55 protein-coding genes and 2 pseudogenes are annotated in these 49078 nt (G+C 68.4%); 24 read left to right on the top strand and 33 right to left on the bottom strand.

Annotated elements, in window-relative coordinates; genetic code table 11:
• Positions 1-267: 267 nt before the first annotated feature.
• Complete coding sequence (gene metK, locus RMP06_RS00950) at positions 268-1452, bottom strand: methionine adenosyltransferase (RefSeq protein ID WP_310459904.1); 1185 nt, start codon at positions 1450-1452, stop codon at positions 268-270.
• 189 nt (positions 1453-1641) lie between these two features.
• Between metK and RMP06_RS00945 the strand changes: the two genes are divergently transcribed.
• The 9 genes from RMP06_RS00945 to RMP06_RS00905 all read left to right on the top strand — a co-directional run bounded on the left by RMP06_RS00945 (position 1642) and on the right by RMP06_RS00905 (position 7525).
• Positions 1642-2541 (top strand): lysophospholipid acyltransferase family protein, encoded by a 900-nt coding sequence (locus RMP06_RS00945; protein WP_310459907.1) that lies wholly within the window; start codon positions 1642-1644, stop codon positions 2539-2541.
• On the top strand, positions 2538-3434 hold the full coding sequence (locus RMP06_RS00940; RefSeq protein WP_310459903.1) for an LpxL/LpxP family acyltransferase: 897 nt from the start codon (positions 2538-2540) through the stop codon (positions 3432-3434). The genes RMP06_RS00945 and RMP06_RS00940 overlap by 4 nt, the downstream gene beginning before the upstream one ends.
• Before the next feature lie 31 nt (positions 3435-3465).
• Entirely contained in the window at positions 3466-3879 is a 414-nt protein-coding gene (mntA, locus tag RMP06_RS00935; RefSeq protein ID WP_310459902.1) for a type VII toxin-antitoxin system MntA family adenylyltransferase antitoxin, read from the top strand.
• Positions 3869-4291 (top strand): type VII toxin-antitoxin system HepT family RNase toxin, encoded by a 423-nt coding sequence (gene hepT / locus RMP06_RS00930; protein ID WP_310459901.1) that lies wholly within the window; start codon positions 3869-3871, stop codon positions 4289-4291. Before mntA ends, hepT begins: the two co-directional genes overlap by 11 nt.
• A gap of 73 nt (positions 4292-4364) precedes the next feature.
• Complete coding sequence (locus RMP06_RS00925) at positions 4365-4748, top strand: hypothetical protein (protein WP_310459900.1); 384 nt, start codon at positions 4365-4367, stop codon at positions 4746-4748.
• A gap of 26 nt (positions 4749-4774) precedes the next feature.
• Positions 4775-5245, top strand: a complete 471-nt coding sequence (locus tag RMP06_RS00920) for a helix-turn-helix domain-containing protein (RefSeq protein ID WP_310459899.1) — start codon at positions 4775-4777, stop codon at positions 5243-5245.
• 16 nt (positions 5246-5261) lie between these two features.
• Positions 5262-5843 carry an RES family NAD+ phosphorylase gene (locus RMP06_RS00915; protein WP_310459898.1) on the top strand — a complete coding sequence of 194 codons (582 nt, stop codon included), beginning with the start codon at positions 5262-5264 and terminating at the stop codon, positions 5841-5843.
• A 23-nt stretch (positions 5844-5866) separates the two neighbouring features.
• Complete coding sequence (dapF, locus tag RMP06_RS00910; RefSeq protein WP_310459897.1) at positions 5867-6748, top strand: diaminopimelate epimerase; 882 nt, start codon at positions 5867-5869, stop codon at positions 6746-6748.
• A gap of 93 nt (positions 6749-6841) precedes the next feature.
• Positions 6842-7525, top strand: a complete 684-nt coding sequence (locus tag RMP06_RS00905) for a DUF484 family protein (protein ID WP_310459896.1) — start codon at positions 6842-6844, stop codon at positions 7523-7525.
• A 6-nt stretch (positions 7526-7531) separates the two neighbouring features.
• Here the strand turns inward: RMP06_RS00905 and RMP06_RS00900 are convergent, their stop codons facing one another.
• The gene (locus tag RMP06_RS00900) at positions 7532-7828 is read right to left on the bottom strand and encodes a hypothetical protein (RefSeq protein WP_310459895.1); all 297 of its coding nucleotides are present in this window, start codon (positions 7826-7828) and stop codon (positions 7532-7534) included.
• Positions 7829-7892: 64 nt separating this feature from the next.
• Positions 7893-8819, bottom strand: a complete 927-nt coding sequence (locus RMP06_RS00895; protein ID WP_310459894.1) for an esterase/lipase family protein — start codon at positions 8817-8819, stop codon at positions 7893-7895.
• A gap of 63 nt (positions 8820-8882) precedes the next feature.
• Between RMP06_RS00895 and RMP06_RS00890 the strand changes: the two genes are divergently transcribed.
• Positions 8883-9797, top strand: a complete 915-nt coding sequence (locus RMP06_RS00890; RefSeq protein ID WP_310459893.1) for a GGDEF domain-containing protein — start codon at positions 8883-8885, stop codon at positions 9795-9797.
• A gap of 24 nt (positions 9798-9821) precedes the next feature.
• Here the strand turns inward: RMP06_RS00890 and RMP06_RS00885 are convergent, their stop codons facing one another.
• The 10 genes and pseudogenes from RMP06_RS00885 to RMP06_RS00845 form a co-directional block, all read right to left on the bottom strand.
• Entirely contained in the window at positions 9822-10256 is a 435-nt protein-coding gene (locus tag RMP06_RS00885) for an acyl-CoA thioesterase (protein WP_310459892.1), read from the bottom strand.
• Positions 10257-10411: 155 nt separating this feature from the next.
• Positions 10412-11227 carry a formylglycine-generating enzyme family protein gene (locus RMP06_RS00880; protein ID WP_310459891.1) on the bottom strand — a complete coding sequence of 272 codons (816 nt, stop codon included), beginning with the start codon at positions 11225-11227 and terminating at the stop codon, positions 10412-10414.
• A 3-nt stretch (positions 11228-11230) separates the two neighbouring features.
• Positions 11231-11524, bottom strand: coding sequence for a type II toxin-antitoxin system RelE family toxin (locus RMP06_RS00875; RefSeq protein ID WP_310459890.1), 294 nt, complete (start codon positions 11522-11524; stop codon positions 11231-11233).
• Positions 11514-11768, bottom strand: coding sequence for a type II toxin-antitoxin system Phd/YefM family antitoxin (locus RMP06_RS00870; protein WP_310459889.1), 255 nt, complete (start codon positions 11766-11768; stop codon positions 11514-11516). Before RMP06_RS00870 ends, RMP06_RS00875 begins: the two co-directional genes overlap by 11 nt.
• 274 nt (positions 11769-12042) lie before the next feature.
• A pseudogene (locus tag RMP06_RS21425) lies at positions 12043-12093 on the bottom strand (hypothetical protein); the annotation flags it as partial.
• Between the two features lie 301 nt (positions 12094-12394).
• Positions 12395-13117 (bottom strand): annotated as a pseudogene (locus RMP06_RS00865) (reverse transcriptase domain-containing protein); the annotation flags it as partial.
• Positions 13114-13611, bottom strand: a complete 498-nt coding sequence (locus RMP06_RS00860; protein ID WP_310459887.1) for an HRDC domain-containing protein — start codon at positions 13609-13611, stop codon at positions 13114-13116. The pseudogene RMP06_RS00865 and the gene RMP06_RS00860, both read right to left, overlap by 4 nt.
• A complete protein-coding gene (locus RMP06_RS00855) occupies positions 13608-16901 on the bottom strand; it encodes a formylglycine-generating enzyme family protein (RefSeq protein WP_310459886.1) in 3294 nt (1097 codons plus the stop codon). Before RMP06_RS00855 ends, RMP06_RS00860 begins: the two co-directional genes overlap by 4 nt.
• On the bottom strand, positions 16898-17890 hold the full coding sequence (locus RMP06_RS00850) for an AAA family ATPase (RefSeq protein ID WP_310459885.1): 993 nt from the start codon (positions 17888-17890) through the stop codon (positions 16898-16900). Before RMP06_RS00850 ends, RMP06_RS00855 begins: the two co-directional genes overlap by 4 nt.
• Positions 17887-19233: a toll/interleukin-1 receptor domain-containing protein gene (locus RMP06_RS00845; protein WP_310459884.1), complete on the bottom strand. Its 1347-nt coding sequence runs from the start codon at positions 19231-19233 to the stop codon at positions 17887-17889. Before RMP06_RS00845 ends, RMP06_RS00850 begins: the two co-directional genes overlap by 4 nt.
• Positions 19234-19396: 163 nt before the next feature.
• On the opposite strand from RMP06_RS00845, the gene RMP06_RS00840 reads away from it, so the two are divergent.
• The 3 genes from RMP06_RS00840 (at position 19397) to RMP06_RS00830 (ending at position 22421) form a co-directional block, all read left to right on the top strand.
• Positions 19397-20725 (top strand): HipA domain-containing protein, encoded by a 1329-nt coding sequence (locus RMP06_RS00840; protein WP_310459883.1) that lies wholly within the window; start codon positions 19397-19399, stop codon positions 20723-20725.
• Positions 20722-21759, top strand: coding sequence for a DMT family transporter (locus RMP06_RS00835; protein ID WP_310459882.1), 1038 nt, complete (start codon positions 20722-20724; stop codon positions 21757-21759). The genes RMP06_RS00840 and RMP06_RS00835 overlap by 4 nt, the downstream gene beginning before the upstream one ends.
• Before the next feature lie 101 nt (positions 21760-21860).
• Positions 21861-22421 carry a hypothetical protein gene (locus RMP06_RS00830; RefSeq protein WP_310459881.1) on the top strand — a complete coding sequence of 187 codons (561 nt, stop codon included), beginning with the start codon at positions 21861-21863 and terminating at the stop codon, positions 22419-22421.
• Positions 22422-22446: 25 nt separating this feature from the next.
• Here the strand turns inward: RMP06_RS00830 and RMP06_RS00825 are convergent, their stop codons facing one another.
• Positions 22447-23121 (bottom strand): DUF1045 domain-containing protein, encoded by a 675-nt coding sequence (locus RMP06_RS00825; RefSeq protein WP_310459880.1) that lies wholly within the window; start codon positions 23119-23121, stop codon positions 22447-22449.
• 178 nt (positions 23122-23299) lie between these two features.
• On the opposite strand from RMP06_RS00825, the gene RMP06_RS00820 reads away from it, so the two are divergent.
• Positions 23300-24442, top strand: coding sequence for an alpha-D-ribose 1-methylphosphonate 5-triphosphate diphosphatase (locus RMP06_RS00820; protein WP_310459879.1), 1143 nt, complete (start codon positions 23300-23302; stop codon positions 24440-24442).
• A gap of 4 nt (positions 24443-24446) precedes the next feature.
• Here RMP06_RS00820 and RMP06_RS00815 read toward each other — a convergent pair whose 3' ends face one another.
• Positions 24447-26303, bottom strand: coding sequence for a bifunctional metallophosphatase/5'-nucleotidase (locus tag RMP06_RS00815; protein WP_310459878.1), 1857 nt, complete (start codon positions 26301-26303; stop codon positions 24447-24449).
• 120 nt (positions 26304-26423) lie between these two features.
• Between RMP06_RS00815 and RMP06_RS00810 the strand changes: the two genes are divergently transcribed.
• Entirely contained in the window at positions 26424-27752 is a 1329-nt protein-coding gene (locus RMP06_RS00810; protein ID WP_310459877.1) for a DUF4397 domain-containing protein, read from the top strand.
• Here the strand turns inward: RMP06_RS00810 and gshB are convergent, their stop codons facing one another.
• From gshB to RMP06_RS00785, 5 genes are all read right to left on the bottom strand, one after another.
• On the bottom strand, positions 27753-28709 hold the full coding sequence (gshB, locus tag RMP06_RS00805) for a glutathione synthase (protein WP_310459876.1): 957 nt from the start codon (positions 28707-28709) through the stop codon (positions 27753-27755).
• 70 nt (positions 28710-28779) lie between these two features.
• Positions 28780-29199 carry an ExbD/TolR family protein gene (locus tag RMP06_RS00800; protein WP_310459875.1) on the bottom strand — a complete coding sequence of 140 codons (420 nt, stop codon included), beginning with the start codon at positions 29197-29199 and terminating at the stop codon, positions 28780-28782.
• Positions 29180-29866, bottom strand: coding sequence for a MotA/TolQ/ExbB proton channel family protein (locus RMP06_RS00795; RefSeq protein ID WP_310459874.1), 687 nt, complete (start codon positions 29864-29866; stop codon positions 29180-29182). The genes RMP06_RS00800 and RMP06_RS00795 overlap by 20 nt, the downstream gene beginning before the upstream one ends.
• 5 nt (positions 29867-29871) lie before the next feature.
• On the bottom strand, positions 29872-30708 hold the full coding sequence (dapB, locus tag RMP06_RS00790; RefSeq protein ID WP_310459873.1) for a 4-hydroxy-tetrahydrodipicolinate reductase: 837 nt from the start codon (positions 30706-30708) through the stop codon (positions 29872-29874).
• Complete coding sequence (locus tag RMP06_RS00785) at positions 30705-31259, bottom strand: outer membrane protein assembly factor BamE (RefSeq protein ID WP_310459872.1); 555 nt, start codon at positions 31257-31259, stop codon at positions 30705-30707. The genes dapB and RMP06_RS00785 overlap by 4 nt, the downstream gene beginning before the upstream one ends.
• A gap of 116 nt (positions 31260-31375) precedes the next feature.
• Between RMP06_RS00785 and fur the strand changes: the two genes are divergently transcribed.
• The gene (gene fur / locus RMP06_RS00780) at positions 31376-31807 is read left to right on the top strand and encodes a ferric iron uptake transcriptional regulator (protein WP_310459871.1); all 432 of its coding nucleotides are present in this window, start codon (positions 31376-31378) and stop codon (positions 31805-31807) included.
• A gap of 10 nt (positions 31808-31817) precedes the next feature.
• Here fur and hprK read toward each other — a convergent pair whose 3' ends face one another.
• The 3 genes from hprK to hpf all read right to left on the bottom strand — a co-directional run bounded on the left by hprK (position 31818) and on the right by hpf (position 33783).
• A complete protein-coding gene (gene hprK, locus RMP06_RS00775; protein WP_310459870.1) occupies positions 31818-32777 on the bottom strand; it encodes an HPr(Ser) kinase/phosphatase in 960 nt (319 codons plus the stop codon).
• Between the two features lie 30 nt (positions 32778-32807).
• Positions 32808-33278 carry a PTS sugar transporter subunit IIA gene (locus RMP06_RS00770; protein WP_310459869.1) on the bottom strand — a complete coding sequence of 157 codons (471 nt, stop codon included), beginning with the start codon at positions 33276-33278 and terminating at the stop codon, positions 32808-32810.
• 157 nt (positions 33279-33435) lie between these two features.
• Positions 33436-33783 carry a ribosome hibernation-promoting factor, HPF/YfiA family gene (hpf, locus tag RMP06_RS00765; protein WP_310459868.1) on the bottom strand — a complete coding sequence of 116 codons (348 nt, stop codon included), beginning with the start codon at positions 33781-33783 and terminating at the stop codon, positions 33436-33438.
• 194 nt (positions 33784-33977) lie between these two features.
• Here hpf and corA point away from each other — a divergent pair, with 194 nt between their 5' ends.
• Both corA and RMP06_RS00755 read left to right on the top strand, forming a co-directional pair.
• Positions 33978-34940 carry a magnesium/cobalt transporter CorA gene (gene corA, locus RMP06_RS00760; protein WP_310459867.1) on the top strand — a complete coding sequence of 321 codons (963 nt, stop codon included), beginning with the start codon at positions 33978-33980 and terminating at the stop codon, positions 34938-34940.
• A gap of 160 nt (positions 34941-35100) precedes the next feature.
• Complete coding sequence (locus RMP06_RS00755) at positions 35101-35544, top strand: hypothetical protein (protein ID WP_310459866.1); 444 nt, start codon at positions 35101-35103, stop codon at positions 35542-35544.
• A 10-nt stretch (positions 35545-35554) separates the two neighbouring features.
• Here RMP06_RS00755 and RMP06_RS00750 read toward each other — a convergent pair whose 3' ends face one another.
• Genes RMP06_RS00750 through RMP06_RS00715 form a run of 8 tightly spaced genes read right to left on the bottom strand, consistent with a single transcriptional unit; the run spans position 35555 to position 42583 of the window.
• Positions 35555-36004 carry a nuclear transport factor 2 family protein gene (locus RMP06_RS00750; RefSeq protein ID WP_310459865.1) on the bottom strand — a complete coding sequence of 150 codons (450 nt, stop codon included), beginning with the start codon at positions 36002-36004 and terminating at the stop codon, positions 35555-35557.
• A 21-nt stretch (positions 36005-36025) separates the two neighbouring features.
• Entirely contained in the window at positions 36026-36799 is a 774-nt protein-coding gene (locus RMP06_RS00745) for an SDR family NAD(P)-dependent oxidoreductase (RefSeq protein ID WP_310459864.1), read from the bottom strand.
• Positions 36800-36812: 13 nt separating this feature from the next.
• On the bottom strand, positions 36813-37352 hold the full coding sequence (locus RMP06_RS00740; protein ID WP_310459906.1) for a DUF3833 domain-containing protein: 540 nt from the start codon (positions 37350-37352) through the stop codon (positions 36813-36815).
• Between the two features lie 5 nt (positions 37353-37357).
• Positions 37358-38620 (bottom strand): MFS transporter, encoded by a 1263-nt coding sequence (locus RMP06_RS00735; RefSeq protein ID WP_310459863.1) that lies wholly within the window; start codon positions 38618-38620, stop codon positions 37358-37360.
• Positions 38617-39180, bottom strand: coding sequence for a chalcone isomerase family protein (locus tag RMP06_RS00730; protein WP_310459862.1), 564 nt, complete (start codon positions 39178-39180; stop codon positions 38617-38619). The genes RMP06_RS00735 and RMP06_RS00730 overlap by 4 nt, the downstream gene beginning before the upstream one ends.
• On the bottom strand, positions 39177-40439 hold the full coding sequence (locus RMP06_RS00725) for a class I SAM-dependent methyltransferase (protein WP_409050068.1): 1263 nt from the start codon (positions 40437-40439) through the stop codon (positions 39177-39179). Before RMP06_RS00725 ends, RMP06_RS00730 begins: the two co-directional genes overlap by 4 nt.
• A gap of 27 nt (positions 40440-40466) precedes the next feature.
• Complete coding sequence (locus RMP06_RS00720; protein ID WP_310459861.1) at positions 40467-41246, bottom strand: DUF1365 domain-containing protein; 780 nt, start codon at positions 41244-41246, stop codon at positions 40467-40469.
• On the bottom strand, positions 41243-42583 hold the full coding sequence (locus RMP06_RS00715; RefSeq protein ID WP_310459860.1) for an NAD(P)/FAD-dependent oxidoreductase: 1341 nt from the start codon (positions 42581-42583) through the stop codon (positions 41243-41245). Before RMP06_RS00715 ends, RMP06_RS00720 begins: the two co-directional genes overlap by 4 nt.
• Positions 42584-43054: 471 nt before the next feature.
• Here RMP06_RS00715 and RMP06_RS00710 point away from each other — a divergent pair, with 471 nt between their 5' ends.
• The 4 genes from RMP06_RS00710 (at position 43055) to RMP06_RS00695 (ending at position 45887) form a co-directional block, all read left to right on the top strand.
• Positions 43055-44014, top strand: a complete 960-nt coding sequence (locus tag RMP06_RS00710) for a MerR family transcriptional regulator (protein ID WP_310459859.1) — start codon at positions 43055-43057, stop codon at positions 44012-44014.
• Between the two features lie 82 nt (positions 44015-44096).
• Positions 44097-44657, top strand: coding sequence for a cytochrome b (locus tag RMP06_RS00705; protein ID WP_310459858.1), 561 nt, complete (start codon positions 44097-44099; stop codon positions 44655-44657).
• A 28-nt stretch (positions 44658-44685) separates the two neighbouring features.
• Entirely contained in the window at positions 44686-45258 is a 573-nt protein-coding gene (locus RMP06_RS00700; protein ID WP_310459857.1) for a YceI family protein, read from the top strand.
• A 53-nt stretch (positions 45259-45311) separates the two neighbouring features.
• The gene (locus RMP06_RS00695; RefSeq protein WP_310459856.1) at positions 45312-45887 is read left to right on the top strand and encodes a YceI family protein; all 576 of its coding nucleotides are present in this window, start codon (positions 45312-45314) and stop codon (positions 45885-45887) included.
• Positions 45888-45898: 11 nt separating this feature from the next.
• Here RMP06_RS00695 and RMP06_RS00690 read toward each other — a convergent pair whose 3' ends face one another.
• Complete coding sequence (locus RMP06_RS00690) at positions 45899-46156, bottom strand: hypothetical protein (RefSeq protein WP_310459855.1); 258 nt, start codon at positions 46154-46156, stop codon at positions 45899-45901.
• Positions 46157-46346: 190 nt separating this feature from the next.
• Positions 46347-46508: a hypothetical protein gene (locus RMP06_RS00685; RefSeq protein ID WP_310459854.1), complete on the bottom strand. Its 162-nt coding sequence runs from the start codon at positions 46506-46508 to the stop codon at positions 46347-46349.
• Positions 46509-46720: 212 nt separating this feature from the next.
• Here RMP06_RS00685 and RMP06_RS00680 point away from each other — a divergent pair, with 212 nt between their 5' ends.
• The gene (locus RMP06_RS00680; protein WP_310459853.1) at positions 46721-47752 is read left to right on the top strand and encodes a hypothetical protein; all 1032 of its coding nucleotides are present in this window, start codon (positions 46721-46723) and stop codon (positions 47750-47752) included.
• Positions 47749-48747: a LacI family DNA-binding transcriptional regulator gene (locus RMP06_RS00675; RefSeq protein ID WP_310459852.1), complete on the top strand. Its 999-nt coding sequence runs from the start codon at positions 47749-47751 to the stop codon at positions 48745-48747. Before RMP06_RS00680 ends, RMP06_RS00675 begins: the two co-directional genes overlap by 4 nt.
• The last annotated feature ends 331 nt before the right edge of the window (positions 48748-49078 follow it).

The following is a 49078-nucleotide window of genomic DNA, read 5'->3' as shown; positions in this document are numbered from 1 at the left end:
GGCTTTGTTGCATAAATAAAGTCTTTGAAATCAATAGCTTGCAATCACTCTAGAGCAGTTTTTAGGCCAATTTCCGGAAAAATCACTTCGAAGTCTTCGTAAGTCGTTGATTTCATGATAAATTTTCATTCGAGTTATGCAACAAAGCCTATCAACATGGCAAGCTATTCAATAAAAAATTGAATCCGGCAAGCAAGCAACTTGGTCGCTCGCTCACCACATTCCGAACGCAAAAAATAAACGGCACACACGAGTGCCGCGGTAGCTTTACCGGCCGGCGGCAGCGCGCAGCAGCGCCGCCTTGTCCGTCCGCTCCCACGTGAACTCCGGCTCCTCCCGCCCGAAGTGCCCATACGCCGCGGTCTTCGCGTAGATTGGCCGCAGCAGATCGAGCATCTGGATGATGCCCTTGGGGCGCAGGTCGAAATACTCGTGCACCAGTTGCGCGATCTTCTCGTCGGAGATCACGCCCGTGCCTTCGGTGTAGACCGTCACGTTCATCGGCCGCGCCACGCCGATGGCGTAAGCCACCTGGATCTGGCACTGCTTGGCCAGCCCCGCCGCGACGATGTTCTTGGCCACATAGCGCGCCGCATACGCCGCCGAGCGGTCCACCTTGGTCGGATCCTTGCCCGAGAACGCGCCGCCGCCGTGCGGGCAGGCGCCGCCGTAGGTGTCCACGATGATCTTGCGGCCGGTCAGCCCGCAGTCGCCTTGCGGGCCACCGATGACGAAGCGCCCCGTCGGGTTGATCAGGTACTTCGTGTCCGCGGTGATCCATTCCTTCGGCAGCACCGGCTTGATCAGCTCCTCGCGGATCGCCTCGATGAACGAGGCCTTCATCGTCGTCTGCGTCGCGCTCTGGTCCGGGTCGTGCTGCGTGGACAGCACGATCGTGTCGATCGAGTGCGGCTTGCCATCCACGTAGCGCATCGTCACTTGGCTCTTGGCGTCCGGGCGCAGGAAGGGCATGCGGCCGTCCTTGCGCAGCTGGGCCTGGCGCTCCACCAGCCGGTGCGCGTAGTAGATCGGCGCGGGCATCAGCTCCGGCGTCTCGTCGCAGGCGTAGCCGAACATCAGGCCCTGGTCGCCCGCGCCGGTGTTCAGGTGGTCATCGCTGGCATGGTCCACGCCCTGCGCGATGTCGTTCGACTGCTTGTCATAGGCCACCAGCACCGCGCAGCCCTTGTAGTCGATGCCGTACTCGGTGTTGTCGTAGCCGATGCGCTTGATGGTGTCGCGGGCCACCTGGATGTAGTCCACGTGCGCGTTGGTGGTGATCTCGCCGGCCAGCACGACGAGGCCGGTGTTGCACAGCGTCTCGGCAGCGACCCGGCTGCGCGGGTCCTGTTCAAAGATCGCGTCGAGGATCGCGTCGGAGATCTGGTCGGCCACCTTGTCGGGGTGTCCTTCCGAGACGGATTCGGATGTGAAGAGGAAATCGTTCGCCACTTATAAACTCCTGAAGTCGGACAAGCTGATGGGGGCGTGTCGCCGTTGCTGTTCGGGAGCCTGCGGCGAACGCTTTAGCGGAATTTTCCAAATTCAGTCTGACTGAATAAGCGTTCCCGGTGTCTCCCCAGGCCCGTCGCCCCGCAAGTTGTTCCTTAACTCGGCGAACCGCCCGATTCTATGTCTCTGATCTCGACGCTGTTCAGGCTGGCCTCGCAGCGGCCGCTGTCGCATTTGCAGTTCTGTGGTGCAGTTCTCGGCTGGCTGGCCTATCTCGGCTCGCCAACCTATCGCCGCCGCCTGCGCGACAACGTGGCGCAGGCCGATGTGCCGTGGTCCGCCGCGCGGCCGGCCATCGCATCGGCCGGGCGCATGGTGGCGGAGCTGCCCTGGCTGTGGAGCCGCGGCCCCGATGAACGTCTGGGCGACCTCGTGCGCTGGGAGGGCAGCGAGCACCTGGACGCCGCACTCGCCGCCGGCCGCGGGCTGGTGATGCTCACGCCCCACCTGGGCTGTTTCGAGATCATCGGCCAGGCGTATGCCGAACGCTTCGGCGCGCAGCAGCCGATGACCGCGCTCTACCGCCCGGCGCGCAAGGCCTGGCTGCGCGACATCGTGGCGCAGTCGCGCAACCGCCCCGGATTGGAAACGGCTCCTGCCACGTTGGCCGGTGTGCGCCAGATGATCCGCGCACTGCGCAAGGGCGGCACGATCGGGCTGCTGCCGGACCAGGTGCCGCCCGAGGGATTGGGGGTATGGGCGCCGTTCTTCGGGCGCGAGGCGTACACGATGACGCTGGCGGCGCGGCTGGTGCAGCAGACCGGCGCGGCGTGGCTGCTGCTGGCATGCGAGCGGCTGCCGGGTGGGCAGGGCTACGTGATCCGAGTGCAGCCGCCCGCCGAGCAGCTACCCGGCACCCATGATGAACCGGACACCGAGCGGCTTGCCCTGCGCAGCGCGGGTGTGGTCAATCGGACGATGGAAGCCCTGATCCGCCAGAATCCGGGCCAATACCTCTGGGGCTACCACCGCTACAAGGCACCCCGTCCGATCGACACCCCGGCCCCGACGCCCTCCGACGCTGCATGAAATCGCTCTTCTCCCGCGCTGGCGCCCATGCAGTGCTGAGTCTGCTGTGGCTGCTGCACTGGCTGCCGATGGGTGCGCAGCACCGACTCGGCCTGGGGCTGGGCGCGCTGCTGTGGACGCTCGGCAAATCGCGCCGGCGCATCGCGCTGCGCAACCTCGAACTGTGCATGCCCGAGAAGCCAATCGCCGAGCGCGAAGCCATCGCCCGCGCTCACTTTGGCTGGCTCGGCCGCAGCTTCCTGGAGCGCGGTGTGCTCTGGTATGCCTCGCGCGAGCGGCTGAACCGGCTGATCCACGTCGAAGGCGACGTGAAGCTGGCCGAGCGCAGCGACCGCCCGGTGATGTGGCTGGTGCCGCACTTCCTGGCGCTGGACGCGGTCGGCATCGGCCTGCTGCTCAACCAGACGCGCCACGCCGGCTCGATCTACCAGGCGCAGAGCAACCCGGTGTTCGACGCCGCCGTGCGCCGCGGCCGGCTGCGCTTTGGCGGCGTGGAGGTCTACGCCCGGCAGGAAGGCGCGCGGGCGCTGATGCGGGCAATCAAGCGCGGGGATGCGTTTTTCAACCTGCCGGACATGGATTTCGGGGCACGGGACGCGGCATTCGTGCCCTTCTTCGGCGTGCCGGCGGCCACCTTGCTGGCGCCGTCGCGGATGGCGCATCTGCTGAACATGACGGTGCAGCCGGTGGTCGGCGAGATGCTGCCGGGGGGTGGCGGGTGGCGCCTGCGCGTGCTCGACCCGTGGCCGGACTTTCCCACCGCCGATGCCGAGGCCGACACGGCGCGCATCAACCGCTGGATCGAGGAGGAGGTGCGCAAGTTGCCGGAGCAGTACCTGTGGGTCCACAAGCGGTTCAAGACGCGGCCGGCGGGGGAGGCGGGGTTGTATTGACAATCCGCGCCAGCGTGCCATCGTCCGCACCATGACGACGCCCTTGCCCATTCCCTCCGAAGCACTGGTCGATCGGCTGCGGCAGGCGCTGCCCACGCTGATGGCGGTCTACGCCTTCGGCAGCCAGGTCCACGGAACGGCCGGCCCTGACAGCGACCTGGATCTGGCCGTGCTCCTGCCGGGGCACGCCGATCCGGTCGTGCTGTGGGAGCTGGCCGGTGCGTTGAGCGACGTGGCGGGATGCCCGGTGGATCTGGTCGATCTGCGTGCGGCCTCGACCGTCCTGCAGTACCAGGTGCTGGCCCATGGGCAACGCTGGTGGACCCGCGACCGCCAGGCGGGCATGTGGGAGGCGTCCATGCTCAGCCACAAGACCGACCTGGACAGCGCCCGTGCGCCGCTGATGGCCGACATCGCCCGAGAAGGACGCATCCATGCCCGATGACATTTTGGTCAACAAGGCCGCGACGATCGAACGCTGCGTGGCCCGAGCGCAGGAGGAATACCACCGCGACCCGGCGACCTTCGCCACCGACTACACCCGGCAGGATGCGGCGATCCTGAATGTCCAGCGCGCCTGCGAAGCCGCGCTTGACATGGGCCAGCACCTCATCCGGCGCGAGCGGCTGGGCGTGCCGCAGAGTTCGCGGGATGTGTTCGAGCTGCTCGCCCGCGCTGGCTGGATCGACGCGGAACTGGCCGCGGATCTCAAGCGGATGGTGGGGTTCCGCAATGTGGCGGTGCATGACTATCAGGCGCTGCAGCTGCCGATCACGGTGGCGGTGATCACGCGGCATCTGGGGGAGTTTCTGCGGTACACGGAGGCGTTGCTGCGCAGGGACAGCGCATCCGGATAGCACTACGGCATCCAGTGCTATAGTTCCGAACTTAACGAGATTTACGAACTCTCGTTTTCAAAGGGAACTCCAGATGCAGGCCGTTGCAGATCAACAAATCCACGAACAACTCGATAGCGCAACCTCCGCTTACGCCGGGTACCTGATCATCCGCCGCAATGGCGCAGTAGTAGCCTTCGAACCGCACAAGATAGCGGTAGCAATGATGAAGGCATTTCTCGCCATTCGCAGCAACCCAACCTGCCGGGCAAAGCCTCCATCCTTCGGGCTCCTTGCCTCCCGACTCATCAAATGGGGAGTCAACACAGAGCAAGAGCAAGTGCCTGAACTTCTTCGGAGGCACACGCTTCCACGCATGAAGTCAACACCAGGCAACGGCTTGACGCAAAGCCAAGCAGGCTTTCGTTCATGCGGCTTCTTCAGCCAGGCCAAGGTCAACGGCCGCAACGCGCCGTGACACACGGCACCTCAGTCACCCCCGCCATGAAACCCCACACGACTGAAACCCCGACGTCTTTCGCCATTCCACGCCGAAGCGCACGCACCGCCCAACCTTCGCCCTACCTGAGTGCCGCCGAAACCAGCGCCCTGCTCCATGCCAGTCTCGACAGCCGCCTGCGCCGCCTCGATCAGGCCGACATGATGACCACCGACGAAGCCGCTGCCCTGCTCGGCACGAGCCGTGTGACCGTCAACGCCTGGATCAACAAGGGCCGCTGCATCGGGCTGACACAGACCAAGCGCGGCTTCAAGGTACCACGCTGGCAGTTCGAGCCGGTCATCTGGGACCACCTGCCCGGTATCGGTCAGGCCCTGGGACTGCATGAAGGCTGGGCGCTGCTGAATTTCTTCGAGACACCGCACGGCGGCCTCGAAGGACTGACACCGCGGCAAGCACTGGAACAGGGTCAGGCCGAGCGCGTGCTCGCCGTGGCCCAGGCGGAAGGCGCGTGAACCGCGACCTTCCCACATGAAACTGAGCGATCTCACCTACTGCCAGGAACACACCCTCCCGCGGCTGCATTCGATGTACCGCATCCAGCGCACGCGACGCACCACGTCCACCGTAGCCATCGGCCCCGTGCGCCTGCCGCCCACCGGGCTGTTGAGTGGCCGGTTCGATCTGCCGAGGACGCCTGTCGCGTATTTCGCGGAAGAGCCGGAAACCGCTGCCTATGAAACCCTCGCCCGACGCGAGGCTCTGGCCCTGTCGATGGCGGACCTGCAATCGCGCAGCATGCTATGGGTGCAACTGACCGAGTCCGTCACGCTACTGGATCTCCGCCCGCACACGCCGACATGGCCGGTACTGACTTCGCTGCGGTTCGCCTGCACGCAGGAACTCGCCAGCGACGCCGAGCGCCACGGCTTTGCAGGGCTGGTCTATCGGTCGGCACAGCAGTACGACCATGACTGCTACACGCTGTTCGGGCCGTCGATCAGCCTGTTGCGTCGCGTGGAAAGCACCCCGCTGGTGGATCGCGCCACAGGTGGTCTGCACCGTCTGCTGCGCGACGCGGCCCGTGGCGCACAGATGGCGTTTGTCCCCTGACCCGCCCCCGCGATAATTCCCCCATGACCCCCCGCCCGCCCCTCCCCTTCACCAAGATGCACGGCCTCGGCAACGACTTCGTCGTGCTGGACGCCACCCGCGCGCCGCTCGACCTGAGCGAGGCCGATCTGCGCTTCCTCGGCGACCGGCGCTTCGGCATCGGCGCGGACCAGATCCTCGTCGTCGAGCCGGCCCGCGCTGCCGACGCCGACTTCCGCTACCGGATCTTCAACGGCGCGACCGGCGAAGAGGTCGAGCACTGCGGCAACGGTGCGCGCTGCTTCATGCGCTATGTGCGCGACCGCGGGCTGACCGACCGGAACACGGTACGCGTCGAGACGATGAACAACCGGATCGTGCTGGAGATGACCGCCGACGGGCGCATCACCGTGGACATGAACCAGCCGATCTTCGCCCCCGTGCAGATTCCCTTCGATCCGAGCGGGCTGGTGCCACGGCTGGTCAACGGCTTCGAACTCTGGCCGCTGGCGAACCCGGCCGATCCCGCACAGGTGGTCGAGGTCGCCGCCGTCTCGATGGGCAACCCGCACGCCGTGCAGCGGGTCGAGGACGTGGACACCGCGCCGGTCGCCACCATCGGCCCGTGGGTCGAGGCGCACGCGTGCTTCCCCCGCAAGGTCAACGCCGGTTTCCTGCAGATCGTCGATCGCGGCCATGTCCGGCTGCGCGTGTACGAGCGCGGTGCGGGCGAGACGCTGGCCTGCGGGACCGGAGCCTGTGCGGCGGTGGTTGCCGGCATCCGGCTGGGCTGGCTGGACGCGGTGGTCGAGGTCGAGACCCGCGGCGGGCGGCTGACCATCGCGTGGGACGGCGTGGGCCACAGCGTGCGCATGACCGGGCCGGCGGTGACGGTGTTCGAGGGCACCGTGGTGTTCCCGGACTGAGTTTTCCGGATCGCTGGATTCGGGTGATGAAGGCGGGTTGCTGACCAGCTTTTCCGCGGCACCGCCCGAGACCCCTGCGCTACCCTGCTGCCCATGAGCACGCAGCAGGGCCTTTCCGAAATCGACATCGCCAGTTATCTGGCGCGCACGCCGGGCTTTTTCGAGCGCCATGCCGACTTGCTCGCGCATGTCGAGCTGGCCAATCCACACGGCCCGCGCGCGGTGTCGCTGCAGCAGCGGCAGATGGAGATGCTGCGCGAGCGCATCCGCGGCATGGAGCGCCGGCTGATGGACATGATCCGCCACGGCCAGGACAACGCCGCGCTGACCGACCGGCTGCACCAGTGGGTCTGCGCGCTGATGCAGGCCACTGACGCACGCGAGATTCCCGAGATGCTGGTGGTCGATCTGCAGGAGCAGTTCCGGATTCCGCAGGTGGCGCTGCGGCTGTGGGACGTGGCGCCGGCCTTTGCGGATCAGCCGGTGGCGCGGGGCGTCGGGCCGGAACTGCGGCGCCTGGCGTCCAGCCTGCGCACGCCGTATTGCGGCGCCAACACCACCTTCGAGGCGGTGCGCTGGCTGGGACATCCGTCGGCAGTGGCGTCGCTGGCGCTGCTGCCGTTGCGGCGCAGTTACACGGGGCCGGCCTTCGGGATGCTGGTGTTCGGCTCGCCTGACCCGACGCGCTACACGCCTGAGATGGGCACCGACTTGCTGGTCCGCATCAGCGAACTCGCCAGTGCCGCCGTAACGCGGCTGTTGCCGGCGTCGGACTGAGCGGGGTCAGCGTCCGACGGGCGAGGCGTCCGCGTCCGACGCAACGTACATCGACGCCAGCGCCTGCGTCTCGACCGAAGCGACCACCGCGAGGCTCGACACCGGCTGTGGCGCAGCGCCCAGCAGGTGGTGGCGTCCACCACCGTGACCGCCACCATGTCCACCGCCACGGCCCCCGCCGCCCCGGCCCTCGAACCCGCCCGGCGCACACACGCTCAGCACCGGCGACAGCACGCAGCACCCCGTCGTCGCTGCCACCAGCACGGCCAGCGAAGCGGCCCGAACTCCATTGCGCATCCACATCAGAAACTCCAGCGCGGCAAGAGGCCGCAACCCAGATCAACGCCCGGCGGCGGGCCACGTTGACTCAGGCGCCTTGCCGCAGCGCCAGCGCAAGGTCGAACACCACCCGGTCGTCCAGCAGATCCTGGTGCCCGCGCCCCGGCCGGTGGACCGACGCCGCACCCTCCAGCACCCCGCAGCACGGCGGGAACACCACGTTGTCGCAGTCGCTCCAGACGCAGGTGAAGCGCGCCCGCCACGCCGGGGACTCGCTGTCCGCCAAGGCCTGCAGCCACGGGCTGTCGCGGCGCATCTGCACGGCATTCGTCTGCCGCCCAAGGCGCGCGAGCCAGGTACCGCGGTGAGGTGTGCCGATCGTCAGGACGTGGTGGATGCGGGCGTCCGTCGCCTCGGCGGTGCCGCCCTGCTGCAGCCGCGCATGCCGCCAGGCCCGCAGCACCAGCCCGCCCATGCTGTGGCAGACGACCAGCGGCGCCTGTCCCGTGGCACGCTGGAGTTGCACGAGCGCGGCGTCGATCTGGTCGGCGTAGTCGTCGATCGAGCCGAAGACCGGCTCCAGGCTCACGCCAATGAACGGCACGCCCTGTGCCTGCAGCCGGGGATACCAGCGGTTCCAGAAGCCGCGGTTGCAGAGATAGCCGTGGACCAGCAGCACGCCGCGTCCACCCTCACCCCGTCCCTCCAGCACATCCGGCCACAGCTGGTCCGCGAACGGCATCGCCCAGCCGAACGCCCGCCCCGACGCCGCCGCCTCGCGCCACCACGCCCGCACGCGCCGCAGAAAGCCGGGCCGCGGCGCGGGATCGTGGCCGTGGACACCGGCCGCCAGCGCCTGCTCCAGCCCGAGCGCCAGCGCGTTCAGCCCCAGCAGCGCCAGCACCGGTCCCAGTGCAAGCACCAGTCCCCATCCCTGCCACGCGCACCAGCCCAGCCAAGCCGCGATGACCAATACCACCGCGAGCGCGATCCGTTTCAGCCAACTTGCCAACATGTCTGCACAGTCCCTTCTTGCATGGCGTCCAATCCATCCTCTTCGCCGACATGAAGGGAACACATGTTCGCCACCCTGCCCACTGAACTCCTGCCGCACATCCTGGCGCTCTTCACCGGCACACCCTGTCTCGTGGCGCTGTTCGATGAACAAGACGCACTGCGTTGGGCCAATCCGGCGTACCGGACGCTGTTTGGCCTGAGCGCGCAAGCAGCGCCGACCTGGATGGACATCATGCGCATCAACCACCGGCAGCGCCGAGGGACGGCGGTGCAGACCGACGATTTCGAGCGTTGGCTGTCGTCCGCAGCCTCGCGGCGCGGCAAGCAGCCCTTCCGCCAAATCGAGATCGATCTGGTGGATGGCCGCTGGATGCTGATGACGGAGACCGTGACCGAAGCGGGCTGGATGCTGTGCTTCGGCATCAATGTCTCCGAAATGGGACAGGACCAGCGGCAACTGCGCGCCGCGCACGACCTGGCCGTGCGCGCCAGCCAGGCCGATGCGCTGACGGGCATCGGCAACCGGGCGTTCGTGCTGGCGCGGCTGCAGGGGCTGCTGTCGGCAGATCTGGTCGCACAGCCGCTCTGTGTCGGGCTGGCGGACCTGGACCACTTCAAGCGCATCAACGACCAGCGTGGTCACCTCGCGGGCGACCAGGTGCTGTGCGACTTCGCCCGGCTGCTGCAGGGCAGCCTGCGCCGCAACGATGTCTGCGGGCGCATCGGTGGCGAGGAATTCCTCATCACCCTGCCCGACACGCCGCTGGCCGAGGCGCAGGAAAGGGTCGGGCAACTGCTGGAGGCGGTGCGCCAGTCGCATCCGCTGGGAGATGCACCCGAATTTGGCTACAGCAGCTCGTTCGGACTGGTGCAGGTGCGGCCGGGCGAGTCGGTCAACGCCGTGCTCGGCCGGGCCGATGCCGCGATGTACGACGCCAAGCGCACCGGGCGCGACCGGATCTGCACGGCAGATTGACGCTCCGGCCAGGTGCCGCGGCCTTCACGCCGGGCGCACGAGCCGCTGCAGCGCCGCCCGGATCGACGCCGGGATCGCCACCGGGCGCTGGGTCGCGGTGTCCACGAACACATGCACCATGCGGCCGACCGCGCAGGCCTCCGGTTCACCCGGCTGGAACAGGCCGGTTTCGTAGGTGACGGACGAGTTCCCGAGCTTGACCACCGCCACGCCGATGTCCACCTCGCCCGGGTAGGCGACCGGCGCGAAGAAATCGCACTCCGAGCGGACGATGAAGCCAACCACGTCGCCGCGGTGGATGTCGAGCTGGCCCTCGGCGATCAGCCAGGCGTTGATGACGCTGTCGAAGTACTGGTAGTAGATGGCGTTGTTGACGTGGCCGTAGCAGTCGTTGTCGGTCCAGCGGGTGGTGACGCAGTGGTGGTGGGGGAAGTCGGTGGCGGTGGGGCGGGTGGGCATGGGGGGATTTTGTGCAAGAAACGGGTGGGGTGCGCGGTGCACTCGCACAGACACCATTGCGTCATGCCCGCGAAGGCGGGCACCCACGCGCCGGCCTGACAGTCTTTGGTCGCGGTAGATCCTCGCCTGCGGCTGGCCAAAATTGCCTGGACTGGTCAGCAAGCCGCTCGGGCCAGACGGAAGCCGAAGTTGTAGTCCGGGACATCCGGCGCGCCTGCGCGGCGGTAGGCGGAGCGACAGTACCCGCCGGGGCTGACCCAGCCGCCGCCGCGACGCACCCGCCAGCGACTTTCTGTTTTGTCTTGATGGGCAACTGGGGTTTCCGCCGTTCCTTCGAGATATTCGGCGTACTCGTCCACACACCACTCGTACACATTGCCGTGCATCTGGTGAAGTCCCCACGGGTTGGCGGGGAGCGCCTTCACCGGAACAGTATTTCCCCGGTACTCGCCCTTGCGGCCGCCCGCATACGGAAAGTTGCCGTCGTAGTTCGCCTGTTCCGTAGTGACGTTCTCGCCAAACGAAAACGGCGTCTTCGTCCCCGCACGGCAGGCGTATTCCCATTGCGCCTCCGTCGGCAGCACCAGTTGCAGCCCGGGTGCCAGGGCGTTGATCTTCGGCAGGAACTCGTCCGTGATGTCGAGCCAGCTCAACTGCTCCACCGGGTTTTGCGGGTCGTCCTTGAACTGGCTCGGGTTCGCGCCCATCACCGCTTCCCATAGCGCCTGCGTGCAAGCGGTGTCGGCCAGCCAGAAGCCGTCGGTCAGCACAACGCGGTGCTGGCGTTCATCGTCGGATCGCTCGGCTTCGCTCTCGGGCGACCCCATCAGGAACTCCCCCGGCGGAATCCAGCGCATCACCTGCCGCACCCCCGCGACCTCGAACGCCTGCCACAGCCCGGTGCGGTCCTCGCCGTAGGCGCAGGCCCAGCGGAAGGGCATGACGGGCGGCAGTGACAGCGCAGTCGGCATCGTTCACCCCCGCCCGGACCGCTTCGCCGCCGCCTTGTACACGGCGTCCCGCTCCCGCTTGCCCACCGCCACCACCAGCAGCAGCATCACGTTGTCACGCACCTCGTACACCAGCCGATACCCGGCATCGCGCAGCTTGATCTTGTAGCGGTCCTTCTGCCCATGCAGCCGCGCCGCCGGCACATGCGGGTTCTCCAGCCGCTCGGCCAGCTTCTTCTTCAAGACCTCGCGCACGGACCCGTCCAGTTGCTTCCATTCGGTCAGCGCAGCGGGCAGGAAGGCCAGCTCATAGGTCATCGAGCGACATCGGGATTGGCGTCTCGCCAGCCGCCAGACGGGCAGACGCCAGCGCGTTGAGTTCCAGGTCTTCCAGCCGCTCCAGTAGTGCCTCGTAGGCCAGGGCTGGCACGCAGTAGAACGTCGGCTCGTTGCGGTTGAGGATGACCACGGGGGCGCCGTCGCCCGCCGCCACGGTGGCCATGGGATTGCGCTTCAGCTCGGAGATGCTGGCCGTGGTCGAGGCCAGGATGGTGTGGGCCATGATCGGTTCCGGGGGTGGTAGATCGGGCCAATTCTAGGACTGGGAACAGGTCTTGAGAAATGGCACAGACACCGCAGCGGTGTACCAGGCAAAAGTGGCCCCGGCGGGTGTTCAGCCATCGGCCTACTGACGCACCGGGGCCGTCGGGCTTCGCCGGCCGAAACCGGACAGGCCGCACCGCTGGGCTTGCTGATGTCCCTCGTTCAGCCTGCGCTCGGGCCAGACGGAAGCCGATGTTGTTGTTCCGGTCATCCGGCTCGTTCGCGTTGCGGTTGGCGGAGCGGCAGTTCCTGCCGTTGTTGATCCAGCTCCCGCCGCGAAGCACCCGCTGGCGACGTACTCTCTTCCTGTGGCAGTGCAGCCGACGGGCAGCGTAGCACCGCCCGCTGCCAGCCCCGGCGCCGGGTCGGCAGGCTCAGGCTGCGCAGTACCTCGGCGCGCTGCTGCAGCCAGCGTTCATCGGCGCCGTCAGCCTCCGCGTCGTGGATCTCGCGGGCCATGCGGCGCCACGCCCGCTGCCGCCGTGGTCCGAGCCGCAGCCCGGACGGCCAGACCCGCATCCCGCACAGCGACAGCCCGCGCCCGCTGCGCTGCACGATCGGCGGCTTGAAATCGAGCCCCAGCGTTTCGGGCAGCCACGCCATCAGCCGGTCGCGCAGGGCACGCGCCGCCTCGCCGCTGTCGCACCACAGCACCACGTCGTCCATGTAGCGCAGGTGGGCGCGGCATTCGGGCTGCGCGATGGCGCGGCGGTCGAGTTCGCCGAGGTACTGGTTGGCGAAGTGCTGCGAGGTCAGCGAGCCGATGGGCAAGCCGCGTCCGGGCGTGTTTTCGTGGGCGTGGACGATGTGCTCGACCAGCCGCAGGGCGCCGCCCTTGAGCCGGCGAGCCAGCAGCGCGAGCAGCCGGTCATGCGGGATGTTCGGAAAGCAGTGGCGCACGTCGAGCTGCAGGTACCACGGATGGCAGCGGCACTGCGCCAGCGCGTCCTCCAGCGCGACATGCACGCCGCGTCCTGGGCGGCAGGCGTAGCTCGTCGGCACCAGCGCCTTTTCCAGCCGTGGCTCCAGCAGCCGCATCAGTGCGTGGTGCGCCACGCGGTCGGCGAAGGGGGCGGCGTGGATGAGGCGCGGCTTGGGGTCGCGGATGGCGAATTCGCGCAGGCGGCCATCGGGCAAGCGGGCGTCGAGCAGGGCCAAGCGCACCGCCTCCAGCCGCTGCGGCGCCGCGTCGAGGAAGGCCACCACATCCGGGCGCTGGCGCTTGCCCTTGGCGGCGGACCACAGCGCCGCCTCCAGGTTCGGCCACGCGGCCACGTCGGCCAGTTCGATGCGCACGGTGCGGGTCATGGCGCAGCCGCCGCGACAGGCGGAACCGCCAGCGTGGACACGACCTCGCGCATCACGGCCAGCACGGACTCGCCATAGCGCGTCACCCGACCTTCGCCAACACCATCGAGGCGACCCAGCGCAGCGGCGGTGGTCACGCGCTGCTGCACGATGGCGGCGAGTTGCTCATTGGTGAAGATGTTGTAGACCTTCAGTCCCTCGACCTCGGCGATCTGCTTGCGCAACTGGCGCAGGCGGTCGAAGACGGCGAATTCGGCGGGGGGCAGGGTTTCGCGGTAGTCGATCTCCTTGCCGCGGCGCAGGGGCGGCGACATCGGGGCGGCGCCGGCTTCTCCGTCGATCCAGGTGACGCACACCGACCAGAAGCTCGCCGCGCCGTCGGTGATCAGTTCCTTTTCGACCCGGGCCACGCGATGGCTGGCCACGAAGCGGTTGAACTCCGTCTGGGCCTGATCGGGAGCAATGGCGGGGATGGCGAAGAACTGGAGCTTCATTTGCGCCTAGCCTTTTGTTTCAAATTTCGCGCCGCCTTCGGCGGCTGCGCTTCGCCCTCCGGGCTGCGCGAAATACCTGGGGGCTCCGCCCCGCCAGCCTCTGGCTGGCCAAATTGCCTGAGCTGGTCTGGCTGGTCAGCAAGCCCTCGGGCCAGACGGAAGCCGATGCTGCTGCTCCGGCCATCCGGCCCGGACGCGTTGCGGGAGGCGGAGCGGCAGTACCTGCCGTTGAGGATCCAGCCCCCGCCGCGAAGCACCCGCAGGCGACCTTTTTCTTTTTTGTCTTGATGGACAACTGGGTCTATCAAGGTTCCTTCGGGATATGCGGCCAACGCATCTTGGCACCACTCCCACACGTTGCCATGCATCTGGTACAGCCCCCACCGGTTCTCCGGCAGCGCCTTCACCGGCACCGTCTTTCCGCGCTTCCCTTCGAAATTCACCTGATCCTGGTCGATCTCGTCCCCGAACGAATACCTCGTCTGGGTACCAGCACGGCAGGCGTATTCCCACTGCGCCTCTGTCGGCAACGTCAAGTTCAAGCCCGGCACCAACTTGTTCAGGTGCGGCAGGAACTCTTGCGTGATGTCGTTCCAGCTCACGTTTTCCACGGGGTTCTGCGGGTCGTTCTTGAAATCGCTCGGGTTCTTGCGCATCACCGCTTCCCAGAGTTCCTGGGTGCAGGCGGTGTCGGCGAGCCAGTAGCCTTGGGTCAGCAGGACGGGGTGTTGGGTTTCCGTGTCGGCGCCATTGGTCGAGCGTTCCTTTTCGGATTCGGGGGAACCCATCAGGAACTCGCCGGGCGGAATCCAGCGCAGGCGTTGGGTGACCGAGCCACGTCGTCCACGAACCGTAAATTCAGCCCAGCTCCCCAACTCATCCGACCCCGTAGCGGATGCCCAGGACAAGTCAGCCTCTGCATGCGTCTGTGCCCGATCGCGTGCGTCCCACCAGCAAGCTTTCCTCAACAAACCCAGTGGCACCAGGTCGGCCAGACCAGCCCCGAGATCGAACCACTCAGCAGGTGTCCAGATCACTTCACGGCCATCTGGCAACTCGGCATGCCATTCGCCCTGGTCGAACCAGATCGACTCGGCCCAGTCCGGGCGCTCGAACGACTCCAATTCCAAACACCGCCCCCCGACCTCCACCCGGCAGGTTGCCCCGACCCCGGCGTCAGCAACCTCACCACTCGACAGCACCGAGGTCGTCAGCAGCCCGGCATCGTCCTGGCGAAACACCGCCTCAGGCAGTGCCGCCAGCAACCCATCAATCAGCTTGCGCACCGGCACCTTGTCGAGCAACGACGTGCCCAACACCGCCCCGACCGGCGCCAGCCACTGCCGCCACCCGGACCGTGTCGTCGCATCGCCCATCAGCACCTTGTGCAGCGCAATGCCCAGCCCCGCCACCACGGTCTTGCTCAGGCCCTGCGCCACCGTGCCATCGCGCAACAACTGGCCCACCAGCGCCTTGGCTCGGGCCACATCACCGTTCACGTAACGAACAGCCACATCGATGACCAGGCTCAACTGCACGGCCTCGGGTGGCTGCGCCACGTGCCGGGTGATCGACCAGTACGCCACGCCGGGCAGATCGCTCGCGAGCTGTATGCCGGTTGTCTCTGGCGACCGGGGTTGCAATCTGAGCTGAATCGGTCCCGGCTGTCCGGGCTGGGCAGGTGGCAATTGCTCCAGCGTCAGGACCATCGGACGGGTGTCGTCACCCGCCAGCAGCCAGGCTTGGGCGTCCAGGTTGATGCCGGCAGGCAGGGGCTGTGCGCCGCTGCGCAGCCGGTCCCGGTGCGCCAGCAGCCACGCCGCCTGCAGCTCTTCACCGCCACGGGCGACCAGGTCCAGGTTGCGAATCCCGAACTGCGCCATGTACGCCGTCACCTCCCCCGACAGATTCCGATCACCAGACCGCGCGATGGCGACACAAGCCTGTCGCGCCAGGGCATCCGCCGCCTCGATGCCCGCCCGCAGCATCGCCGACAACGGATGGTCAATCGGCCACTCGGGAGCGATGTGGCGGGCGTATTCGGCCCGGACTAGCGGCGAGCCAGCCTGCAGATGCCGCCACATCACCGACACCACCGCCGTGCGCTGCGCCTGCGGCAGCGCCAGCCAGTCCAGCCGCACACGCGCCATGTCCTCGGGATCGACCATGCAGGTCGTTGCACCGGACCAGATCGCCGCGTCATGCCAGACCGCCAGTTCGGTTCCCACGTCCACCGCCGCCCCCTGCCGCGCCAGCGCCCGCCGCAGGTCTCGCAGCACGTCAGGGGTCACGCAGGGATGTCCGAACAAGGCGGCTCGCAGCCCGCGCACGCCGTCATCCGGCAAGCCTGCTGCTGGCGCACGCATGGATCGCCATCCTGTCCGGCGCACGAGACGCATCGACGCCGACTCACCGTCCAGCAGCAGCGCCACGTCCATCGCCCGCGCCACCTCCGCCACCACCTGCCGGCGCGGCAGCGGCGCCAGCAACAACGCCCTCGCCCCTGCCCGGTCGAGTCGCTGCCCCCACGCCGCCCACCGCGCCATCAGCGCCACATCCGCCGCCCCCTGACCGGCGTCTCCCAGCACGGCCACTGCACAGCGCCCATCGACAGACAGCGTGGGCGGATACCGGTCGGCCTCATGCACCTCCAGACGCGGCCCCAGCACCCGCTCCAGTGAACTCAGCACCCTTCTCAGGTCTTCGTCCAACGGGCACAGCCGCTCTCGAACATCGAACACCACGCACACCCGCACCGGCCAAGCGGCCCGCTCCCGCACCGGCCAGCGGTGGATCGGTTCACGCCGTGTCAGGTGGCGCAGCAAGCGGGCCATGTCGGGCGCGCGGGTGCGGCGCTGACGCGCCAGATGCCGCCTCAGGAAAGACGCCAGCCGTGCATCGCTGACCAGCGGCGCGACCACCGGCGCTTGGGCATCCGGTGCGCGCTCGAATGCTTCGATGCCCGGCAACTCGGCTTGGGACAACCACGCCGGCATGTCGGTTTGCACGCCCGATTTGCGCAGATCCGACGCCACGCGCCAGAACCGTTGCTTCGGGACTGAACGGGACTCCGGTCGCTCGGGATCACGCTTGTTCTGGCCTCGTACCGCGCCAGCATCGGAGCCACCCGGCCACTCACCTGTGGTCTCGTCAGGGGGGCGCTGGGGCAACCCTTTCGATGTTTTCGGCCGCTCGAAACCCAAGGCACTCGCGGCGTCCGCCCACTGCGACTCGGGCAGGGCGTCCAGCACCCGCAGCAGGTCACCCCAGCCCATGTCGGTCTTGTTCATGGCGACAGGCTGCGGGTCTTGCGAATGAACGTGCTGAGCAATTCGATCCGCCGGCCTTGTTCAGCGGGGTTGTTGGCATACAAGGTGGCCAGTGCCCCGATGAGGTCCAGGTATTCAGAAGTACCCGGCAGGTAGTCGCCAGGGTCCGCTCCACGCCGCACGGCCACGATCCGTTCTGCCGCCTCGTTGAGGACATGGCACGGGCCGGGCCACTGACCGATGGCGGTCAGGTAACGCTGGTGCTGCGTGCCCAGCAGGACCAGTTCCTTGATCAACGCCTGCTCGTCCTTGGGCAACTCCAGCGTGATCGACAGGCAGCGCCTCAAGAACGCTGGCGGCAGTTCGCGCTCCTCGTTGGTCGTGATGACGATCAGGGGCCGGGTCGCCGCCGTGCAGCGCACCGGCTGCGCACCCTGGAACGGCGGCGTGAACCCCTTGTTGGCCAGCACATCGAGAAGGGCGTTCGGCAAGTCCGGATCAGCCTTGTCGATCTCGTCGATCAGCAGCACGGCCCGGTCAGCGTTCGGCTTCCAGACCTGCGGTGCCTCGCAAGGCACCGAGGCACGGCCGCAGTTCGTCGCCTGCCGCTGCGCACCATCCCAGTCATAGGCCCACCACAGCGCCTGCGGCTGGACATAGTGCAACTCGTCCTTCGCCTGATGGGCTTGTGCGTCCGACAGGCGCTTGACCGCATCGACACGCCACATCAGGTCGTGCGGCTCCGTGTGCCCGTCGATCACGATGGAGAGAAAGGGCCGGTTCGCGAAGGCCGCTGCCGCACGGGCCGTCTGGCTCTTGCCGACACCCGGCAATCCGCGCACCAGCAACGGCCGCCCGATGGCCTCGGCCGCCCGCAGCGCCGCGACCGTTTCCGCCTTGAAGCGGTGGACGCCCGCCGGCCAAGTGCCGTGCTCAGGGATGTCGATCGGCAAATCATCCGGTGTCTCGCTCACCGGATAGTCAGGAATGGGTGGGAGTTGCACAGTCATGGGGTCGTACCGATCGTGTTGATTTCATTCAGGCAATACATGATCGCCACCTTCATCTCGATTTCGTCCTGATGCAGCACGGTCGGCAGATGCGAGGGTGTCTTCCCCAGCCGCCCGACCGCCGCGATGCCCAGTTCCTCGGCCAGCGATTGCAGTACCTGCATCACCTCCGGCTGATCACCCACCACATCAGTGAGCACATAAGGCTTCTTGACCTTGGCGCTGAACGCAAGGAACTTGCGGAACTCATCCAGTTTGTCTTCGGGTAGCGGCTCGCTTGCCCCTGCCGGATAAGAGACCGTCTTCTTGGCCCGCGTCCAGGTTTCCTTATGGGCTTTGGCATTGCGGTCCTTGCCGATTCCGGCATGGCCTACGAGGTCGATGGTGCGTTCGGAATGGAATCCTTTTTCGTCATCGGTTTCGGTGCGCAACTCCACCGGCGAATCGGTCGCGACGGCATGAACGATGGCGGCAGTTCCGGCCAACGCCACCGGCATCGGCCTGTCTGCACTGCCCTCGTCGCACCACTCACGCGCCGCCGCACGATCGACCAGCAGCCCGCACAGACAGGACAGCATCGTCAGGCAGTCCTTGTGACGCTGTTTCGCTGTTTCGAGGTTGGGCGGTTCACCTGCCCAGACTTCCTTTGCTGTCTGCAGGGCGATCACCAGACTGGCCACCAGATCGCCACGCCGGTCAGGATCGAAGCTGCCGAGCGGCTCAACGCCCCAAGCTGTGGAAAGGGCAGCCAAGCTGGGATGCTTCAGCCGATCCGAGATCGTCTTGTGGGCAGCGGCCCACGCCTGAAACTCCGGCACAGTCGGGACGGGGTGCAGCCCGGTCTTGTCGGTGATGGCCCGTCGCAACTTCACGAAGGACACCCCCCACTTCTCGACCTTGCCACTCAGTTTCACCTCCAGTTGCACCGCATTGCGGTCCATCAGCACAGCCAAGGGCGCCAGCTCACCCATCAACTGGTCCTTGGGGATCGCGGCCACCTCCCAGAGCACCGGCACGATCAGCGGCCCGGTCTTGTCCTGCGCCAACGCCAGTGCCCGCGTCACCTCGCGGCGCACATAGTCCACTTCGTTGGAGGCCAGGCGTCGTTTCAGTTCATCCAGCCAGATCGGTGTGATCAACACCAGCACCACCTTGGCCGCAGAAACCTTCTCATCCAGATACGCTGGGAACTCGACGCCGGGATCAATGTCCTTTCGATCCAGAAACACCGTGTTCGGCCCGAACCAGCCAGCCAGGTGCTGGTAGAACGGTTCCGCGAACTGATCCCGATCGGCTCGCCGATAACTGATGAAGATCGGCCGCCCTGGCTCTTCTGTACCCATGCTTGCCCCCATGTCTATTCACCCAAACAGCGCAGCGACTTTCTCCGAGCCACCCCAATCTGTCAATCGAGACGCCACCGCATACCAGCGCCCACCCCAGGGTGACCACCCGGAAACTCCATCCTTCGATTGATGAATTTTCTATTCATCTACTATTCACCGCATGTCCACCGCAGACCTGCTCGCCCACCTCCAGCGCCTAGGCCCGCTCACCTCCCCCGAGCTGCAATCCCTGCTCGGCAAGAGCCAGCCCACCATCTCCCGCCTGCTGCGCGACCTCGGCCCGCAGGTCGTCACCCTCGGCGCCGGCCGCACCACGCGCTATGCCGTGCCGCAGCCCATCCTCGGCCTGTCCCCGCGCCAATCGCTGTACTGGATCGACGCGACCAGCACGGCGCAGTCCTGGGGCGAACTGACGCTGCTGCACGGCGGACGTGTCCACGTCACGGCGCCGGGGCTGGACGTGCTGACCGCGCCGGGCGAGCCGTGGCCCTGGTTCCTCGCGCCGCTGCGGGCACAGGGCTTCCTCGGCCGCCTGCTGGGCAAGCAACTCGCAGGCCTCGGCTTCGACAGCAACCCCGAACGCTGGACCACCGAGCAAGCGCTATTCGCTGCTACCCACCTGCCAGACGCTCCCGGTGCCATCGTTCTGGGCGACGCGCTGGCACAGCCGGTGCAGCCCGTCACCGTGGACACCGCCGACCCGACCGCCCGCGCCGCCACCTACGACACCCTCGCCGCCGATGTCGCCGCCACGCTGCCCGCCGGCTCCTCCGCTGGCGGCGAGCAGGCCAAGTTCCTCTACCGCCGCGCCGACGGCCAGGGCGCCGAGCTGGTCAAGTTCAGCCCACCCCACGGCACCCCGTTCGGCGACCGCTGGAGCGACCTGCTGCACGCCGAGGCGCTGGCGCTGCAATTGCTGGGCGACCACGGCGTCCCGGTCGCGCATACCGAGGTCATCCGCACCCCGCGCCGCACCTGCCTCGTCTCGCAACGTTTCGACCGCCTCCCGCCCGCCACCCCCGGCGCACCACTCGGCCGCCTCCACGTCGTGGCGCTCGACGCCATGCACCAGGCATTCGTCGCCGGCCCCCGCCAGCACTGGGCCGCCACCCTCGCCGAACTCGCCCGCCAGCGCCGTGTCCCGCCCGAGGTGCCCGTGCAGGCCGAGCACCTGCTCCACTTCGGCCGCCTGATCGGCAACACCGACATGCACTTCGGCAACCTGAGCCTGTGCGTCACCCGCGAGGACGTGGCGGCGGGCCGCTGCACGCTGGCGCCGCTGTACGACATGCTGCCGATGCGCTGGCGGCCGGACGTGGTGCGCGGCGATCTGGACCTGCTGCCATTCGAGCCAGACGCCGCCGCGCTGGGCTGTGCGCCAGCACGCGCCTGGGCGCAGCAGTTCTGGGCCGCGATGGCGGAACACCCGGGTGTCAGCCGGGCGTGGCGGGCGCTGGCGGTGACGATGCAATCGAGAATCGCCCCATGACCGCCTCTCCCGCCATCCTCCAGGCCCTCGCCGCCGCCGCCCTCTTCGGCGCCAGTGCCCCGCTCGCCAAGCTGCTGCTGGCGCAGTCCTCCCCGTGGCTGATGGCCGGCCTGCTCTACGCCGGCTCGGGCCTCGGCCTGCTGCTGTGGCGGCTGGTCACGCGGGCGCCCAGCGTGCGCATGCCCAAGGGTGAGGTGCGCTGGCTGGCATTCGCCATCCTGGCGGGCGGCGTGGTGGCGCCTGTTCTGCTGATGCAGGGACTCGCACAGATGCCCGCGTCCGGCGCATCGCTGCTGCTCAACGCCGAGGCGGTGCTGACGGCGGTGATCGCGTGGGTGGTGTTCCGGGAGAACGCGGACCGGCGCATCGTGCTCGGCATGGTGGCCATCGTGGCCGGGGCGGTCGTGCTGGCGGGCGGTGATGCCTCCGGGTTCGGCGGGATCGGGCCGGCCGCGCTGGTGCTGGGCGCCTGCCTGTGCTGGGCGGTGGACAACAACCTGACGCGCCAGGTGTCGCTCACGGATGCCTCGTTCATCGCGATGGCCAAGGGGCTGGCCGCGGGCGGCGTGAACCTGCTGCTGGCGTGGCAGACCGGCGCCGCGTGGCCGGGCCTGGGCGTGGCCGCAGCGGCGGGGCTACTCGGGCTGCTGGCCTATGGGGTCAGTCTGGTGCTGTTCGTGGTGGCGCTGCGCGCGCTGGGCACGGCGCGCACCGGGGCGTATTTCTCGGTCGCGCCGTTCTTCGGGGCGGCGCTGTCCGTGTGGCTGCTGGGCGAGCCGGTCACGGCACCGCTGCTGCTGGGCGGGGCGCTGATGGCGCTGGGTGTCTGGCTGCATGTCACCGAACAGCATGGCCATGCCCATACCCACACGCCGCTAGAACACCGCCACGCCCACGTCCATGACACCCACCACCAGCACCTGCATGACGCCGACGCGCCCCCCGGCGAGCGCCACACCCACTGGCACCGCCACGCGCCGCTCACCCACACCCACGCGCATTTCCCGGATGCACACCATCGGCACCCACACTGAATGCGCTGAAGGGAGGCTGAGCAACAGCGGGTGATTCAGATCATGCGGGGAACCGCGGTGCCGCTCTACAGTCGGACAGTCTTTCCACTGACCCCGACACCATGCAAAAAACCTCCGCACTCGCCGTCACCGCCCTCACCCTGGCGCTGTCCGCCCTGGCCGCACCGGCTGCGCACGCCGCCGATGGCTGGCAGTGGCTGCCGGCGGTCAATGACCCGACGTGGAAGCCCGAAGCCTCGCTGGCCCTCACCGGCAGCCGCGTCGGCCCGGGCACCGGTCCGAACGCCAACGGCTGGGGCTTGGACCTGAACTTCAACTGCGGCCTCGTGCAGACCCCCGACAAGCGCATCCGCAGCCATGTGAACGTCACGCACACGAGCAAGAACGGCACGTCGGTGAACGCCTTCGAGGTGTCACCGCGTTACACGGTGCCGCTGGGCGACGGCCTGTCGGCCGGTGTCGGCCCGAGCGTAGGCGCGTTCCAGGTCAGCACGCCGGGCAATGACCGGACGCTGCTGGGCGTGGGCGCCGCAGCGGGCATGAACTACCGCGCCGGCATGCTCTACACCGGCTTCGACATCCGCTACCACGCGACCACGTCGCGCAGCGGCGTCGACCACGACCCGCTGACCTTCGGCGCGAAGGTCGGCATCAACTTCTGACCGGCGCGACGCCGGAGACTGGACTTCAGCCCTTGAGCGGGTAGCGCCGCAGGAGCTGCATCGGCGCTCCGGCGCTGGGCTCGACGTACAGGCTCAGCGCGTCGCAGCGCCACGGCCGCTCCAGCGCCGGCGAGAAGAAGGTGCGTGCCAGATCGAGCCAGACCTGGCGCTCGCCGTCGTCGGCCACCGTGTCGCTCAGGGTGCAGTGAAACACCCAGCGGTCGAGCACATGCGGATAGCCCCAGCGCACCAGCAGCGCCGACTGGTGGGCATCGAGCGTGCTGCGGCTCTGCAGGCGCTGCAGGTCGGCGGCGGTGGGCGGATCACGGAAGCTGTCGAGTTCGCGCATGCAGGTGTCGGCGAGCTGGTGCAGCGGGTGGCTCGGGTCGAGCGGCCCGGCCGACTGCAGCACGATGAAATCGGCCAGCGTGCTGACCTCCAACGCCGGCATGTCAAAGGCCTGGAGCTGCCGACTCAATGCGCACAGTGCGGCATGCAAGCCTTGCATCGAGGAACCCTCCGCCAGCCGCATCGGCGGCTTCAGCGTGGCATGGAATCCGTAACGCCACGGCGTGGCCCTCCGCGACGGCGGCGAGGGGGCGAGATCGCTGGACGGGTCACGGCCCAGCCAGGTGCATCCGGCTTGCCACAGGGGGTGGTCGGCGGGCGGGGTGAGATAAATCGCGTATCGGGCGCTCATGAAGACATTGCGGGCATTCGGCTGTGCCATAGCCTACATGGTTCCAGCCGGTTTCGTGCAGTCCGACACACCAAGATTTCCGCTTTCAGCCCCCCGGGGACGCAGATCATTCGGTCCGCCGCCCCCGTTGTGAACACTGCACATCGGGGGCCAAGCTGGCGGGCGCAAACTCTCGCCCATGCAACAAGAACAGGTGATGACCCGCGCGCGGCTGGTGCTGCCAGGGGAGGTGGTGACGGGCACGGTGGTCCTGCGGGGGGGCCGGATCGTCGATCTCGACCAGGCGCTGTCGACGCTGCCCTCGGCCATCGATCTGGAGGGCGACTTCCTCCTGCCAGGGCTGGTGGAGCTGCACACGGACAACCTGGAGCGCCACGCCATGCCGCGCCCCAAGGTGCGGTTTCCGATGTGGGGCGCCGTGCAGGCGCACGACGCCGAGGTGGCCTGCGCCGGCATCACGACGGTGTTCGACGCGATCGGCGTCGGCGATCCCTATGGCCAGGGGTTTCGCGCGCAGAACCAGGGCGAGCTGCTGTCGGTGCTCGACGCGCTGGATGCGGCCGGCGTGCTGCGCGCGGACCACCGCATCCACGCCCGCTGCGAGCTGCCCGCCGCCAACGCACGCGCGCTGTTCGAGCCGTTTGCCCACCACCCGCGGCTGGGCCTGATCTCGCTGATGGACCACACGCCGGGGCAGCGCCAGTGGTCTGACCTGGACCACGCCCGCGTCTACTACACCGGCAAGAAGGGCTGGACCGACGCGCAGTTCGACCAGGAGGTCCGGCTCGCCCCAGCCCGCCAGACCGCGCACGCCCGCCCCAACCGCGACTGGTTCGCCGCCTATGCCCGGGCCACCGGAACCGCACTGGCCTCGCACGACGACACCACGGCCGCGCACGTCGACGAGGCGCACCACCTCGGCGCCGTGATCTGCGAATTCCCGACCACGCTCGACGCCGCCCGCCGCGCCCGCGCGCGCGGCTTGCTGACGCTGGCTGGCGCGCCCAATGTGCTGCGTGGCACCTCGCACGCGGGCAATGTGGCGGTGGCCACGCTGGTGCGCGAGGGCGTGCTGGACGCACTGTCCTCGGACTACGTGCCAGCCAGCCTGCTGGCCGCCGCCTGGCAGCTGGCGCGCGAGGATCTGCTCGACCTGCCTGCCGCGGTCCGGCTGGTCACGCTGCAACCCGCCCGCGCGGCCGGACTGGCCGACCGGGGAGCGCTGGCCCCCGGGCTGCGCGCGGATCTGGTGCGGGTGCGCGAGGTCGCCGGCCACCCGGTGGTGCGTGCAGTCTGGAACAGCGGTCGCCGGGTGGTCTGAGCGGTCACGGCATCGTCACACCCGCCGCGGTGATGACCCGCTGGTGCGACACCTCGGACGCTGGCACGCGCCCCACCTGGCCCAGCCGCTGCAGGTAGTCGGCGAAGGTCTGCGTGTAGAGCCGGTAGGTGTTGACCGCCTGCCCCGCCGCCGTGGCCGCCCCGAGCGTGGCATAACCGTCCTTGCCGGCAGCGATGAAATCGTTGGTCACCAGCACATAGGTGCGCGCCGGGTCGATGGCCGACCAGCGGCCCGTGGCCCGGTCCATCACCTCGACCTGGCTGAAGCGTCGGCCCGCGGGCTGGCGCAGGTCCAGCGCCCAGCGCAGCCCGGCCGCGTAGGGGTGGGAGCCGTCGGACTGGCGCTGGTCCAGGTAGTTGGCGACCGCGTCCTCCAGCGCCGCGACGATCTGCGTGCCCGTCAGCGAGAGTTCGACCAGCACATTGGTGAAGGGCAGCACGGTGAAGGCGGTGTTCATCGACAGCGGCCCGGCGCCGATGCCGGTGCGCACGCCACCCGCGTTCTGCAACGCCATCTCCGCCCGCGGGCTGGCGGCCAGAAAGGCGGCGGCCACCACCTGCGCCGCGTCGCTGCCGCGGGCCAGCAGGTTGGCCTGCTCGCAGCCGGCGAGCGCGCCGGAGCGGTTGGTCGTCTCGCCTGGCACGCGCACGAGGCACAGCGGCTCGGTCGCCGTGCCGATCAGGCGCTGCTTCTGTGCCGCCACCTGGCTGGAGTAGGCGGACAGCACCTGCTCCGCCGCCGCATCCGGCACCGTGACGCGCACCTGGGGCACGTCGGCCAGCCGGCTGCGCAGCGCCGCCGCCGTGGCCTCATCGACGGGGACGAAGGCACCGGCCGCATTCTTGCGCCTGAACTGGTCGCCAATGACCAGCGAGGCCTGTCCGCCGCAGCGCGTCACGGCGCCGCGCGCGTCGAACTGCACCTCCATCAACCCGAAGGCTTTGCTGTATTCCCAGGCCTGGCCGATGCAGACCGGGTCGCCGTCGCGGTTCTTCGCCACGGTCGGATACGGCCCCGCGCTGGGCAGGCCCTGGGCGCTGAAGTCGCCCAGCAGCGTGTGCGAATCACCGCCGATGACCACGTCCACATCGGTCAGTGCCGCGGCCATGGCGCGGTCGGCGTCGTAGCCCTGGTGCGTCAGCAGCACGATGTGGCGCACGCCGCGGGCCTTGAGCGTGTCGATGGTCTGCTGCGCGGTGCGGGTCTCGTCGAGGAACTGCGTGCTCGCCAGCGGGCGCGAGGAGTTGACCGTCTTGCCGACGATGTCGATGCCGATGATGCCGACCGGCACACCGCCGACGGTCTTGATGGTGTAGGGCTGGAGCACCGACGGGCCGGTCGGTGCCAGCGGTGTGCCGGGCGCGGGCACGACATTGGCAGCCAGCACCGGGGTCTGGCAGTCGCCGGCGCGCAGGTGGTCGAGGAACCCGCGCAGCACGCCGTCGCCGTCGTCGAACTCGTGGTTGCCCAGTTCGAAGGCGTCGAAGCAGATGGTGTTCATCATCCGCGCGTCGGCCTCGCCCTTGAAGAAGGTGTAGTACAGCGAGCCGGTCACCGCATCGCCCGCGTGCAGCTTGAGCAGGTTCGGCCGCGCGGCCTGCTGGCGGAACAGCGTCGTCAGCCGCGCGAAGCCGCCCAGCTCGACCTGGGTGGGCACGCCGTCGAGCAGCAGCTCCGCCGCGGGGATCGGCTCCAGCTGGGAGTGGTGGTCGTTGATGTGGGCGATGTGCAGCGTCAGCGGCGGCGCGGCGGCTGTAGCGGGCACCGTGCTGCAACCGGACTGGACCGCGCCCAGCAGCAGCAGCAGGGCCATGGATCCCAGGGTGGACAGTGATTGCATGGGCAGCGCCTCCGGTCGATGTCCGGATTGTCCTGCGCCGGATCGGCAGGTGTCACTTGACAACTGCGGCACAGAAACCGAAGGTAGCGGGCTGACCACACCACACGGGGAGATTTGTCCATGCTGCAACGCCGACTCTGGGCCGCCCGCGCCGCCGCGGGCCTGTTTGTCCTGAGCACCCTCGCGCTCCTGGCGGGCTGCGGCAGCAAGGACGATGGCTCGGGCGACACCAGCGCCACCACCGGCACGCTGCGCGTCGTCAACGCCACGACGCAGCGCGCCGCCGTCGGCCTGCTGATCGACGAGGTGTCGCGCGAAACCGGCATCGCGCGCGATGGCGCCAGCGCCACCTACCGCGTCACCGCCGGCAGCCACGCCATCGCCCTGGCCAACAGCAGCGGCAGCGCGCTGGCCTCGACCGCGCCCACCATCGCCGCCGGCAGCGCCACGACGCTGGTGGCCTGGACGGGTGACAACAACGTGGTCAAGTACCTCGCGCTCGACGACAAGGAAAGCCTGCCGGCGGCCGGCCGCAGCAAGCTGCTGGTGTTCAACGCCGCGCGTGACGCCGGGGCGCTCGATGTCCACCTCACCCCCGTCGCCGAAACCCTGAGCGATGCACCGCTGCTGGGCAACGTCGCCGCCGGCAGCGGCAGCAGCGGCTACAGCACCGTCAACGCCGGCACCCACCGCCTGCGCCTGCTCAAGGCCGGCAGCGTGCTGGCCAGCGACGTGCGGCTCGACACCACGCTGACGCTGGCCGACGGCGGCATCACCGCGCTGGTCATCACGCCGAGCACCGGGGGCGTGCTGGCGCATGCCCTGCTGCTGCAACCGGCCACGGCGGTGGTGGCGCTGAACAACCCGCAGGCCCGCGTGCGCCTCGTCAGCGCCCTGCCCGCCAACCTGCCCGTCACGGGCACCTTCGGCGGCACGGGCCTGGCCGCGCTGGGCGGCTCGCCGGCCATCGGCGTGTACACGCTGGTGCCGGCCGGCACGGCGCAGCCCGCGGTCACCGTCAACGGCGCCACGCTCACCGGCGCCACCTGGACCGCCGCCGCCGGCAGCGACACCACGCTGCTCGTCACGGGAACAGGCGCCGCACCGCAGCTCGGTGCGGTCAGCGACGACAACCGCCTGCCCACCAGCAGCAGCGCCACCCGCGTCCGCCTCGTCCACGGCCTGGGCGACATCGGCCAGGACCTGACACTGAACATCGCCGGCGCCGCCGTCGCCACCGCCAGCCCGGGCACGGTGTCGCCCATCACCTCGGTGTCCGCCGTCACCGACACCACCCTGTCCGTGACCCACGCCATCACCGCCGCCACCGTCTACCAGCTCACCGGCAAGACACTCGATGCCGGGGCGCTCTACAGCGTGTTCCTGCTCGGGGACAGCCGGCTGGCCGCGGGCAACGGCTTGCTGAGCGCGGTGGTCAAGGAGCGTTGATCAGACCGTGCGGACCGCGGCTTCCAGCGCATCGACGAACACGCACGCCACGTCGAAACCGGTCTGCTGCTGGATCTCCTGGAAGCAGGTCGGGCTGGTGACGTTGATCTCGGTGACACACTCGCCGATCACGTCCAGCCCGATCAGCAGCAGCCCGCGGGCGGCGAGGACCGGCCCGAGCGTCTCGGCGATCTCGCGGTCGCGCACGGACAGCGGCTGCGCGACCCCCTTGCCCCCTGCAGCGAGGTTGCCACGCACCTCCGTGCCCTGCGGGATACGCGCCAGGCAGTACGGCACCGGCACGCCGCCGATGACCAGGATGCGCTTGTCGCCATGGACGATCTCGGGCAGGAATTTCTGCACCATCACCGTCGTGCTGCCGTCCTTGGTCAGCGTCTCGATGATGGAGCCGAGGTTCATGCCGTCCGGTCCGACGCGGAAGATGCCCATGCCGCCCATGCCGTCGAGCGGCTTGAGGATGATGTCGCCGTGCTCGGCGTGGAAGGCGCGCACGGCCTCGGCCTCGCGCGTGACCAAGGTCGGGCCGATCCACTCGGGGAATTCGAGGATCGCGAGCTTTTCCGGGTGGTCGCGCAGCGCGGACGGCTTGTTGAAGACGCGGGCGCCATCGCGCTCGGCCTGCTGCAGCAGGTGCGTGGCGTAGATGTACTCGGCGTCGAAGGGCGGGTCCTTGCGCATCAGCACGGCGTCGGTGTCGGCCAGCGCGACCTCGCCCTCGGCGACCACCTCGAACCAGTCGGCCTGCTCGCGGCCGGTGAGGATGACCGTGCGGCAGCGGCGCGCCACGACCCGGCGGCCACGCACCCAGACGAGGTCGCGCGGCGCGCAGACCTGCAGCGTGTGACCACGCCGCGCCGCCTCGCGCATCATCGCGAAGGTGGTGTCCTTGTGCGTCTTGAAGGACTCGATCGGGTCGGCGACGAACAGCAGCTTCATGGTGGGCAACGGGGTGTTCAGAGGGTCGCGCAGTGTTGCACAGCCCCGCCAACCCCGTTGGCCGGGCCAGTCAAGTCGGCTCGGTGATGAAGGCGATCCGGCTCAGTCCGGCTTGCTGCAACTGCCCGATCAGCTCCGCCACCCGACCGTAGGGCACGAGCTTGTCGGCGCGCAGCAGCACCTCGGGGCGCTCGCCGCCACGGTGCTCGATTGCCTTCAGCCGCTCGGCGAACGCAGGGGGCTCCAGCCGCTCCTCGCCCCAGTAGAGCGCACCATTGGCCTGCAGACCGAGGCTGATCGCCATGGGCATCTGCTCGGTGGGCGCCGCGCCGTCCGCCTTGGGCAGATCGAGCTTGAGGCTGGAGGTCATCAGCGGCGCCGTGATCATGAAGATCACCAACAGCACCAGCATCACGTCGATCAGCGGCGTCATGTTGATGTCGCTGAACGGCGCCTCGGCCTTGCGGCGCTCAAGACGGCCGAAGGCCATCGTCCTGCTCCCGTGCCCGTGCCCGCTTGTCCAGCGCCATCTCGCGCAGATCGTGCGCGAAGCCTTCGAGGTCGGCCTCGCAGGCGCTCACCCACTTGCCGAACACGTTGTAGGCCAGCACGGCGGGGATCGCCACCGCCAGTCCCGCCGCGGTCATGATCAGCGCCTCGCCGACCGGGCCGGCGACCTTGTCGATGCTGATCGAGCCGGTGGCCGAGATGCCCAGCAGCGCGTGGTAGATGCCCCAGACGGTGCCGAACAGGCCGACGAAGGGCGACGTGCTGCCCACCGACGCCAGCAGTACCTGCCCGGTCTGCAACTGGCCGAGCACGCGGTGCAGTGCATCGCGCAGCAGGCGGGTGAGGCGTGATTCGGCGTCGCTGCCGGCGTCGAGCGTGCCGGGGGCCATCGGGTGCAGCAAGGCGTCGAGCATCGGCGCCAGGATCTGCTCGCGGTCGAGCGCGGCGAGCTGCGTGCGGCCAGTCGCCACGTCGGGCGCCGACCAGAACACCGGCACCGCCCGCGCCAGATCCTGCCGCGCACGGGTCAGCACCCACGATTTCCACAGGATCAGCACCCAGGCCGACACCGACATCGCCAGCAGCAGCGCCGCAACCGTGCGCGAGACGCCATCACCGGCCGACCAGATCCGCGCCAGCCCGTCCACGCGGGTCAGCCCAGACCGAGCACGTCGTCCATGCCGTACAGGCCGCTGGCCCGCCCGGCAAGGAAGCGCGCAGCGCGCAGGCTGCCCTGCGCGTAGGTCACGCGGCTGCTGGACTTGTGCGTGATCTCGATGCGCTCGCCGATGCCCGCGAACAGCACGGTGTGGTCGCCGACCACGTCGCCGCCACGGATGGTGGCGAAGCCGATCGTGCTCGGGTCGCGCGCGCCGGTGACACCTTCACGGCCGTAGACGGCGCACTCCTTCAGGTCACGGCCCAGCGCATTTGCCACGACTTCGCCCATCTTCAGCGCGGTGCCGCTCGGGGCGTCGACCTTGTGGCGGTGGTGGGCCTCGATGATCTCGATGTCGTAGCCCTCGTTCAGCGCACGCGCGGCCATGTCCAGCAGGCGCAGCACGACGTTGACGCCGACGCTCATGTTGGGCGCCATCATGATCGACACGTCCTGCGCAGCGGCGGCGATCTCGGCCTTCTGGGCATCGGAAAAACCGGTGGTGCCGATGACCAGCTTGACACCGAGTTCGCGGCAGACCGCCAGATGCGCCAGCGTGCCCTCGGGGCGGGTGAAGTCGATCAGGCAGTCAGCGCCCTGCAGGCCGGCGCGCAGGTCAGCGGTGACCAGGACACCGCTGGCCTGGCCGAGGAAGGCCGAGGCGTCCTGGCCGATCGCGGGGCTGTCGGCACGGTCGAGCGCGCCGGCCAGCACGCAGTCCTCGGCGGCCATGACGGCTTCGATGAGCATGTGGCCCATGCGGCCGGTGCAGCCGGCGATGGCAACGCGCAGCGGCGCGGTGGCGAACGGGGAAGCAGCGGGAGCGTTCATCGGGCAGAGGTTTCCAGCGGGGGGTAGGAGCGGGCCGGGCCGCTGGCCGCCGTCTGCGGCGGCTGCGCGGAGCGGCTTGGAGCGGGCACCGGAATGGCGCGCAGTTGCTGCTCGTCGAGTTCGAGCACGGTCTTGCGCGACGGCGGTTTGCTCGCGTCGATCGAGGCGACGAACTCGCGCTCGGTCGGCACGGCATCCGCCTCGAAGCGCGCCACACGGTCGTTCTCGAAGAAGACCGTCACGCGGCGCTGCTGCGGCGCGGTGCCCTGGCGGCGGATGGTGAAGACGTAGTCCCAGCGGTTGGCATGGAACACGTCGTTCAGCAGCGGCGCGCCCAGCAGCGTGCGCACCTGGTCGCCCGACAGGCCGGGGCGGAGCTGCGCCACCATGTCCTGGGTGACGACGTTGCCCTGCACCACTTCCATGCGGTAGGGCGTGACAAAACCGAGCAGCGAGCCGTCGGACGAGATGGTCGAACACCCGGCCAGCATGGCAACAGCCATGAGCAGGAGGGACGACACGGGGTGGGGGAAGCGGGTCAGAGCAGCCATGTGGTTTTGGTGGTAGACACCGCCGTGAGCGGCACATCCCGATATGATCCGGCCATTCTAGCGAGCCACCAGGGCCGCGCACGACCCCAGGCCACACCAGCCGGACAGGCAATCCCATGACGAACGCGGAAGAACTCAAAAGCTCGGGCCTGAAAGCCACCTTGCCGCGCATCAAGATCCTCGAAATCTTCCAGCGCTCCCAGCAGCGCCACCTGACGGCCGAGGATGTATACAAGGTGCTGCTGCACGAGGACGCCGACATCGGGCTGGCCACCGTCTACCGCGTGCTGATGCAGTTCGAGCAGGCCGGCCTGCTCAGCCGCAACCACTTCGAGAGCGGCAAGTCGGTGTTCGAACTCAACGAGGGCCAGCACCACGACCACCTTGTCTGCCTGGACTGCGGCCATGTCGAGGAATTCTTCGACGCCCAGATCGAAGCCTGCCAGCACTCGATCGCCCAGGAGCGTGGCTTTGCGCTACAGGAGCACACCCTGGCGCTCTACGCCCACTGCACCAAGACCGGCTGCGCGCGCCGCGCCGCCAAGTAAGCCGCCGGACTCAGAGCCCCGGCTCGCCGCGGTCCATCAGGTCGCGGTGGCGCTTGATGAATTCCTTGTACGTGTCGATGCCACGCAGTTGCAGCACCGTGTTGCGCACCGCCGCTTCGACCAGCACCGCCAGGTTGCGCCCCGCGTCCACCGCGATGATCACCTTGCGCACCGGCATACCGAGCACGTCCTCGTACAGCGGCTCGTAGGGCAGGCGCTCGAAATCACGTTCCAGCGTTTCCTTGCGGACCATGTGGACGATCAGCTTCAGCCGCATCTTCCGGCGCACCGCCGTTTCGCCAAAGATCGCCTTGATGTCGAGCAGGCCGATGCCGCGCACCTCCAGCAGGTTGCGCAGCAGCTCCGGGCAGCGCGCCTCGATCGCCGACTGCGACACGCGGAACAGGTCCACCACGTCGTCGGCCACCAGCCCGTGGCCACGCGAGATCAGCTCCAGCCCCAGCTCGCTCTTGCCCAGGCCGGACTCGCCCGTCAGCAGCACGCCCAAGCCCAGGATGTCCATGAACACGCCGTGGCGCGAGGTGCGCTCGGCGAAGTGCTGGCCCAGGTAGCCGCGCAGCACGTCGATGACGTGGCCGGCCGATTCGCGCGTGCAGAACAGCGGGATCTCGGCCCGCTCGCACATCGCCACCAGCCGGTCCGGCGGCGTGCAGCCATCGGCGACGACGACCACCGGCGGCTCCAGCGCGACGATGCGCGAGATGCGCCGCTCCTGCACGTCTCGCTCGGTGATTTCGAGGTACCCCACCTCGCGCCGGCCGACGATCTGGACGCGGTAAGGATGGATGTAGTTGAGGTAGCCAACCAGATCGGCAGCCGATTGCGCATCACGCACCGCCACCTCGTCGAAGCGGCGTTCAGGGTGGGCATGGCCTGCGATCCACTCCCACTTCAGCATGCCGCGGTGGGCATCGAACAGCGCCTCGGCGCTGATGACAGTCGGTTTCAAATCAGCCTCGGCACAAGCGTGGACGCTGGATCAGGCCACAGAGCGCAAGGGTTCCCAGCGGGAAATCAGCTCGTGCAGCTTCACCGGATCGGATTCGAGTTTCAACCGCTCTCGCAGTTCTCGGTCGGACAGCAGCTCGGCGATTTCGGAAAGGATCTCCAGATGGCGCTGGGTGGCGGCTTCCGGCACCAGCAGGAAGATCAGCAGCACGACGGGCTCATCGTCCGGCGCCTCGAAGGCGATCGGCTGCGCCAGCCGGACCACGGCAGCCAGCGGATTCTTCAGGCCTTTGATGCGGCCGTGGGGAATGGCGACACCATGCCCAAGTCCGGTGGAGCCGAGACGTTCGCGCGCGAAAAGATTGTCGGAGACGGTGGCACGGGCGATGGCGTGCTGGTTTTCAAACAGCAGACCAGCTTGCTCGAACGCACGCTTCTTGCTGGAAGCGTCCACGTTCACCAGCACATTGCCAGCAGGAAGGATCGCGGCGAGTCGGTTCATCGAGATCGGGCGCCGGTTTGAGCATGAGCCTTGGCAAGCGCGGGTCGGGTGTGTTCGGGGAGCTGATTATAGGAATCCGCGCGCCGGCTGTACGCAGCTTCTCGCATAAACGACTGCGGCCCCACTCGGGGGCCGCTGAACTCGTTCAGATCTGTCCTCAGACCGCTTCGCCGGCCACGGCAATGCGCTTGGGCGCGATGTGGTGGTGGTCCTGCAGCTTGTCCTTGTGGCGCACGACCTGGCGGTCGAGCTTGTCCATCAATTGGTCGATCGCGGCATAGAGATCCTCATTGGCGCTTTCCACGAAGATGTCGCGCCCCTTGACGTGCAGCGTGACTTCAGCGCGTTGTCGGCGTTCCTTTTCCTTCTGCTTCTCCACGGTGAGTAGCACGTTGACATCCACTACCTGGTCAAAGTGTCGGGTGACCCGGTCCAGCTTGGTCAGCACATATTCGCGCAGAGCCGGTGTAACTTCCAGATGATGACCGCTGATCGTGAGATTCATGAGGCCTCCTTTCGAGAGGTTGGGTGGGGAGACGTCGAACCCAGTGTGACCCTTTCAGGAATGGCTGACAAGCCCTCCCTGTGACACCCTGCAACCGCCGTGTGGAATTGCCCTGAGCCACCAGATTACAGCCCGACCCTCGGGTTTTCGAGCATTCAGACACACACTCTTCCGCAGTGCAATAATTGGTTCCGATGCTCAACGTCTTCACACTGGCCAACGGCCGCCTGTTCCAGGAAGAGATCGACGCCCTCGAAGCACTGGCCCATGTCGCGCCGGTCTGGGTCGATCTGGAAGCACCGACCGCCCAGGAAAAAGGCTGGATCCAGGCGCGCTTCGACCTGACGATCCCCGAGAACATCGTCGACGACGACCTGGAGGAATCCGCCCGCTTCTACGAGGAAGACAACGGCGAGCTGCACATCCGCTCCGACTTCCTGATCGACGACGGCGAGACCCCGCGCAACGTCCGCGTGGCCTTCATCCTGCACCACAACGTGCTGTTCTCGGTCCACTCGGAAGACCTGCCCGTGTTCCGGCTGCTGCGCCTGCGCGCGCGGCGCATCCCGGCCATGATCGAAGACGCCAAGGACGTGTTGCTCAAGCTCTATGACGCCGACGCGGAGTACTCGGCCGACGCGCTCGAAGGCATCTACGACTCGCTGGAGAAGGTCAGCGCGCGCGTGCTGAAGCAGGATGTGGACGACCGCGCCGCGGGCGAGGCGCTCTCGGCCATCGCCCACCAGGAAGACCTGAACGGCCGCATCCGCCGCAACGTGATGGACACGCGCCGCGCCGTGAGTTTCATGATGCGCAGCCGGCTGCTGAACGCGGAGCAGTTCGAGGAGGCCCGGCAGATCATGCGTGACATCGACTCGCTCGACTCGCACACCGCCTTCCTGTTCGACAAGATCAACTTCCTGATGGACGCCACCGTCGGCTTCATCAACATCAACCAGAACAAGATCATCAAGATCTTCTCGGTGGCATCGGTCGCGCTGCTGCCGCCGACGCTGATCGCCAGCATCTACGGCATGAACTTCCAGCACATGCCCGAGCTGTCGCAAACCTGGGGCTACCCGTTTGCACTCGGGCTGATGGTGGCGTCCGTCGCGGCGCCGCTGATCTATTTCCGCCGCAAGGGCTGGATGCGCTGAGTTCCCTGCCGAGGCCGCCAGACTGCCAACTATGCACGCCGAAAATGCGCAAGTGATCGCTAGACTCCGCGGAGCCCGGCCGTCTCGCGGCCGAGAACACCAAGAAAGCCCGCAGCGTCCCTGGCGCGTGTGGGGGATGGGGTTGCTGGCAGGATGGGCATTGGCCTCCCTGCCGGCATTCGCCCAGTTCGCGACAGCTCCCGAGCCCCAGCCGATCGACGAGATCGCCAGCCTGAGCACCGGAGCCGCCCGCAACGCCAGCGAATACCGCATCGAAGGCGCGCGCCATCTCTACATGCGCTACGCCCCGCAGATCTTCGATGGCAAGCTGCCGCCGATGCTCTACGCCATCGCCGCGTTCCGCACCACCATCGACAGCCGTGGCCGCATCACGGATCTGCGGGTCATGCGCTACCCCGCCGCGGCGCCCGAGGTCGTGCCGTGGCTCCAGCGCATGGTCTATGCCGCCGAGCCCTATCCGCTGCCGCCGCGCGGCATGAAGAGCGTGGTCTATCCCGAGGTCTGGCTGGTCACGGCGGACGGCAAGTTCCAGCTCCACACGCTGTCCGAGGGACAGGCGAACTCGGACGATCCGCCGCGCTGAGCCGGCGCCATCAACCGGCAGCGCGGCGCTTGAGCCAGCGCATCAGCGCGCCGATCACCGGCAGCTTCTCGTACAGCTCCTCCGCCGCGTCCCAGTAGTCGCGGTGCAGCACCAGCCGCCCGTCCGTGCCGAAGCGCAGGTGCGAGCCGCCGTGGATGGTCGTGGTGCCCGGCCCGAGGCGCGGCGCTTCGAACAGGAAATCCCAGGTCAGGAAGCACTGATCGCCCTCGGCCACTGCGTCCAGCACCACGAAGCGCGGTACCCCGAGGCTGTCAAACATGTGCGCGAAAACGCGGCGGATGCCGGGCACGTCATGCACCTCGTTGAAGGGATCCTTGAACCGGGCATCGTCGGCGTAGACCTCGCTCAGTCGGTTCAGATCGGCGGGGGCGAGCCGCTCGAAGAAGGTGATGACGCGGGCGACGCGGGTGTCCGGATGGCGTGGATTCAGTGGATTCATGGCCGTCCTCTCGCAAGCGATTCACATGCCCGTGGCGCGGCGCACCAGCGAAAAATACCACCCATCCCCGAGCATCCCCAGCAGCTTCAGCACCCGGCTGAACCGCTTCGGAAAATGGATCTCGAACGCGCCCCGCGCCCAGCCCTTCAGGATCTCCTCGGCAGCGACGTCCGGGGTGATCAGCGCCGGCATCGGGTGGGTGTTCTGCGCCGTCAACGGGGTTTCGACGAAGCCAGGGTTGATGACGGACACGTCGATGCCGCTGGGCTTCAGGTCCATCTGCAGCACTTCGGCCATGTTGATCAGCGCCGCCTTGGTCGGGCCATAGGCCAGCGCCTGCGGCAGGCCGCGGTAGCCCGCGACGCTGGCGACGAGGCTGATGTGGCCGTGGCGCTGGGCGAGCAGCGTCGGCAGCACGGCATCCAGCATGCGCATCGCGCCGGTGACGTTGATGTCCTGGTGGCGGATCACCTCGTCCAGGTCGTAGGCGGTGGCGCGCACCGGCTGGTAGTGGCCGGCGCAGTAGACGGCCAGATCGAGCCGGCCGTGCTGCGCGAGCAGTTGCGCCATGCTATCGCGCAGCGCGCCGGGGGCGGTGGCATCCAGCGGCAGCGCCAGCGCGCCGGGATGGGCGGCGGCGAAGGCCTGCAGCGGCGCGGCCTTGCGCGCCGAGACGACCACCCGGGCGCCCCGCCGCGCCAGCAGCTCGGCAGTGGCCAGTCCGATGCCGGACGAGGCGCCCACGATCCAGACGACACGCCCGGTCCAGTCGCGCAGAGCTTGGTTGATCGGCATGGCCTGGCTCCGCTCAGGGCTTGTGGAAGGCCAGAGTGACCTCGCCAAGCCGGATGCCGAACTTGCTCATCACCGCCTTGTTCAGCATCACCTTCTCGTCCATCAGGTACATCCAGTCGTCGAACTGCACCTCGTAGGTCTTGCCATCGACGGGCAGCTTCAGCGTGTACTGCCAACGCAGCGCATTGCCTGCCGCGCGGCCCTGCGCTTCGCCGAGCACATCGTCGGCGCGGCCGGTGTAGCGCCCGTCGCCGAAGTCGGTCAGGCGCCAGACACGGCGCTCGGTCTTCCCGTCGCTGTAGGTGAAGTCCTCTTCGAGCACGCCCTCGTTGCCACTCCAGCGCCCGACCATGCGCACCGTGAAGCGGCGGGCGACCTTGCCGGAGCGGTCGGTGAAGACGCCGTGCGCGGTCATGGGGCCGTTGAAATAGTCGCGCAGCACGAGCTTGGGTGTCTCGCGGGCGTAGTCGTCGACCTGCGGCCCGGCACAGGCCGCCAGCAGGGCGGCAGCAGCGGCCACGGCAAGGCGCCGCACCGATCGGGTCAGGTTCATGGCGTTCATGGAGTCTCTCCTTCGAGCACACGGCGCAGGCGCCACAAGGCCCCCAGCGCCAGCAGTTTCAACACACACGGCAGCGCGGCGTACGCCAGGCTCAGCGACCACAGCGCGTCGGCATCCCGGCTGCCGGGCGTGTAGCCCGCCCACTGCAGCACGGGCAACGCCAGGCCCGCAGCCAGCGCCAGATTGAGCTTGGTCGCGCTGTTCCACCAGCCGAAGAACGCGCCCTCGGCCGCCCCGCCCTGCCCGCTGCGGCGCACCACACCGGCCAGCAGCGCGCCGGGCACCACCAGATCCGCGCCCAGCGCCAGCCCGCTGGCCAGACACACCGCGAAGAAGCCGCCCGTGTCGCCCGCCCCGAGCGCCAGCGCGCCGACAAAAGTCACCACGGCCAGCGCCATGCCGACGGCCCAGATCCGCACCAGCCCCCAGCGCGCCACGCCGCGCACCCACAGCGGCAGCGACACCGCACCCGCCACGAAGTACACCGCGAGGAAGGCCCCCTCCAGCGCCGGCGCCTGCAGCCGGTCGCGCACGAAGAACAGCACCAGCGTGGCCGGCACCGCGCTGGCGATGCCGTTGAGCAGAAACACCGCGACCAGCCGGCGGAACCCGGCCACCCGCCACGGCGCGGCCATCGACAGCGGCACCACCGCCACCCGGCTGCGCAGCACCGGCCGCGGCGCCCGCGTCAAGGCCATCAACGCCACACCCAGCGCCAGCGCGAACACCGCCACCATCGCCGACAAACCCGCCACCGACGGCAGCACGCTCGCCAGCACCACGCCCACCAGCGCCGCCCCTTCGCGCCAGCCGACCCAGCGCGCCTGCGCCGCATCGCCACCCCCGAGGCGCGCGCCCCAGCTCTGGTGCAGCACGCTGGCGACGCTGTAGGCCAGGTACGTTCCCACCAGCAGCGCGCCACACCAGCCCAGCAGCGCCGAGGACGACCCGCGCACGCTCGCCAGCGGGAAGAACAAGCCCGTCAACCCGGCCACCAGCACCAGCGCGGCCAGCCCGAGCACCGCCCAGATCCGCCCGGTGGCCCCGCCCAGCAGCGCATCGACCCAGCGCCCGATCCACGGATCCACCAGCGCATCGAAGGCCCGCACCGCCAGCAGCAACACGCCCAGCGCCGCCAGCGGCACGCCGAACTGCGCTGCGTAGTGGTTCGGCAGCACGACGTACAGCGGCAGCGCCACAAACGCCAGCGGCAGCCCGAGCGCACCGTAGGCGGCGCCGGACGACGCGGCGGTGGTCATCCCGCCGCGCCCAGCAACGCCTGGCGCAACGCCGGCTCCGGGCTGCGCGGCGAGAGCCAGATGCCGAAGAACAGGCGCGCGAACTCGGTGTCCGTGACCTCGCGGGTCGGGCGGGCGTTGTGGAAGAAGCGGGCGCCGCGGCCCGGCTGGTGCAGGCCCGTCAGCCGGTCGCCGCTGACCACGTCGGGGAAGGCCGCCACCATCGCGCTGCGCCAGTCACCCGCCTGCCGATCGTCCACGCGGTCGATGCGGCGCATCTCGTCGATCGAGCGCTCGGCGATGCGCGCACCGCCGAGCGACCGGGCGTAGAGCAGCTCCAGCGCGAAGGGGCGTGTGGCGTAGTCCTGCGCGCCGATTGGCTCGCCGGTCACCCACAGCCGCGTGTCGTAGATCGTCAGACCGAGCCAGCGAAAGCGCATCTGCCCCTGCAGCCGCGCACCCGGTAGCGCGGCACGGACCTCGGTCGGCGGCTCGTCCGCGCCCTGTGCCGAGACCGCCATCGCCAGCAAGCTCGGCAGTGCAGCCAGCACAGTCAGCGTCTGGCGGCGGGTGGTTTTCATGGCCGGCGCAGCGTGTACTGCACGACGTTGGTGTTGCCGGTGTCGAACGCCGCCTCGCAATACGCGAGGTAGAAGTCCCAGGTCCGAATGAACGGCGCGTCGAAGCCCAGGCGCTGCACCTTCTCCGCCTGCGCATGGAAGTCGGTCCGCCAGCGGCGCAGCGTCTCGGCGTAGTCAGGCCCGAAGGCCATCGCCTCTTCCACCACCAGCCCGGCGCGCTCGGCGGCCTTGCGGAACTCGGCATCGCTGGGCAGCAGGCCACCGGGGAAGATGTACTGCTGGATGAAGTCGGTGGAGCGCACGTAGCGCTCGAACAGGTCGTCGCGGATCGTGATGCTCTGGATGCACGCCCGCCCGCCCGGCTTCAGGCAGCGCGCCACCGTCTCGAAGTACGAGGGCCAGTAGCTGCGCCCCACCGCCTCGAACATCTCGATCGACAGCACCGCGTCGAACGGCCCGTTGGCGATGTCGCGGTAGTCCTGCAGGCGCAGATCGGCCATGTGCGCAGTGCCATTGCCCGCCATGCGCCCGTTCGCCCAGGCGAGCTGTTCGGTGGACAGCGTGACCCCAGTGACGTGGGCGCCGAACTCGCGCGTGCCCATCTCGGCCAGCGCGCCCCAGCCGCAGCCGATCTCCAGCACGCGGTTGCCAAGTTGCACACGCGCTTGCTGCAGCGCGCGGCGCACCTTGGCGTGCTGCGCATCGGGCAGCGGCTGCGTGTGGTCGCCGTCGAACCACGCGCTGGAGTAGTTCATCGTCTCGTCCAGCCACAGCCGGTAGAAGGCGTTGCCGAGGTCGTAGTGGGCGTGGATGTTGCGTTTGCTGCCCTCGCGGCTGTTGCGGTTGCGCAGGTGGCGCAGGCGGTGGAGCAGCGAGCCCCACCAGTTGCCGAAGATCAGCTGCTCGACCGCCTCCCGGTTCGCCAGCAGGAAGCGCAGCAACCCCGGCAGATCGGGCGTGTGCCAGCCGCCAGCGACGAAGGTTTCCGCGAATCCGATGTCGCCCGACTTCAGCACGGCCGAAAAAAGCGACCAGTCCTTCACCGAGATCGAGGCGTGTGGCGCAACGCCGTGGCCGACGCGGCAGTGCGCGCCGTCGGGCCACTGCAGGTCGAGCGTGCCGCAGGGCAGCTTCTGCAGCAGGCGGAACACGGCGCGTGCCGCGGCAGGCGCGCCCGCGGGCAGCATCAGTGCGGCAGGTGCAGTCCCCGTCGGCAAGCCGGCACAGACAGCGGAGTCGAATCGGGCAGGAGCGTTCATGGTGCGTAGGATCGGTCGGTTGCGGGGTCAGCGACTGACCGGCGCCGCGGGCGGCACCGGCTTGCGGAAAAAGGGCACGCGCTGCCACCAGAGCTGCAGCGCCTGCCAGTGGATGCGTGCCATGACGCCCAGCGTCAGCAGCGGGCTGCCGAGCCAGGCTTGGTGCAAGGCGCGGCGGGTCAGCGGCGCGAGACGGCCGCTGACGCTGGTCTGCAGCAGTGGCTGGCCGGTGGCGTCGTCGTGGTCGATGCGGGCGACGGTGCGCTCGGCGGTGCGCAGGAAGCGGAAGCGGTAACGCCCCTCGACGGCGCAGAACGGCGAGACGTGGAACACCTTGTCCGCCCGCAGCTCGCGGCCCCAGCCGATCGGCTCGGCGGCCGTGCCGGTGAGCAGGTAGCAGTGGCGCTCGCCGAAGGTGTTGTGGACCTCGGCGACGATGGCGCGCAGCGTCCCGTCCGCCCGGTGTGCGTACCAGAAGCTCACCGGCTTGAAGGTGTAGCCGAGCACACGCGGGTAGGTGTGCAGCCAGACCTCGCCATCGGCGTTGGCGATGCCCTCGCCGGCCAGCAGGCGCTCGAACCACGCCAGCGCATCGCCGCCACCGTCGCCATGGTCGCGGTCGTGGAAGCTGACGAGGCCGGCGCGGTTGCGCGCCAGCACCGGATCGGGTTGGTGCCGCAAGGTGCGCATCGGCAGCAGCAGGAACCAGGTCGGATACCGGAACGCCCGCCGCACCGGCTGCAGCCGCGTGTGGCGCACCTCGCCACGGCCGATGAGCGCGCGCGCGGGACCGAGGTCGGTGGTCATGCCGGTACAGCCCTGCGGGCGCTGGTGACGCTGGCGAGGTGGCCGCCGATCCAGCGTTGCTGCAAGCCGCGCACCACGGTCAGCCCCGATTTCAGGCCATCCTCATGGAAACCGTAGCCCGTCCAGGCCCCGCAGAACCAGGTGCTGCGCTGGCCCTGGATGTCAGGCAGGTGGCGCTGTGCATCGATGGCGGCGCGGTCGAACACGGGGTGGCTGTAATCAAACGCGGCCAGCACATGCTCCGCACGCACCGGGCGCACCGGGTTCAGCGACACCACCACCGGCTGCGCGAACGGCATCGGCTGCAGCCGGTTGAGCAGGTAGTGCAGACAGACACCAGCGTCTTCCGTCCCGGAGTCGCCCGCGTGTTCGTAGTTCCACGCCGCCCAGGCCTTCTGGCGGCGCGGCAACTGCGCCACATCGGTGTGCAGCACGGCGCGGTTCGGGTGGTAGCGGATTGCCCCGAGCACACGCACCTCGTCGGGCGTGGCATCGGCGCCGAGCAGCCGCAGCGCCTGGTCGGAGTGGCAGGCCAGCACGACCTCGTCGAACAGGGCATCGCCATCGGCCGCCGACACCATCGCGCCCCCGGAGACCAGCCGCCGCACGGCCCGCACCGGCGTGTTCAGTCGCACGTCGCGCAACCGCGGGCGCATCTTCTCGACGTAGTTCCGCGCCCCGCCGGTCACCGTGTACCACTGCGGCCGGTCGCTGACCTGCAGCAGCCCGTGGTTGTGGCAGAAGCGGATCATCGTGGCGACCGGGAACCGCAGCATCTGCGCCGTCGGGCAGGACCAGATGCAGCCGATCATCGGCAGGAAGTACCAGCGGCGGAAGGTGTCGGAGTAGCCCTCGGCGTCGAGGAAGTCGCCGATGGACTGGGCCAGTTGCGCCTCGCTGCCGGCGCGCGCCAAGGCGGTGGCGCGTCGGTTGAAGCGCACCAGTTCGCGCAACATGCCGAGAAAGCGCGGATTGAACAGGTTGCGGCGCTGCGCGAAGACGGTGTCGAGGTTGCAGCCGCTCCACTCCAGCGCACCACGCTCGGCCTGGACCGAGAACGACATGTCGGACGCGGCCGTCTCCACGCCGAGGTCGGCGAAGAGCTTCAGCAACTCGGGATAGGTGCGGTGGTTGAACACCAGGAACCCGGTGTCCACGCCCTGCGTGTGCAGCCGCCCGTCCGCGCCGGGCAGGGTCACATCGACCGTGTGGGTGTGACCACCGAGGTAGTCGCCCGCTTCATAGAGCGTGACCTGGCAGTGCTGGTCGGGGGCACTCAGGTGCCAGGCAGTGGACAGGCCGGCAATGCCGGAACCGATGACGGCAACGCGCCGCATGGCTCAGTCCGCCACCGGCGTTGTCGCCGGCCAGGAACCAAGGAGCAGAAAAAGGGAAAGAAAGAAAGTCCGTGCAGCACCCGGCGACGAAAGACGGGGGAGAGAGGAGGAGATGAGCCGCCCCCGGGGGACCGCCACCCCCGAGGGGATGGTCAGGCTGCACGGTCGAAAATCGGTGATCGGGTCCATGCGGAATCCATACGCAGCACGGACCGAATCGGATGCAGTCCGTTGGACGAGCCAGCGCCAGCAAAGTTCCAGCGTCAACGCAGTGTTTTTTTCAGATTGCATCGGAAGGCTTTCGGCGTTTCAACATTGTTTGTCTTGGTCAAACCATGCATACAGCTTTATATTAGGCCTTAAACCACCAAGCAACAAGCATTTGTCCAAGACATACATAGAACGCAAGGTTGGCATCCACGGCCGCTGCAAGGTGGACTGTTTCGGTGTACGGCACACTCGGAGCCCCTGATGAACGACCAGGCACCTACTGCACTGCACATGCTGACCATCGCCGCCGTCGAACGCGACACCCGCATCGGCAAGGACACCTTGCGCGTCTGGGAACGCCGCTATGGCTTCCCATCCCCCCTGCGCGACAGCAATGGCGAGCGCCTGTATCCGCTTGACCAGGTCGAGCGTCTGCGCCACATCAAGCGTCTGCTCGACGCGGGCTGGCGGCCGGGGCGCGTGGTTGGCCTGCCGCTGCAGGACTTGCAGTCCATCGGCGCGCTGGTCCGCCCGGCCTCTGCTGCCAGCGCCAGCCAGGCCGATGCCGCACGCGACGACACCACGCTCAGCGCCGAACCGCAGGCGCTCTACCGGCTGCTGCGTGCCCACGACGTGATCGGGCTGCGCCGCGCCCTGATGCAGTCGCTGCTGCGGCGTGGCCTCGGGCACTTCGTCGGCGAGGTGGTCTCGCCGCTGCTGGTCGAGATCGGGCAGGCGTGGTCACGCGGGCAGCTCGCCATCTTCGAGGAGCACCTGTGCAGCGAAGCGGTCGAGACCGTGCTGCGCTCGGCGATCGCATCCGCACCCGAGGCGGCGGTCGACGGCACACCGCGGGTGCTGCTGACCACCTTCCCGGACGAGCAGCACGGCCTGGCGCTGCTGATGGCCGAGGCGCTGTTCACCGTCGAGGGCTGTGCCTGCATGAACCTCGGCCGGCAGACCCCCGTGCCGGAAATGGTGCTGGCGGCACGCGCGCACCGGGCGCAGGTCGTTGCGCTGAGTTTTTCCTCGCTCAGCCCGACCGGAGCGTCGCTCGACCACCTGGCCGACCTGCGGGCACAACTGCCCGAGGCGGTCGAGATCTGGGCCGGTACCCCGCAGCCGGCAATGCTGCGCCGCGGCGTGGCGGGCGTGACGCTGCTCGACGATCTGGCGCAGGTGCACACCGAACTCAGCCGCTGGCGGACTGCGCCCCACTGATCTGCGGGCGTTCAGACTTTTGCTACGCACGCGTCAAGCGCGGTGAACCTGCGCCGGCGCCGTGCCCGGCACACTGCAGGCCATGACATCCCGCCACACCTCCCCCCGCTACCACGGCCTGTCGATCGCCCTGCACTGGCTGCTCGCGGTGGCCCTCGTCGGCAGCTTCGCGGTCGGCGTCTACATGGCGGATCTGCCCTTCTCGCCCGCGCGGCTGAAGCTCTACAACTGGCACAAGTGGGCCGGTGTGGCGATCCTGTCGCTGTCGGCGCTGCGGCTGGCGTGGCGCCTGGTGCAGCGTCCGCCTGCGCTGCCGGCGCGCATCCAGGCCGCCATGCCCGGCTGGCAGACCTCGGCCTTCCACGCCACGCACCACCTGATGTACCTGCTGTTCTTCGTGGTGCCGCTGACGGGCTGGGCTTACAGCTCCGCTGCGGGTTTCCCGATCGTGTGGTTCGGCGTGCTGCCGCTGCCGGACTTCGTGCCGGTGGACAAGGCGCTGGCCGAGATGATCAAGCCCGTCCATGCGCTGAGCGCCTTCGCGCTGGCCGCACTCGTCGTCGCCCATGTCGGCGCCGCGTTGAAGCACCAGTTCATCGACCGCGACCGCCTGCTCGGCCGCATGGGCATCGGCCCGGTCTGAGTCCCCTCACCTTTTCCGGAGCGTTCCCATGAACACGTTCAGCACCGCGGCGCTGGCCGCCGCCGCTTTCCTCGTCCTGGTCAGCCAGCCCGCCCTCGCGCAGCAGAAGCTCGACGCCGCCAAGAGCGAGATGGCCTTTGTCAGCAAGCAGATGGGCGTGCCCGTCGAAGGCAAGTTTCGCAAGTTCGATGCCCAGATCGCCTTCGACCCGAAGAAGCCCGAGGCCGGCAAGGTCAGCTTCACCATCGACACCGGCAGCGCCACCTTCGGCGCGCCGGAGACGGACGCCGAAGTGGTCAAGCCTGTCTGGTTCAACGTGCCCAAGTTCCCGCAGGCGACGTTCCAGTCCAGCGCGATCAAGGCGGTCGGTCCCGGCAAGTTCGAGGTCACCGGCAAGCTCGCCATCAAGGGCAGCACGCACGACGTGGTGGTGCCGGTCACGCTGACCCAGGCCGGTGGCACGACCACCGCCGCCGGTGCGTTTGTCATCAAGCGCCTCGAATACAAGATCGGTGAAGGCGAATGGGCCGACACCTCGATGGTCGCCAACGACGTGCAGGTCAAGTTCAAGCTGCTGCTGAACGGCGTGCCCTCGCTCTGATATCCGTCTCGCCATCTCTGAACACCCTCTCCACCCCTGAAGGAAACCCTCCCATGAAGAAGACCCTGCTCGCCCTGGCCCTGGTGCCCGCGCTGTTCGCCTCGGCCGTCCACGCCGAAATCGCCACCTACGCAATCGACCCGACCCACACTTTCGTGATGTTCGAGATCGACCACTTCGGCACCTCGACCAACCGTGGCCGCTTCGACAAGAAGGAAGGCACGGTCCAGTTCGACCGCGCCGGCAAGACCGGCAAGGTGGACATCACGCTCGACGTGACCTCGATCAGCACCGGCACCGCCCCGTTCGACGGCCACCTGAAGAGCCCGGAGATCCTGAACGCAGCGGCCTACCCGACCGCGCGCTTCGTCAGCGACAAGATCGTGTTCAACGGCGACAAGGTGACCGAGGTGACCGGTCAGTTCACGCTGCTGGGCAAGACGCACCCGGTCACGCTGAAGGCGAACAAGTTCAACTGCTACATGAACCCGATGGTCAAGCGCGAGGTCTGCGGCGGTGACTTCGAAGCCACCATCAAGCGCAGCCTGTGGGGTGCCAGCTATGGCCTCAACTACGGCTTCTCGGACGACATGCGCCTGGTGGTCCAGGTCGAAGCCGTCAAGATGTAATCAAGCGGTGTTCAGGCTGTGAAGCCTTGACGGCCGATGGCGCGGGCGAGCACCGCGCCGACCATCTCCCCCGCCGCCCGCCAGGGTGCGCGGGGTTGCCGCGCCATGAGTCCCAGCATGGACAGCGAGCCGACCAGCGTCATCACGATCGACGCCAGCGCAGCGGCCAGCATGAGCGCGGGACACACAAGCACCACCAGAAACAGCCGGACCAGCCCGGTGGAGGTGGTGAACAAATCCGACCAGCGGATGCGCCTGTGGTACTTCATGGCGGGCCTCTCCTGAACACTTGTCACGAAGGATCAACAACAGATCCATGTCGTAACACTCGTCACATGAGAATACCTTGATTCGGGGGTATTTTCGTTATCAAGGGGATTTTTGCGTGTTTTTACCGCGCCGCAATCTTCCTGAGCCCGGTGACCACGATACTGGCCGCGCCACCGCCTGGTCGAAGGATCAGCGTTTGCGGTCCATGCGCAGGGCGAAGGCCATGCTGCGCTGGTCACAGCCGATGCGGCCGTAGTCGAAAGTTTCCTGCTTGCGGCCCTTTTCGGTCTGGCGATCCTGCAAGGGCAGACGGCGGGGGGCGGGGTGATCGGTGCGGAGAAGGTGCTTCATGGCGGGGGGCCCATCGAGTTTTTTCACATCTTCCCGTGACACACCAGGTGCCGCTTGAAGGTGAACTTATTGATACCGCTGACAACGCATGAGTGCATCCTCCGGATGACACTGTTTCAGTCATTGAAAAGAAACAAGACAGATGACAGGCTCGTTTACTAAACGACGCACAGTTTCTACACTCGGGCTCCCGGAAAACCAGAGTCCGCGTCATGTCCAACCCCGTCAATACCCGCTCCGAAACCCGCTCGCTCGCGTGGGCACACGGCCGCATGACCCTGAACCGACTGGGGGCGATGCTGGCGCCAGTGGTCTTCACGGCCCCCGGACATCCGGATTTTTCGCCCATGCAGGTCGCTCCCTGGCACGCCGAGCCGATCGGTGCGGAGCAGACCGGCCTGATGCGTGGCCTGCGGGGTGACTGGCCCTGCGTGCCGTTCGGCCGCGCCGACTGTCCCGCTGATCTGCCCGTCGGCTGGACCACCCGCACACCCCACGACACGTGGGGCCACGGCTACAGCGCACACCACGACTGGGACTGGCTCCCCACCGACGACCCGCACGCCCTGTCGCTGACGATCGCCCTGCCCCCGTCCGACCCGATCCGGCGCCTGACCCGCACCGTGCGCGCGCAACCAGACGCTGCCGCAGTCGATCTCGAACTGTGCGTGGAAGCCCGCGTCCCCTGCATCGTGCCAGTGGCCCTGCATCCGACGCTGCGGCTCGACGCCGGCCGCGTGGCGCTGGACCTGCCGCGCCACGGACCTGGCCTGACCTACCCCGTGCCAGCCGAACCCGGGCGCTCGCGCCTGGCACCCGACCAGCGCTTCAGCCGCCTGGACGCTGTGCCCACCACCGACGGCCCTCCCGCCGACCTCACCCGCTTTCCGCAACCCCGCGACAGCGAAGACCTGCTGCAGGTGATGGCACTCGACGGCCCCGTCACCGCCCGCTACCTCGACTGCGGCTGGGCACTCACGCTGGACTGGGACCGCGCGCTGCTGCCCGACGTGATGCTCTGGGTCAGCCACCGCGGCCGGCTGTATCCGCCGTGGAATGGCCGGCATCTGGCGCTCGGGGTCGAGCCGGTGTGTGGCGTGTTCGACCTGGGCCGGGTCGCCGCGCCGCCCGCCGATCACCCGCTCGCCCCGCGCACCGGCTTGGCGCTCACGCCCGGCCAGCCGCTCGTCCTGCGCAGCCGGTTCAGCGCCCGGCCGCTGTCCGCCGCGGAGCGCCAGGCATGAGCAGCGACGTCACCGTCCGCGACATCGCCGACGCCGCCAACGTCTCCGTCGGCACCGTCTCCCGCGCGCTGAAGAACCAGCGCGGCCTGTCCGACGAGACGCGCCGCCATGTCCGCCAGGTGGCCGCGGACCTCGGCTACGACCTCTCGCGGCTGCGCTCGGGCAAGGCGCCGCGGCTGGTGTTCCTGATCCACCGGTACCACAGCAACTTCGCCGTGAACCCCTTCTTCGCCGAGGTGATGCACGGCGTCGAGGAGGGCTGCCGCCAGTTCGGCGTGGCGCCCACGCTGCTGAGCGCGCGGCAGGGCGACGCGGTGGGCAAGCTGCTCAAGCTGCACGAGCCCGATGCGCTGCTGGTGGCGGGCTACTTCGAGGACGAGGTGCTGGCGCAACTGACCGACCTGGGGCTGCCGCTGGTGCTGGTCGATGGCTGGATTCCGGGCTGCCCCGCCGTCAACCCGGACAACGCCGGCGGCGGGTTCCAGGCCACGCGCCACCTGCTCGACCTGGGCCGACGGCGCATCGCCTACATCGCCGGCTCGCTGGCGCACTTCAGCATCCGCGAGCGCAGCCGGGGCTACCGGCGCGCCTTGTTCGAGGCGGGCGTGCTGGCCGACCCCGATCTGGAAGCCCTCGCGCCGCCGGGGCTGGACGACGCGGAAGGCGCCGCCGCGGCGATGCGCACGCTGCTGCGCCGGCGGGTGCGGCCGGACGCCGTGTTCGCCTACAACGACAGCGCGGCGCTGGCGGCGATGCGGGTGTGTCTGGAGGCCGGGCTGCGCATCCCGGAGGACATCGCCTTCGTCGGCTTCGACGACATCCCGGCCGCCCGCTACGGCGCCATTCCGCTCACCACGCTGCGCGTGGACAAGGAGGAATTGGGGCGCACGGGGGTGGAGATGCTCGTGGGGGGTGGGGCGATGCCGCAGGAGATGGTGATGGGGGTGGAGTTGATGGTGCGGGACAGTTCGGGGGTGGGTATCGGCGCGGCCTGACAGTGGGTGGGGCTGTCAACAAAATAGGGATGCCGTCAGTAGACCGGCGATCGGGTGCGGGGCTATGATTTGCCATTTTCGGCAGCGGAATCGGATACGCTAGCCGTGCGGGCTTCTAGGCTATTTTTACGGGGGGAGCGACCATGCAGAGAGCTGAAAAAATTCAAGCACGACAAGGATTTATGTGCTGTTGGGCTTTGTTGCACAACCCACCCAGCCGGCCGGTGGTCGAGCGGTGAGGTAGGCTGACGGGATGAGCAAGCCGGCGAAGAAGAAGTACACGACGAAGAACTGGTCGCCCTACACGAAGGCGCTGAGAGCCAGGGGGTCG

The organism is Sphaerotilus sp., from assembly GCF_031429695.1.
In the GTDB taxonomy this organism is placed as follows: Bacteria; Pseudomonadota; Gammaproteobacteria; order Burkholderiales; family Burkholderiaceae_C; genus Sphaerotilus.
This window is presented reverse-complemented; position numbering and strand designations above follow the sequence as displayed.

Excerpts from the sequence above, each read along its gene's own strand:
- RMP06_RS00940 (WP_310459903.1), top strand. The coding sequence starts at position 2,538 with ATGAAATCGCTCTTCTCCCGCGCTGGCGCCCATGCAGTGCTGAGTCTG.
- mntA (WP_310459902.1), top strand. The coding sequence starts at position 3,466 with ATGACGACGCCCTTGCCCATTCCCTCCGAAGCACTGGTCGATCGGCTG.
- hepT (WP_310459901.1), top strand. The coding sequence starts at position 3,869 with ATGCCCGATGACATTTTGGTCAACAAGGCCGCGACGATCGAACGCTGC.
- RMP06_RS00925 (WP_310459900.1), top strand. The coding sequence starts at position 4,365 with ATGCAGGCCGTTGCAGATCAACAAATCCACGAACAACTCGATAGCGCA.
- RMP06_RS00920 (WP_310459899.1), top strand. The coding sequence starts at position 4,775 with ATGAAACCCCACACGACTGAAACCCCGACGTCTTTCGCCATTCCACGC.
- RMP06_RS00915 (WP_310459898.1), top strand. The coding sequence starts at position 5,262 with ATGAAACTGAGCGATCTCACCTACTGCCAGGAACACACCCTCCCGCGG.
- dapF (WP_310459897.1), top strand. The coding sequence starts at position 5,867 with ATGACCCCCCGCCCGCCCCTCCCCTTCACCAAGATGCACGGCCTCGGC.
- RMP06_RS00905 (WP_310459896.1), top strand. The coding sequence starts at position 6,842 with ATGAGCACGCAGCAGGGCCTTTCCGAAATCGACATCGCCAGTTATCTG.
- RMP06_RS00900 (WP_310459895.1), bottom strand. The coding sequence starts at position 7,828 with ATGTGGATGCGCAATGGAGTTCGGGCCGCTTCGCTGGCCGTGCTGGTG.
- RMP06_RS00895 (WP_310459894.1), bottom strand. The coding sequence starts at position 8,819 with ATGTTGGCAAGTTGGCTGAAACGGATCGCGCTCGCGGTGGTATTGGTC.
- RMP06_RS00890 (WP_310459893.1), top strand. The coding sequence starts at position 8,883 with ATGTTCGCCACCCTGCCCACTGAACTCCTGCCGCACATCCTGGCGCTC.
- RMP06_RS00885 (WP_310459892.1), bottom strand. The coding sequence starts at position 10,256 with ATGCCCACCCGCCCCACCGCCACCGACTTCCCCCACCACCACTGCGTC.
- RMP06_RS00880 (WP_310459891.1), bottom strand. The coding sequence starts at position 11,227 with ATGCCGACTGCGCTGTCACTGCCGCCCGTCATGCCCTTCCGCTGGGCC.
- RMP06_RS00875 (WP_310459890.1), bottom strand. The coding sequence starts at position 11,524 with ATGACCTATGAGCTGGCCTTCCTGCCCGCTGCGCTGACCGAATGGAAG.
- RMP06_RS00870 (WP_310459889.1), bottom strand. The coding sequence starts at position 11,768 with ATGGCCCACACCATCCTGGCCTCGACCACGGCCAGCATCTCCGAGCTG.
- RMP06_RS00860 (WP_310459887.1), bottom strand. The coding sequence starts at position 13,611 with ATGAAGCTCCAGTTCTTCGCCATCCCCGCCATTGCTCCCGATCAGGCC.
- RMP06_RS00855 (WP_310459886.1), bottom strand. The coding sequence starts at position 16,901 with ATGAACAAGACCGACATGGGCTGGGGTGACCTGCTGCGGGTGCTGGAC.
- RMP06_RS00850 (WP_310459885.1), bottom strand. The coding sequence starts at position 17,890 with ATGACTGTGCAACTCCCACCCATTCCTGACTATCCGGTGAGCGAGACA.
- RMP06_RS00845 (WP_310459884.1), bottom strand. The coding sequence starts at position 19,233 with ATGGGTACAGAAGAGCCAGGGCGGCCGATCTTCATCAGTTATCGGCGA.
- RMP06_RS00840 (WP_310459883.1), top strand. The coding sequence starts at position 19,397 with ATGTCCACCGCAGACCTGCTCGCCCACCTCCAGCGCCTAGGCCCGCTC.
- RMP06_RS00835 (WP_310459882.1), top strand. The coding sequence starts at position 20,722 with ATGACCGCCTCTCCCGCCATCCTCCAGGCCCTCGCCGCCGCCGCCCTC.
- RMP06_RS00830 (WP_310459881.1), top strand. The coding sequence starts at position 21,861 with ATGCAAAAAACCTCCGCACTCGCCGTCACCGCCCTCACCCTGGCGCTG.
- RMP06_RS00825 (WP_310459880.1), bottom strand. The coding sequence starts at position 23,121 with ATGAGCGCCCGATACGCGATTTATCTCACCCCGCCCGCCGACCACCCC.
- RMP06_RS00820 (WP_310459879.1), top strand. The coding sequence starts at position 23,300 with ATGCAACAAGAACAGGTGATGACCCGCGCGCGGCTGGTGCTGCCAGGG.
- RMP06_RS00815 (WP_310459878.1), bottom strand. The coding sequence starts at position 26,303 with ATGCAATCACTGTCCACCCTGGGATCCATGGCCCTGCTGCTGCTGCTG.
- RMP06_RS00810 (WP_310459877.1), top strand. The coding sequence starts at position 26,424 with ATGCTGCAACGCCGACTCTGGGCCGCCCGCGCCGCCGCGGGCCTGTTT.
- gshB (WP_310459876.1), bottom strand. The coding sequence starts at position 28,709 with ATGAAGCTGCTGTTCGTCGCCGACCCGATCGAGTCCTTCAAGACGCAC.
- RMP06_RS00800 (WP_310459875.1), bottom strand. The coding sequence starts at position 29,199 with ATGGCCTTCGGCCGTCTTGAGCGCCGCAAGGCCGAGGCGCCGTTCAGC.
- dapB (WP_310459873.1), bottom strand. The coding sequence starts at position 30,708 with ATGAACGCTCCCGCTGCTTCCCCGTTCGCCACCGCGCCGCTGCGCGTT.
- RMP06_RS00785 (WP_310459872.1), bottom strand. The coding sequence starts at position 31,259 with ATGGCTGCTCTGACCCGCTTCCCCCACCCCGTGTCGTCCCTCCTGCTC.
- fur (WP_310459871.1), top strand. The coding sequence starts at position 31,376 with ATGACGAACGCGGAAGAACTCAAAAGCTCGGGCCTGAAAGCCACCTTG.
- RMP06_RS00770 (WP_310459869.1), bottom strand. The coding sequence starts at position 33,278 with ATGAACCGACTCGCCGCGATCCTTCCTGCTGGCAATGTGCTGGTGAAC.
- hpf (WP_310459868.1), bottom strand. The coding sequence starts at position 33,783 with ATGAATCTCACGATCAGCGGTCATCATCTGGAAGTTACACCGGCTCTG.
- corA (WP_310459867.1), top strand. The coding sequence starts at position 33,978 with ATGCTCAACGTCTTCACACTGGCCAACGGCCGCCTGTTCCAGGAAGAG.
- RMP06_RS00750 (WP_310459865.1), bottom strand. The coding sequence starts at position 36,004 with ATGAATCCACTGAATCCACGCCATCCGGACACCCGCGTCGCCCGCGTC.
- RMP06_RS00745 (WP_310459864.1), bottom strand. The coding sequence starts at position 36,799 with ATGCCGATCAACCAAGCTCTGCGCGACTGGACCGGGCGTGTCGTCTGG.
- RMP06_RS00740 (WP_310459906.1), bottom strand. The coding sequence starts at position 37,352 with ATGAACCTGACCCGATCGGTGCGGCGCCTTGCCGTGGCCGCTGCTGCC.
- RMP06_RS00735 (WP_310459863.1), bottom strand. The coding sequence starts at position 38,620 with ATGACCACCGCCGCGTCGTCCGGCGCCGCCTACGGTGCGCTCGGGCTG.
- RMP06_RS00730 (WP_310459862.1), bottom strand. The coding sequence starts at position 39,180 with ATGAAAACCACCCGCCGCCAGACGCTGACTGTGCTGGCTGCACTGCCG.
- RMP06_RS00725 (WP_409050068.1), bottom strand. The coding sequence starts at position 40,439 with ATGAACGCTCCTGCCCGATTCGACTCCGCTGTCTGTGCCGGCTTGCCG.
- RMP06_RS00720 (WP_310459861.1), bottom strand. The coding sequence starts at position 41,246 with ATGACCACCGACCTCGGTCCCGCGCGCGCGCTCATCGGCCGTGGCGAG.
- RMP06_RS00715 (WP_310459860.1), bottom strand. The coding sequence starts at position 42,583 with ATGCGGCGCGTTGCCGTCATCGGTTCCGGCATTGCCGGCCTGTCCACT.
- RMP06_RS00710 (WP_310459859.1), top strand. The coding sequence starts at position 43,055 with ATGAACGACCAGGCACCTACTGCACTGCACATGCTGACCATCGCCGCC.
- RMP06_RS00705 (WP_310459858.1), top strand. The coding sequence starts at position 44,097 with ATGACATCCCGCCACACCTCCCCCCGCTACCACGGCCTGTCGATCGCC.
- RMP06_RS00700 (WP_310459857.1), top strand. The coding sequence starts at position 44,686 with ATGAACACGTTCAGCACCGCGGCGCTGGCCGCCGCCGCTTTCCTCGTC.
- RMP06_RS00695 (WP_310459856.1), top strand. The coding sequence starts at position 45,312 with ATGAAGAAGACCCTGCTCGCCCTGGCCCTGGTGCCCGCGCTGTTCGCC.
- RMP06_RS00690 (WP_310459855.1), bottom strand. The coding sequence starts at position 46,156 with ATGAAGTACCACAGGCGCATCCGCTGGTCGGATTTGTTCACCACCTCC.
- RMP06_RS00685 (WP_310459854.1), bottom strand. The coding sequence starts at position 46,508 with ATGAAGCACCTTCTCCGCACCGATCACCCCGCCCCCCGCCGTCTGCCC.
- RMP06_RS00680 (WP_310459853.1), top strand. The coding sequence starts at position 46,721 with ATGTCCAACCCCGTCAATACCCGCTCCGAAACCCGCTCGCTCGCGTGG.
- RMP06_RS00675 (WP_310459852.1), top strand. The coding sequence starts at position 47,749 with ATGAGCAGCGACGTCACCGTCCGCGACATCGCCGACGCCGCCAACGTC.